This window comes from Ochrobactrum teleogrylli (genome assembly GCF_006376685.1).
Classification (GTDB): Bacteria; Pseudomonadota; Alphaproteobacteria; order Rhizobiales; family Rhizobiaceae; genus Brucella; species Brucella teleogrylli.
This window is the reverse complement of sequence record NZ_VEWL01000002.1, coordinates 453,726-510,677: the sequence shown is the minus strand read 5'-3', so window position 1 is coordinate 510,677 and position 56,952 is coordinate 453,726. Positions and strand designations below refer to the sequence as shown.

Here is a 56,952-nt window from a genome sequence, read left to right as displayed (position 1 = left end):
ATAGCCGAAGGCGTAATCGGCGGTCAGGAAGAACCAGGTATCGCCGCCCTGCTGCACGAGCGAACCGCCGGTGCCGACCGCAAGCGCGTGGGTGTCATAGGCCCAATGGAAGCCATAAGGCGTGCACTGCTTGCCGGTCAGTTCCGACGTGGCGGCACCTGTATTGATGGTGATCTTCTTCTTGTCCTTGGACAAGGCCTGTACGGCGAGGCCGACGGACGAGGTCGTCAGTTCCATGATGGAATCGACCTGTTCGGTGTCGTACCACTGGCGCGCGATGTTCGATGCGACGTCCGGCTTGTTCTGGTGGTCGGCGGTGATGATTTCAATCGGCGCATCCAGCACCTTGCCGCCGAAATCCTCGGCGGCCATCTTCGCCGCTTCATAAGACCATTTGCCACCGAAATCGGCATAGACGCCCGACTGGTCGTTCAAGATGCCGATCTTGACTTTACCATCGGAAATTTCCGCAGCCGACGCGATGGCGGTTGCAGCCAGCAGTGCTGCCGTTGCGAGTGCAAGACGCTTCATAAAATACTCCTCCCAATAATTCCCTTGACCCCTCGATAAAATCGAACGGTATCCTCCAGAGAAGCGGCCTTTTCCAGGCAGGATGACCGACCTCCTCAGATCCATCATCTTTGTGCTTCCGCCCGATATGTTCCTCCATTCGGGTTTTCGATTGGAACGGTAGCATTGACAAATGCGTACAAGAACAACAATTTTTGAACAGCGTCTGTTCATAAATGTACAGATGCCATAGGGAAAATGCGGGCAGACTATAGGGAGCAGTATGTGCGGCAGTTTACATGGGACGATCTGCAATATTTTCTGGCTGTTGCGCGCACGGGGCAGCTCTCCACCGCGGCGCGGCAATTGCGCACCAGCCACGTGACGGTGCTGCGCCGTATCGACCGGCTGGAACAGGCGCTGGCCACCAAATTATTCGAGCGCAACCCGCGTGGTTATCTGCTGACGCCGATGGGCGAACGTCTGGTCGAACCTGCGGAAATCATGGAACGCGAGGCCATGAAGTTCCAGACCGAAGCCACCGGCAATCTCGCGGCGCTGTCGGGCGTTGTGCGTCTTTCGACGCTTGAGGGTTTCGGCAATTTCTTTCTGGCCGACCGCCTGCCGGTGCTGGCGCAATCCTATCCGAGCCTGTTCGTGGAAGTGGTGACGATCCAGCAGATCATGTCGCTTTCGCGCCGCGAGGCGGAACTGTCGATCACGCTGCATATGCCGCGCAACGGGCCTTATCACAGCGAGAAGCTCACATCCTACCGGTTGTTCATCTATGGCCATCGCGACTATCTGGCCCGGCATCCGCCGATCCGCAGCAGGGACGATTTGGCGCGCCATCCCTTCATCGGCTATATCGAGGACATGGTGTTCACGCCCGGCCTTGATTACATGCGCGAGATCCTGCCGGGCCAGCGCTGCACGTATCAAAGCTCCAGCATTCACGCGCAGCTTGTCGCCACGCAGACCGGCTATGGCCTGTGCGTTCTGCCGTTTTTCATAGCCAGCAAGCATCCCGAACTGGTGCCTGTTCTGCCGCACGAAATGCATCTGGAACGCGAATACTGGATGAGCTGCCACGTCGATGTCATGGCAGCGCCGCGTATCCGGGTCATCAGCGATTTCATGGTTCGCGCCGTGCGGGACTTCTCAGGTGATTTTCTCGGCGAAAGTCTTTTGCCTGCGGTCAGAGATTGACGCCCGTAAAGGCGATAAAACACGCCACGGCGAGCGCGATGCAACCAAACAAAATAATGGATAGACTGAGCGTGTTCATGGTCCCCCTCCACTTTACGCAACGTAAAGTGGGTATGCGGGGCTTCGGCGTTCGAGTCCAGCTGGAATATCTGCCAGTCAGACGAAAGTCGTAGGCGCAAAATGAAAGCCCCGGACGAACCGGGGCTTTGGATTATTTCTGCTTGGCGAGGCCTTGTTCCCGCATCTGGCTCAGTGACATTTTTGGCGAAAGCGCTTCGGGATCGATGCGGATTTCGATCAAGGCGGGCTTGCCGGATTGTTCGCAACGCTCGAAAGCGGCTGCAAAATCGGCTGTCGCTTCGACCGTTTCGCCGTGCAGGCCGTATGCCCGGGCGAGGGCTGCGAAATCGGGATTGGCGAGGCCCGTGCCGGAAACGCGACCCGGATAGGTGCGCTCCTGATGCATGCGGATGGTGCCGTACATGCCGTTATTGACCACGACGAAAATCGCCTTCGCATTATATTGCGCGGCGGTCGCCAGTTCCTGACCGTTCATGAGGAAGCAGCCATCACCGGCGAAGGCCACGACGGTGCGCTCCGGCGCCGCCAGCTTGGCGGATACGGCAGCCGGAACGCCATAGCCCATGGAGCCGTTGGTGGGTGCCAACTGGCTGCGATAGGTGCGGTACTGATAAAATCGATGCGGCCAGGCGGAATAGTTGCCAGCCCCATTGGTGATGATGGCATCGGCTGGCAGATGCGCGCGCAGCCATTCCATGATTTCGCCCATCTGCACCGCGCCTGGTATGACCGGCGTTTTCATGTTGTCGCGATAATCGGCATTGGCCGTCTCAGCCCATGCCTTGCTGCGCGGTGCGGCGATGGGGGCAAGCTTTGATGCAGCGCGGGCAAAGGCCGGCATGCTGGCATTGATCGGCAGATCGGCGTGATAGACGCGGCCCAGTTCTTCGGCACCTGGATGGATGTGGATCAGCTTTTGCTGCGGCACCGGAATGCTGACAAGCTCATAGCCCTGCGTGGTCATTTCGCCAAGCCGTGCGCCGACCACCACGAGAAGGTCGCTGTCGCGCACGCGCTGCGCAAGCTTCGGGCTGATCGATGTGCCCATTTCGCCCGCGTAAAGCGGATGGGTGTTGTCGAACATGTCCTGACAGCGGAACGAAGCCGCCACCGGCAGATGCATGTTTTCAGCGAATGTTTGCAGGTCGCGCACAGCTTGCCTGTCCCAACCGCCACCGCCGACGATCATCAGCGGGCGTTCGGCCTTTTCGATCAGTTGCACCATGTTCTGCAACTGGTCCTGACCCGGATGCATTTCGACCTTCTTATAGGCCGGGGCGTTGCTGACGGCGGCATAAGATGTCAGCATATCTTCCGGCAGGGCAATCACCACTGGGCCGGGGCGTCCGTTGACGGCGCGATGAAAGGCCTGACTGACCAGTTCAGGAATGCGGGCGGCATCGTCGATCTGCACCACCCATTTGGCCATCTGGCCGAACATGCGGCGGTAATCGACTTCCTGAAAGGCTTCGCGTTCCACCTGATCGCTGGCGACCTGACCGATGAACAGCAGCATCGGTGTCGAATCCTGAAACGCGGTGTGTACGCCGACAGAGGCATTGGTCGCGCCCGGTCCGCGGGTGACAAAGCAGATGCCGGGCTTACCCGTCAGTTTGCCATGGGCGTCGGCCATATAGGCAGCACCGCCTTCCTGACGGCAGACGATCAGTTCGATTTCATCGCGCACATCGTGAAAAGCGTCGAGCGCGGCGAGATAGCTTTCTCCGGGAACGCAGAAAACACGGTCCACGCCGTGAATGCGCAACGCGTCTACCAATATCTGGCCCCCGCTACGCGTATTGGGTTTGCTGGTCATCTGATGCATTTCCTCACTCTCAAAATGCGGACGATTGTTCGTCTCTTGTTTGGATGGCATGCGATCCGTAGGTTACCGACATAACAGCATAGCCCCCGGCGCGAATACAGACTAAACATGATGACCAAAACGGATGATCTCATGTCGGGAGGACAAGATGGCGCAAGCAAACTCTGGCAAGATTCGTGTCGGCATTGGCGGCTGGGCGTTCGAGCCGTGGGATGAAAGCTTTTATCCCGAAAAATTGGCGAAGAAGCGCCAGCTGGAATATGCGTCCAGCAAGATGACCTCGATCGAGATCAATTCCACTTATTACGGCCCACAAAAGCCGACGACTTTCGCCAAATGGCACGACGAAACACCGGAAGGCTTTGTCTTTTCGCTGAAGGCGCCCCGCTTTTCGACCAATCGCCGCGTGCTGGCGGAAGCGGGCGAAAGCATCGAGCGCTTTCTCACCGGCGGGGTGATGGAGCTGAAGGAGAAGCTTGGCGTCGTCAACTGGCAGTTCATGGGCACGAAGAAATTCGATCCCAAGGATTTCGAGGCCTTCCTGAAACTCCTGCCGAAACGTCTCGATGGGCGCGATCTGCGCCATGCGGTGGAAGTGCGCCACGACAGTTTCAATGTGCCGGAATTTACAGCGCTTCTGCGGGAATATGGCGTTGCGGTGGTTATTGCAGGCGATAGCGCATTTCCGCAATTTGCCGATATGACGGCACCTTTCGCCTATCTGCGCATCATGGGCACCAAGGAAAGCGAGCCGCTTGGCTATAGCGAGGCCGAACTCGACCAGTGGGCGAAGCGGGCAAAAGCGATTGCCGAAGGCCAGAAGCCGGACGGGCTGAAAACCGTCACGCCGCCGGTGGCCGATAATATAGCGCGCGATGTCTATCTCTATGTCATCAGCGGCTATAAGGCGCATAATCCGCACGCGGCCATGGCCTTGATTGATCGGCTGAAATGATGCCTCGTGACGGCTGTTGATTTTCATCTGAGTCGTCCGAGTTCCATCATGCCGCATCTCGATCTTCCCGCCCTTCGCGCCTTCGTCGATACTATTCCGCAGAACTATAAGGGGCCGGGCGGTGTCGTCGCCGTCGTCAAGGATGGCGAAGTTGTCCACAGCCATGCGTGGGGCTTTGCCGATCTGCGCACGCGCCAGCCGATGACGGCGCAAACGCGGATGCCGATCTGTTCGGTCAGCAAGCAATTCACCTGCGGCGTGCTTCTCGACAGCGTGGGCGAGCCGGAAGCGCTGGACGATGCGCTTCGCACTTATCTTGCCGATTTCGTGGGTGAACGCCCGCGCGTGCGGGACCTGTGCAACAACCAGTCGGGCCTGCGTGATTACTGGGCGCTAACAGTGCTGTGCGGCGGCGACCCGGAAGGCGTGTTTCTGGCCGAAGATGCCCAGACACTGCTGCGCGGCCTGAAAACCACGCATTTTGCGCCGGGCAGCCATTATTCCTACTGCAATGGCAATTTCCGCATTCTGGCCGATCTGATCGAAAGCCATACGGGCCGTTCACTGGTCGAGCTTCTGGCAGCGCGGATTTTCCAACCGGCTGGCATGAAGACGGCGGAACTCATTCCCGATACGGCGCTTTTCACCGAATGCACCGGCTATGAGGGCGATACGGTGCGCGGGTTTCTGCCCGCCACCAACCGCATTCACTGGATGGGCGATGCGGGCATTTGCGCCTCGCTGGACGACATGATCGCCTGGGAAAAGTTCATCGACGCGACACGCGATGACGCGAACGGACTTTATCGCCGTTTGAGCGGACCGCAGGCGTTCAACGATGGCGCAGCCGCCCCTTATGGCTTCGGCCTCAAATTCGAAGAGGTGGGCGGCAAGCGTCTCACCGGCCATGGCGGCGCTTTGCGCGGTTGGCGCTGCCAGCGCTGGCATTGCGCCGATGAGCGGATTTCCACCGTCGCCATGTTCAATTTTGAAGGCGGTGCATCCGATCTTGCAGCGAAGCTGATGAAGCTCGCGCTCGGTGTGTCATCGGCGGAATCGCAACGCGTTGAGGCCGATGCGGGCTGGTTCGGCTCATGGTTAGATACCGAAACCGGTCTGGTGCTGAGCCTTGACGATGCCGGGCGCGGGCGCATGAAGGCGCGTTTTGGAACCAGCCCGGAAGTGATGGATGTGGTGAGCAAGGATGAAGCGCGTTCATCCACGACGGCTATCCGTCGCGAAGGCGATGTGGTCCATCTCACTCGTGCGGATGAAAATCTCTCCCTCACCATGCATCGTGTGACGGGCGAGGCCAAACGTGACATTCTTGGACGTTTCCGCAATGAGGAGCTTGGGGCGGACTTGGCTCTCGTGGCCGAAGGTGGCGCGATCTATGGCGCCTTTGAAGGCTTTCTTGGCAAAAGTGATATGTATCCGCTTTATCCGGTTGGTTCCGATGTCTGGCTTTTGCCGGTGCAGCGTTCGATGGATGCGCCGTCGCCGGGCGAATGGAAGCTGGTCTTCCGTCGTGATGACAAGGGCGATATTATCGCAGTTTCGGTCAGCTGCTGGCTGGCGCGGGCTATTGATTATCTGAAGGTTTCCGACTGAACGAGGAAATTCATGAGCGAGCTCAAGGTCAGAACCCGCGAGACGGGAGCGGTTGCCGCAATGCCGGATGGCCGGTTGCCGGTGATCACCACGCCGACGGGCGGCAAGGTCGAGCTTGTGACGAGCGTCAGCCAGCCGGGCTTCAACCCGCTTGATCTGCTCTATGCATCAGTCGCCGCCTGCATGGCGCTGAGCGCGCGGATCGCTGCGGGCAAGCTTGGCCTGCGCGAAAAGCTGGGTGATGTCCGTGTCGAGGTGACAGGCGACAAGACGCATGAAAGCCCGTCGCGCATCGAGCGGTTTCATATCGCGTTTCACTTCGTGGGCGATCTTTCAGCCGAAGAGAAACAACACATCGCCGAACTGGCCGAGGAAATCTGCACCGTCAGCAATACGTTGCGCAGCAATCCCGCCTTTGACCTGAAGGTCGAGTAGCAAAAAGCCCGGTCGGAACCGGGCTTTTCCTTGAGGTGGTTGGCTATCACACCGCTTCGTCGTTGGCGGGCTTTTCCCAGAGGTTCACGCCGCCTTCGACCGCATATTTATCGATCTCTTTCAGTTCGTCTGCCGAGAAGGAGAGATTTTCCAGCGCCTTGACGTTTTCAACGATCTGTTCTGGCGAGCTGGCGCCGATCAGCGCCGAGGTCACGCGTGGATCGCGCAGCACCCAGGCCAGCGCCATCTGAGCAAGGCTCTGTCCGCGCTTCTTGGCGATTTCGTTGAGGCTGCGGGCGCGCTCGATATTGCCATCGCTCAGATGGACCGGACGCAGCGATTTGTTGCCCGGCTGGTTGATGCGCGCATCTGCCGGAATGCCGTTGAGGTAGCGATTGGTCAGCAAGCCCTGCGCCAGCGGCGTGAAGGCGATGACCCCTGCGCCGACATCGTCGGTGGCCGACAGAAGATCTTTTTCGATCCAGCGGTTGAACAGGTTGTAGGACGGCTGGTGGATCAAGAGTGGCACGTTGCGCGCAGCGAGGATTTTGGCGATTTCGCGTGTCTTGCCTGCCGAATAGGACGAGATGCCGACATAAAGCGCCTTGCCCTGTTCGACCGCGCTTGCAAGCGCGCCAGCCGTTTCTTCCAGCGGCGTATTGGCGTCAAAACGGTGTGAATAGAAAATATCCACATAGTCGAGGCCGAGGCGCGACAGGCTCTGGTCGAGGCTCGCAAGGATCGCCTTGCGCGAACCGCCGCCGCGCCCATAGGGGCCGGACCACATTTCCCAGCCCGCCTTGCTGGAAATGATCAATTCGTCGCGATAACGACCAAGATCGCTTTTCAGGATCTGGCCGAAATTGCGTTCAGCCGAGCCCGGAGGCGGGCCGTAATTATTGGCAAGATCGAAATGGGTGATGCCAAGATCGAAAGCCTTGAAAAGCATTGCCTTTTGACGGTCGAGCGGAATTCCGTCGCCGAAATTGTGCCAGAGGCCAAGCGAAATGGCAGGCAGGACGAGACCACTGCGCCCGACGCGGCGAAAGGTGGCGTTGTCGTAGCGATCGGAAGCGGCGAGATAGGACATGAAAAACCCTGTCGTGCATGAGGTGCGTTCGGTGCACCTTGTAGGAATTGTCGGAAGGAATCAGGTTTCTTTCCGGCGGCAAGTTAAGCTCAAACGAATTATAGGTCGAGGCCGTGGCGGATTTCTTTCAAAATCCGCACGACTCTTCTCCTTCGTCAGATAACGTTGCGGATGCGTTCCACCCCGAGCTTGATGACGCTTTCCATCGCGGCGCGGGCTTTTTGCGGATCGCGGGAGGCGATGGCGTGGGCAATGCGCAGATGATTGGCCGCACATTCGGCGATGCCTTCATGCGATGCAGCGGGAGAGGAAAGCTGGAACGACACGGCAAGTGCTGCCTCGATCAGCCCGCTGACCGAGCGCATGAACGGATTTCCCGACATGCGGGCGACCGCGAGGTGAAACTCCAGATCGACCTTGGCGATCGTTTCGGGCGTGTGCTGCGGATTGTCGAACTTGGCGGCGAGCGCATAGAGTTCCACGATTTCGTCGCTGGTGGCGCGCTCGGCTGCGGCTGCGGCTGCAGCGGGTTCGAGCGCCATGCGCATTTCGGCCAGATGATCGACGAAGACCTCGTCGAAGCCGGCCTCGAAACGCCATGTCAGCACATCGGGGTCGAAGAAGTTCCAGCTGGCATGGCCCAGGACACGGGTGCCGACCTTGGCCTTGGGTTCGATCAGGCGTTTGGCGGCGAGCGTCTTCATCGCCTCGCGCAGTACCGTGCGGGAAACGCCGAAGCGCAGCGACAACTCGTTGTCGCCAGGCAGGATCGAACCTTCGGGAATGGTGCCCGCGACGATGCCGCGCCCGAGTTCCCCCACGACGACAGCGTGGCTGTTATGCCGCTTGCGTCCGGTTATGGCCGTTTCCAGCAATCCCAATTCAGGCCTCCTTCATGCGTTGACGCGCCAGTCTTAAGTCGGAGAACCACAGGAGTCCTCGTTGCAGAGCGATGAACAGGAACAGCAATATACCGATTGCGATTTTCGTCCACCAGGAAGACAGCGTGCCGTCGAAAACAATATAGGTCTGTATCAGCCCCTGTATCAGAATGCCGACAAATGTTCCCGCAACCAGTCCCGCGCCGCCGGTCAGAAGCGTTCCGCCGATGACCACCGATGCGATGGCATCCAGTTCCACGCCCACCGTCGCCAGCGAATAGCCGGACGAGGTATAGAGCGTATAGACGATACCGGCGAGGCCGGAAAGCACGCCCGACATGGTGTAGATGCCGATGGTCGTGCGACCGATGGGAACGCCCATCAGTTCCGCAGATTGCTGGTTGCCGCCAAGTGCATAGATGTTTGCGCCAAAGCGTGTGCGATGGGCAAGAATGCCACCGACGATGAACACGGCCAGCATCAGCATGGCGATGAATGTCAGCCTGCCGCCGCCCGGCAGGCGGAAATAAAGCCCCTGCAACGTGTCGATGAAGGGGTGTGAGATCGGCACCGATTCCGTCGAGATCAGGAAGGCCGCGCCGCGCGCGAGGAACATGCCAGCCAGCGTCGCGACGAAAGGCGGAATGCCGAGATAATGGATCATCATGCCCATCCATGCGCCGAAAAGCGCGGCGATGGCGAGAACAAGCGCGAATGCGAGCAGAGGATGCACGCCGAGTTTTCCGACGAGAACCGCGACGAAAACGCTGGTGAAGGCGATGACTGAGCCGACCGAAAGATCAATGCCGCCGGAAATGATCACGAAGGTCATGCCGACCGCGGCAATGCCGAGAAAGGCATTGTCGGTCAGGAGATTGCCGATCACCCGTGTCGAGAGCATGTTCGGGAATTGCACTGCGCAGATCGCATAGGCGATCAGGAAAATCGCCACAGTGGTCAGAAAGGGCAGGTTGCGAAGAATTCTCATTGTCCTGCTCCTTGATGAGTGTGTCGGGTGCCGTTGACGGTGGCGCCCTTGCGCTGCGAGCGCAGGAAGCCGATCAGGTTGACGATGGCCGCCGACTGGAAGGTGAGCACCACGATGATGATGCCAGCCTTGATGATGAGGTTGAATTCCGGCGGGAAGCCCGCCATCAGAATGCCGGTATTGATCGACTGGATGATCAGTGCGCCGAGCAGCGAGGCGGTGATCGAAAAGCGTCCGCCATTGAGCGATGTGCCGCCGATGACGACCGCCAGAATGGCGTCGAGTTCAAGCCACAGACCGGCATTGTTGGCGTCCGCGCCACGAATGTCGGCGGTGGCGATCAGGCCTGCAAGCGCTGCGCCGACGCCCGAAACGGCATAGACGCTGAACAGCAGGAACCGCGCCTTGACGCCCGCCAGCATGGCGGCGCGCCGATTGATACCGGTTGCCTCGATCAGGAAACCGAGCGCGCTGGAGCGCACCGCAATGCCGACGACCAGCCCGGCCAAAAGCCAGATCAGTACCGGAATGGGTATGCCGATAAATGAGCCGGAGCCGAGCGCGGCGAAGGCGTCATTGTTGAAGGTGAGGATTGCGCCTTCGGTGATAAGCTGGGCGATGCCGCGCCCCGCCACCATGAGGATCAGGGTGGCGATGATCGGCTGGATATCGAAGACGGCGACCAGAAAGCCGTTCCACAGCCCACACAACAGGCCGACACCGAGTGCTGCCGGGATGACGACCGCCAGCGGATAGCCCGTAACGATCAGCGATGCGGCGAAAGCGCCGCTGATCGCCATGACGGCGCCGACCGAAAGGTCGATGCCGCGAGTGGCGATCACCAGCGTCATGCCGACGGCCAGAATGGCGACCGGTGCTGCGCGCACCAGAATGTCGATCAGGCTGCCATAAAGGCGACCGTTCTGGAACGAAATGTCGAGAAAGCCGGGCGAGATGACGGTGTTTGCGGCAAGAATCAGAATAAGGGCTGCGAGCTGCGGCGCCAGTCTTTTGAATTTTCTGGATATGCGGGCAATCATGCTGCAGCTTCCTTCTGGCTTGCAGAAGCAGTTTTCGGGCCGGTCTCCGCAATGGCGCGCACGATATTGTCGGCGGTGATTTCCGCGCCCTTCAGTTCTGCCACATGGCGACGGTCCGACAGAACCACCACGCGATTGGCGACGGCGGCCAGTTCCTCGAATTCGGATGAGATGATGACGAGCGCCATACCCTGTCCGCAGAGTTCGCCGATGAGTTTCAGGATTTCGGCATGCGCCCCGATGTCAATGCCCCGTGTCGGTTCATCAAGAATCAGCAGGCGCGGGTCGGTGGCGAGCCAGCGCGCCAGAATGGCCTTTTGCTGGTTGCCGCCGGATAGAAACTTGATCGGCTTGTGCGGATCGGGCGGACGGATATCGAGCGCCTTGATATAGCGGTCGGCCAATGCCGCCTTTTCGCGCGAGGACAGCGGCTTCGACCAGCCGCGTTTGCCCTGCACGGCCAGCGCGATATTTTCCGCCACCGAAAAATCGCCGATGATGCCATCGGTCTTGCGCTCTTCCGGGCAGAAGGCGAAGCGCTCCGATATGGCCGCGACGGGTGAGGGCAGCTTGATCTCCTTGCCATCGACGGTGAGCTGGCCGCTATCGGCTTCATCGACGCCGAACATGAGAAGCGCGGTCTCGGTGCGGCCCGAACCGAGCAGGCCTGCAATGCCCACAGCTTCGCCGGGCTTGATGGCGAGATCGAATGGCGCAACGCTGCCTTTCTTGCCGTAGCCCGCAAAGCGGATCGGCGCGACCGTATCGTCGCTGACCTCCTCGGTCAGCTGACGGCGCACGGTCTCCTGCAACTGGTGGCCGAGCATCATGGAAATGAGATCGGTGCGCGGCAGTTCCGACAGGTTGCGGCTGCCGACCAGACGGCCATTGCGCAGTACGGTGGCGCAATCGGCAATCGCATAGACCTGATCCAGAAAATGCGTGATGACGATGATGCCGAGTCCTTCGGCCTTCAACTGGCGCAGAACCGTGAACAGCATTTCGACTTCGCGCGCATCAAGGCTGGCGGTCGGTTCGTCAAGGACAAGCACCTTGCCCGACAGATCGACGGCGCGCGCAATCGCGATGATCTGGCGTATGGCGACGGAATAGGCCGAGAGCGGCGCGCTGACGTCGATGTCGAGACCATAACGCGCGAGGAGCGCGGTTGTGTCCTTTTCCATGCGCCGACGATCCACGAAGCCGAAGCGGCGCGGCTGGCGACCGAGAAAGACATTTTCGGCGACGGTGAGGTTTTCCAGCAGGTTTACCTCTTGATAGACGGTGCCGATGCCGAGCGTCTGCGCTTCCGCCACGGAGGCAGGCGCAACGGGCTGGCCGTCAAGCAGGATCGACCCGTCAAAGCCATGATAGGCGCCGGTCAATATCTTGATGAGGGTGGATTTGCCCGCACCGTTTTCACCCAGCAAGGCATGGATTTCGCCGCGTTTGAGCGCGAAATCGACATGGTCAAGTGCGGTGACGCCCAGAAAGGATTTGGTGATCGAGCGAGCTTCGAGAAGCGGTATAACCGACGCCGGTTGAGCGCCTGTTTCGGGGCGAGCCATGGCAGTCTTCCGTTTGCGAATTGCAACGATACCCTTCGCCAAAACGGGCCGAAGGGAAACCGGGCCGCCGAAAGCTGGCGGCCCGAATGACACGAAGATTAGTAGCCGAGGCCCTTCTTGGCTTCGTATACGGCCTTCGGATCGTCAGCCTGTGTGTAGAGCTTGGATTCCGTCTGGATCCACTTCGGCGGAACGGTGCCCTTATCCTTGAACGCCTCAATGGCGTCGAAAGCCGGACCGGCCATGTTCGGCGTCAGCTCCACGGTGGCATTGGCTTCGCCATTGGCCATGGCCTGGAAGATATCCGGCACGGAATCGATCGACACGATCTTGATGTCGGTGCCCGGCTTCAGACCGGCTTCCTTGATGGCCTGAATGGCGCCGACGGCCATGTCGTCATTATGGGCATAGACTGCGCAGATATTCTTGCCGCCGCCTTCAGCCTTGATGAAGCTTTCCATGACTTCCTTGCCCTTGGTGCGGGTGAAGTCACCGGTCTGCGAACGGGAAATCTTGATGTTGTCGTGACCCTTGATCGCTTCCTCAAAGCCCTTCTTGCGGTTGATCGCAGGCGACGAACCGGTCGTGCCCTGAAGTTCGACCACATTGCAGGACTTGTCGCCGATATCCTTCACCAGCCAGTCACCGGCAACCTTGCCTTCATGGACCTGATCGGAGGTCACGGCGGTGAGATAGAGATCTTCCGGCGAATCAATCTGGCGGTCGAGCAGGACGACAGGAATTTCAGCTTCCTTGGCTTCCTTGAGGACCGCGTCCCAGCCGGTGGAGACGACCGGGGCGATCAGGATCGCATCGACGCCCTGTGCGATGAAGCCGCGCACGGCCTTGATCTGGTTTTCCTGTTTCTGCTGGGCATCGGCGAATTTCAGCGTATAGCCGCGCTTTTCAGCTTCCTGCTTGGTCAGGGCGGTTTCTGCGGCGCGCCAGCCCGATTCCGAACCGATCTGCGAGAAACCGACAGTCAGCGATGCGGCGGATGCGCTTGAAATCAGTGCGAGCGAAAATGCGGCTGACAGAGCCGCGAGACTGCGTTTCATAATATTTCCTCCCAATAAGGCCCTCCCGGCCTTGAGGGATATGAAGCATATAATATTACTTTATGGCAAGCGCCTTTGAAGAAAATTGCGCGATAATCGCCTGCGACAAACAGGCATTTTGATTATTAGAATATTAAAATCAATGAGTTGAATCTTGTGGAGGGTGTTGAAGACTGCAAGTCTGTGTATGCGGGGTCTTCGCTTGCTTGACAAAGGCGGCCTTGGCAAAATAGTCATATTAATAAGGTGAGCCGTCGCAAGGCATGAAAGTGTTTTCAAACGGCCGGTATGGAGTTTCCGCGATTCGTCGCGGTCTGGGAGGTTTAATGTTACGTCTGGTACAGTTCCGCGATGCGGGCGGTGAAACGCGTGTGGCTGCATGCGGTGATGAGGGTGCGGCCCATATCGTCAAAGGCGCTTCGACGACCTATGAACTGGCCTGGGCGGCAATTGGCGCGGGAATCAGCCTTGCAGAGCAGGTGGAGCGCAATGGCAAGGGCGAAGCCGTCGATATCGACGCCGCTCTGGCTGCGGGCCGCGTGGGCCTGCCGATCACCCATTCCGATCCAGCACATCTGATCGTTGCAGGCACGGGCCTCACGCATCTTGGTTCTGCTGATGGTCGCGACAAGATGCACAAGGCTGCGCAGGCTGCCGAAAAGCCGACCGATTCGATGCGCATGTTCCTGATGGGCGTCGAGGGCGGCAAGCCGAAGTCCGGTCAGACGGGCGTGCAGCCGGAATGGTTCTACAAGGGTGACGGTTCTGCGCTCGTCGCCACCGGTGGCGAACTGGTTTCGCCTTCCTTCGCGGAAGATGGCGGCGAAGAGCCGGAACTGGCGGGCATTTATCTGATCGGCCCGGATGGTCAGCCGCATCGTATCGGCTTCTGCCTTGCCAATGAATTTTCCGACCATGTGACCGAGAAGCAGAATTATCTATGGCTTGCCCATTCCAAGCTGCGTCAGGCATCGCTTGGACCGGAACTCTTTGTGGGCGCACTGCCGGACCATGTCGAAGGCGTGTCGCGCATTCGCCGCGGCAATGACGTGATCTTCGAAAAGCCGTTCCTGTCCGGAGAAGCGAACATGTCGCACACAATAGCCAATCTTGAACATCACCATTTCAAATATGAGCTGTTCCGCCGTCCGGGCGATATTCACGTGCATTTCTTCGGCACGGCGACCCTATCCTTCTCCGAAGGCGTGAAGACGCAAACCGGCGACCAGTTCGAGATTTCGGCCAAGCCGTTCCGTTATCCGCTGGTCAACAAGCTGGCTCAGGCGACGGCCAAAGACGTTGCCGTGAAAGCGCTTTGAACATGGCTACCCAATCCAACATCGCCTTAGCAATCGTCGGTCTCGGCAAGATCGCGCGCGACCAGCATCTGCCGTCCATCGAGGCGGTGGATGGTATCGCGCTTGCCGCTGTCGCCAGCCGCAATGCCGGACTGGATAGCGTGCCGTCGTTCAACGATATCGAGCAGTTGCTGGCATCCGACGTGGCCATCGATGCCGTGTCGTTGTGCACGCCGCCGCAGGGTCGCTTCGCCCAAGCCTATGCCGCTTTGAAAGCGCGCAAGCATGTGATGCTGGAAAAGCCGCCCGGTGCGACCATTTCCGAGGTGCAGGCGCTGGACCGTCTGGCCAAGGCGGAAGGTCTGACGCTTTATACCACCTGGCATTCGCGTGAGGCGGCTGCGGTGGAACCGGCCCGCGAGTTTCTCAAAGATGCCGTGATCCGTTCGGTTGCCGTTGCGTGGAAGGAAGACGTGCGCCATTGGCATCCCGGCCAGCAATGGATCTGGGAGCCGGGCGGGCTCGGTGTATTCGATCCGGGCATCAATGCGCTGTCCATCGTGACGCATATTCTGCCGGAACGCTTTTTCCTCACGCAGTCGGACCTCTATTTCCCGGAAAATCGCGCCGCGCCGATAGCGGCTGACCTTCAGTTCCAGACGGAAAGCGGCATCCCGGTTTCGTTTGAGCTGGATTGGCGCCAGACTGGCCCGCAGACCTGGGATATTCGCGTCGAAACCGACAAGGGTACGCTTCAGCTCAGCCATGGCGGCAGTCGCCTGACTATTGCTGGCGATGAAAAAATGGCTGAGCCGGACCGCGAATATCAGCGCCTTTACAAGCATTTTGTGCAATTGATCGGTGAGGGGCGTTCGGATGTCGATCTCGCTCCCCTGACTCATGTGGCCGATGCGTTCCTGTTCGGAAAGCGCCACGCGGTCGAAGCATTTGTAGATTAGGAAACGGGGTCGTTCGCGGCCTCTTACCCAGCAGGACAAAGACATGAACAAGCCCGTCACTCCGAAAACGCCAAAGTTCCGCTCGCGTGCATGGTTCGACAATCCGGACAATGTCGATATGACGGCGCTCTATCTTGAGCGCTACATGAATTATGGCTTGAGCCAGGAAGAATTGCAGTCGGGCCGCCCGATCATCGGCATCGCGCAGACGGGTTCGGACCTGTCGCCCTGCAACCGTCACCATCTGGAACTGGCCAATCGCGTCCGCGAAGGCGTGCGTGAAGCGGGCGGTATCGTCATCGAATTTCCGGTCCATCCGATCCAGGAAACCGGCAAGCGTCCGACCGCTGGTCTCGACCGCAACCTTGCCTATCTCGGCCTCGTGGAAGTGCTCTACGGCTATCCGCTTGATGGCGTCGTGCTCACCATCGGTTGCGACAAGACCACCCCTGCCTGCCTGATGGCTGCGGCGACGGTCAATATTCCGGCGATTGCGCTTTCGGTCGGCCCGATGCTGAACGGCTGGTTCCGTGGCGAGCGCACCGGTTCGGGCACCATCGTCTGGAAGGCGCGCGAACTTCTGGCGAAGGGCGAGATCGATTATCAGGGCTTTGTGAAGCTGGTTGCGTCCTCGGCACCGTCCACCGGCTATTGCAACACGATGGGCACGGCGACGACCATGAACTCGCTGGCCGAAGCGCTCGGCATGCAGCTTCCCGGTTCCGCCGCCATTCCGGCACCTTACCGTGACCGTCAGGAAGTGGCTTATCTGACCGGTCGCCGTATCGTCGAGATGGTCTATGAAGACCTTAAGCCTTCGGATGTCCTGACCAAGGATGCGTTTGTGAACGCGATCCGCGTCAATTCCGCCATTGGCGGTTCGACCAATGCGCCGATCCATCTGAACGCGCTCGCCCGCCATGTCGGCGTTGAGCTGACCGTGGACGACTGGCAGAAATATGGCGAGGAAATTCCGCTTCTGGTCAATCTCCAGCCAGCCGGTGAATATCTCGGTGAAGATTATTACCATGCCGGTGGTGTGCCAGCAGTCGTCAACCAGCTGATGGGGCAGGGCCTCATCAACGAGGATGCGCTGACCGTCAACGGCAAGACCATCGGTGAAAACTGCAAGAACGCCACCATTGAAGACAGCAATGTCATCAAGACCTATGACCAGCCGCTGAAGAAACATGCCGGTTTCCGCGTGCTGCGCGGCAATCTGTTCTCGTCGGCGATCATGAAGCTCAGCGTCATTTCGGACGAGTTCCGCAATCGCTACCTCTCCGACACGAAAGACCCGAATGCCTTCGAGGGCAAGGCGGTCGTGTTTGACGGACCGGAGGATTACCATCATCGCATCGACGATCCGTCGCTGGAAATCGACGAGCATACCGTGCTGTTCATGCGCGGTGCAGGCCCGATCGGCTATCCGGGCGCTGCCGAAGTCGTCAATATGCGCGCGCCGGATTATCTCTTGAAGAAGGGCATCAGTTCGCTGCCATGCATCGGCGACGGTCGCCAGTCGGGCACGTCGGGTTCGCCGTCGATCCTCAATGCCTCGCCGGAAGCTGCCGCTGGCGGCGGTCTGGCCATCCTGCGCACCGGCGACCGTGTGCGCATCGATCTCGGTCGCGGTACGGCGGATATCCTGATTTCGGATGAGGAACTGGCCGAACGCCGCAAGGCCCTGGAAGCCGCTGGCGGCTACAAATATCCGGAAAGCCAGACGCCTTGGCAGGAAATCCAGCGTGCTGTCGTCGGCCAGATGGAAACGGGCGCGGTTCTGGAAAACGCGATCAAGTATCAGGACATCGCGCATACGCGTGGCCTGCCGCGAGACAACCACTAAGGCCGGTCCCGATGGCTGTTGATAAAAAGCCGTTTGCTGCTGTCGCCGACTGGGGCACCACCCGGTTGCGGCTCTGGACGCTGGATGCGAACGGCGCTGTGCTGGGTGAAAGCCGGGGCGATGACGGTCTGTTGCGGGCAAAGGAAGCCGGTTTCGAGCCAACGCTCGAACGGCATCTGGCCACGCTCGGCGCGCCCACCGATCTGCCCGTGGTGATCTGCGGCATGGCCGGATCGCGCACCGGCTGGATCGAAGCGCCCTATATGAACCTGCCTGCCGGGCTGGACGGCATCGTCAAGGCTGCGGTGCGCGTGCCTGCGCGCCGTCATGTCATCATGCTGCCGGGCGTTGCGCGGCGGGATGAGGCGGCGCCGGACGTGATGCGCGGCGAGGAAACAAAACTGCTCGGCCTCGTGCATCGCGGAACGCATGATGCCGTTGTCGTCATGCCGGGCACCCATGCCAAATGGGTGCGGATCGCCGATGGTGGTCTTGCTGATTACCGGACTTTCATGACGGGCGAATTGTTCGCGCTTTTGAAAGACAAGTCGGTGCTGGCCGGGGCGCTGGAAGGTGCAGGCGCGGTTGACCCGCACGGTGCGGCTTTCGCGGCAGGTGTGAAGGCCTCGCTCGAAACGCCGGAATTGATCGCCAATGCGCTGTTTTCGGTTCGCGCGGGCTGGCTCGTGCATGACCGCAAGCCGACCGACCAGCTGGCGCGGCTTTCCGGCCAGTTGATCGGGCTGGAAGTTGCAGGCGGACGCACGCTTTATGGCAAGCCGCAGCAGGTGCTGCTTTTGTCCGATGGCATGATGGGTGCGCTTTATGCCAGCGCGCTTGACATTGCCGGGCTGGCCGTCAAACGCATCGAGGCGGACGAACTGGTGCGCGACGGTCTGTTCATGGCGGCAAGACACGCTTTTGCGGGAGTTTTACAATGAGCGCGCGTGTTGCATGGCCAAAGCTGCGCTATCCGCTGGTCGCAATCCTGCGCGGCATTCGTACCGAAGAAACCGAAGCAATCGTCGAAGCGCTGATTGAGACGGGTTTTGAAGCCATCGAAATCCCGCTCAATTCGCCCGATCCGTTCGTGTCGATTGGCAAGGCTGCAAAGCTTGCACCGGCCAATGTGCTGATTGGTGCAGGCACTGTGTTGAGCGTCGAGGATGTGGACCGGCTGCACGATGTTGGCGGCAGGCTGATGGTCAGCCCCAATGTCGAGCCGGACGTCATTCGCCGCGCAAGCGGCCATGGCATGGTGACGATGCCGGGCGTGTTCACGCCGACGGAAGCCTTTTCGGCGATCCGCGCAGGCGCATCGGCACTGAAATTTTTCCCGGCCAGCGTGCTGGGCGCAGATGGGATCAAGGCGGTTTCCGCCGTCTTGCCGAAGGATGTTCCGTTTGGCGCTGTGGGCGGCGTTTCGGAAAGCGATTTCGCAACCTATGTCGCGGCTGGCGTGAGCTGCTTCGGCCTTGGATCGAGCCTTTACAAGGCTGGTTTCACCGTGGCCGATGTGCGCGAGCGCGCCCGGCGCGCTGTGGCTGCATGGGAGGCAGTTGCGGGCTGAAGGAGGCGCGCAATTTGTTAGGGTTTAGGCATTTTTGAAGAGGGGTTAAACCCTTGTTCAGAAATGGACTTGGAGGCATTCCGCAATCTGCAGGCCAACAATTTGGGCGGGGCGCGGGAGTTTGGGAGAACGGCAGGTTTCGAGGCGAAGCCTGTCCCAATTTTTGGGAGTGTAACAATGGCAGGTATGAAAACTCTAACCCTGGCAGTCGCGATGGCCGCGCTTGCCTTCACGGGCATGGCCCGCGCCGAAGACAAGGGTCTTGTGGCGGTTGCCATGCCAACGAAGTCGTCGGCGCGCTGGATCGCCGATGGCGACAACATGGTCAAGGTTCTGAAGGAACGCGGTTATCAGACCGACCTTCAATATGCTGAAGATGATGTGCCGAACCAGCTGGCGCAGATCGAAAACATGGTGACCAAGGGCGCCAAGGTTCTCGTCGTTGCATCCATCGACGGCACCACGCTGTCCGACGTGCTGGCCAAGGCGCACGACGCAGGCATCAAGGTTATCGCCTATGACCGTCTGATCCGTGACACGCCGAATGTCGATTACTATGCGACCTTCGACAATTTCCAGGTCGGCGTGTTGCAGGCACAGTCGATTGAAAAGGCACTCGACCTGAAGAACAAGCCGGGCCCGTTCAATATCGAACTCTTCGGCGGCTCGCCTGACGATAACAATGCCTACTTCTTCTACAATGGCGCAATGTCCGTGTTCCAGCCTTACATCGACAGCGGCAAGGTTGTGGTCGCCAGCGGCCAGACCGGCATGGACAAGGTTGCAACGCTGCGCTGGGACGGCGCAACGGCTCAGGCCCGTATGGACTCCATCCTGTCCGCTTACTATTCGGACAAGAAGGTCGATGCGGTTCTGTCGCCTTATGACGGCATCTCCATCGGCATCCTGTCGTCACTGAAGGGCGTCGGCTATGGCAGCGGCGACATGCCGATGCCGATCGTTTCCGGTCAGGACGCCGAAGTGCCTTCGGTCAAGTCGATCCTCGCCGGTGAACAGACCGCGACGATCTTCAAGGACACCCGCGAACTGGCCAAGGTCACGGTCGATATGGTCGATGCGCTGATGAGCGGCAAGGAACCGGAAGTCAACGACACCAAGACCTATAACAATGGCGTCAAGGTTGTCCCGGCCTACCTGCTCAAGCCGGTGATCGTCGACAAGTCGAACTGGAAAGAAGTCCTGGTCGACAGCGGTTACTACAAGGAAGACCAGATCAAGTAATCTGGTCCTGACAGGGCGTGTCGGCGTGCCGTCCAGCACGCCCGACACCGCCTCTTGCATATGCGCGGTTTCGGGCCGAAAATCCGGTAGTTTTCCGGCTTCGTCCGAAACAGCATCGAATTTCTGTAATGCCATTGCCTCAATCCCAGGCTTACCTCAGTTTTGAACTGGGGTAGGCTGCTAGATTGACAGCGTTGTCTTTTTTAGGCTGTGCTTTGAAAGAAGGCTTTCGCCTGTGCTTTGAAAGAAGGCTTTCGCCTGTGCGCAATGGCATTCGGAAGACCTGCGGCATCGCATGAAGCAACCGGACGGTTCTTCGGATGGGCAGGCAACAGGGTTTGGAGCGTCGAGGTCAGCATCCGGAGGGATGCGGGGCGCTCTATCGGGAGTGAGCGATGAATGTAGCCAATCCTGTCCCGCTTGAGGAGCAGGGCGGCCAGCTGAATGCGGCTGGCAAACCTATTCTTGAAATGCGCGGCATCAGCAAATCCTTCGGGGTCGTGAAGGCGTTGAGCGACGTCAATTTCACGGTCATGCCGGGGGAAATTCACGCATTTGTCGGCGAAAACGGCGCTGGAAAATCCACACTCATGAAGGTGCTGTCGGGCGTTTATCCGCATGGCAGCTATGAAGGCTCGATTTTCTTCGACGGGGAAGAACGACAGTTTCGCGACATCAACGATTCCGAAGCGCTCGGCATTGTTATCATCCATCAGGAACTGGCGCTGATCCCACTGATGTCGATTGCGGAAAATATTTTTCTGGTCAATCCACCGGCCAGCCATGGCGTCATCGACCGCAGTGCGGTGCATATGCGCACGCGGGAACTTTTGAAAAAGGTTGGCTTGTCGGAATCGCCCGACACGCTGATCACCGATATCGGCGTCGGCAAGCAGCAGCTGGTGGAAATCGCCAAGGCGCTGTCGAAGCGCGTACGCTTGCTGATCCTCGACGAGCCGACGGCCAGCCTGAACGAGACCGACAGTGCAGCGCTTCTGACGCTCCTGAAAGAGTTTCGCGCGCAAGGCATCACGTCGATCCTGATTTCGCACAAGCTCAATGAAATTCGCGAAGTCGCCGACAAGATCACCGTGCTGCGCGACGGCAAAGCCGTGGCGACGCTCGATTGTCATGCAGGCGAGGTCGAGGAAGACGACATCATCCGCAAGATGGTCGATCGTGATCTGGAAAGTCGCTATCCGAAGCGCGAGCCGAAGATCGGCGATGTGATTTTGGAGGTCGACAACTGGTCGGTCTATCATCCGCTGCATCCGGAGCGCCATTCGGTCAAGAACGTGTCGTTCAAGGTCAAGGCGGGCGAAATCGTCGGTATTGCAGGCCTGATGGGCGCGGGCCGCACCGAATTCGCCATGAGCCTGTTCGGGCGCTCCTGGGGCACGAATATCACCGGCGAGGCCCGCATCAACGGCAAGGCTGCGGATATTTCCACGGTGGCGCGGGCGATCAAGTCCGGGCTTGCCTATGTGACCGAGGATCGCAAGAAGCTCGGCCTCGTGCTCGGCGAAAACATTTCGCGCAACATCTCGCTGGCCAATCTGCGCGGCGTCAGCCCGAAGGGCGTCATCGACGATATTCGCGAAATGAAGGTTGCCGGTGATTATCGCAATCAGATGAGCATCCGCAGCCACAACGTCTTTCAGCAGACCGGCACGCTTTCGGGCGGCAATCAACAGAAGGTCGTGCTGTCGAAATGGCTGTTCACCGGGCCGGATGTGCTGATCCTCGATGAACCGACGCGCGGCATCGATGTCGGCGCGAAATACGACATTTACACCATCATCAATTCACTGGCGGAGAGCGGCAAGGGCGTGGTCGTCATTTCTTCGGAAATGCCGGAACTGATCGGCATTTGCGACCGCATCGTCGTCATGCATGAAGGCGCTTTCGTCGGCGAAGTCGCCGGCGAGGAAGCCACGCAGGAAAACATCATGCGCGCCATCATGCGGAATAAGGGAAAACAGCAATGAGCGAGACTATCATCGGAAGCAACCAGACCAGCAGCGTGGGGCGTTATCTCAAGAACAATCTGCGCGAATCCGGGATGCTGCTCTCGCTCGTCGCGATCATGATCTTCTTCCAGATCGTCACCGGCGGCGTGCTGATGAAGCCGCTGAACCTGACCAATCTGGTGTTGCAGAACAGCTATATCGTCATCATGGCGCTCGGCATGCTGCTCATCATCGTGACCGGCCATATCGACCTGTCGGTCGGCTCGGTATGCGGTTTCATCGGCGCGCTGGCGGCGGTGATGATGGTGAAATGGGGCGTGCCTTTCCCGATTGCCGCCATTCTCTGCCTGCTGGTCGGCGGGCTTATTGGCGCGCTGCAGGGTTTCTGGGTCGCCTATTTCAACATACCGTCCTTCATCGTCACACTGGCGGGCATGCTGGTGTTCAAGGGCCTGATGCTGGCCGTGCTCGGCGGCCAGTCGGTCGGTCCGTTCCCGGTCGTGTTCCAGAAACTTTCCTCGGGCTTCATTCCTGAAATCATCGGCACCACCGCGGGCGGCGTCTATCTCACCTCGCTGATCATCGGCGTGCTTCTGGCCGGTTTCATGATCTGGCAGAATGCCAAATCCCGTGCCCGCCACATCGCCCATGAGGTGGAAACGGAGCCGTTCAGCCTGTTCGTCATCAAGAACATTCTGTTCTTTGCGGCGATTGCCTATCTGTCGCTCTTGATTTCGATGCATCGCGGCTTGCCGAACGTGCTGATCATCATGGCGGTGCTGATTGCAGCCTATGCGTTCCTCACCAACCGCACGGTGATCGGTCGCCAAATCTATGCGGTCGGCGGCAACCGCCATGCGGCCAAGCTCTCCGGTGTGAAGACCGAACGGCTGACCTTCCTGGCTTTCGTCAATATGGGCGTGCTGGCGGCGCTGGCCGGTCTGGTCTTCGCAGCGCGTCTCAATACAGCAACGCCGAAGGCGGGCATCGGTTTCGAGCTGGACGTGATCGCGGCCTGCTTCATCGGCGGCGCATCGGCCTATGGCGGCGTCGGTCGCGTGACGGGTGCGGTGATCGGCGCGCTCATCATGGGCGTGATGAACAACGGCATGTCGATCCTCGGCATCGGCATCGACTATCAGCAGGTCATCAAGGGGATCGTGCTGCTGGGTGCCGTCTGCATCGACGTCTATAACCAGAAGCGTTGATCTGAATACGCTGCTTCGCCTTCGGGGGCGGGTGAAGCATCAGACCGCGCCGGAAGCAATTCCGGCGCGGTTCTGTTTTAAGCGCTACGTTTGCCCCTCATCCTGAGGAGCGAGGAAAAATGGTTACGTCATGCCTCAGATTGCCGTGCGGCGGGCGTGGTCAAGATAGATCTCGCGCAGGCGCTGGGCGACCGGGCCGGGCTTGCCGGTGCCGATAGTCTTCTCGTCGATCACGGTGATCGGCGTGACGAAAGTACCTGCGCTGGTGAGAAAAGCTTCCTTGGCCGCATAGGCTTCATCGATGGTGAAGAGGCGCTCTTCCAGCTTCATGCCGGTCTCGGCGATCAGTTGCAGCAGCGACAGGCGCGTGCAGCCGGGCAGGATGGCATTGCTGTTGGGGCGTGTGACGACGACATCATCCTCGGTCACGATATAGGCGGTGGACGATGCGCCTTCGGTGACATAGCCGTCCTCGATCATCCAGGCTTCATCGCAACCGGCATTCTTGGCAATTTCCTTGGCCAGCGCTTGCGGCAGCAGGCACACCGTCTTGATGTCGCGGCGCTTCCAGCGCAGGTCGCCCAGCGAGAGTACGCGCGCGCCGGTTTTCAGCGCAGGCTTGTCGAGCAGATTGGCTTCCTGCGTGAACAGAACCACGGACGGTTTGATGCCTTTGGCGGCCACGAAATCGCGGTCGCGACCATCGCCACGGGTGATCTGGAGATAGACCATGCCTTCAGTCAGATTGTTGCGGCGCACCAGTTCGCGCTCGATGGCGACGATTTCGTCTTCGCTCAACGGCATCGGAATGCCGATTTCGCCGGTGGAGCGGCGCAGGCGCGTCATATGCGGGCCGCTGTCAATCAGCTTGCCCTCCAGCACGGCGGTCACTTCATAAATGCCGTCGCCGAAGAGAAAACCCCGGTCGAAGATGGAAATGCGGGCATCGCGCGCGGCAACATAGTCACCGTTGACGTAGACAATACGGTTCTCGAGGTCTTCTGCTGAAACGGCCATTTGGGTTTGTCCTGAAAAGAAAGGGCCGCGACGAATGTCGCAGCCCTTTCATAGAGCATTTCCAGCAAAAGTGCGAAGCGGTTTCGCGTAGGATAATGCGCGAAAACAAATGGATAGAGCAGTTCCGACGTTTCCGTTAAATAGAAACGGCTCTATCCACCCGATTTTCTCGAGAAACCGTTATTTTCAGGCAGCCTGTCTGGCTGCTTCAATGGCTTCGCTGCGGATTTCTTCCGTCAGTTTCAGGCGCAGTTCGGAAAATTCCGGGCTTGCCTTGATGTGGTAGGAACGCGGATGCGCGATATCGACCGGCGTGATCGATTTGATCTTGCCCGGCCGCGCCGTCATCGTGACCACGCGCGTGGCCATGAAGATCGCCTCTTCAATATCGTGGGTGACGAAGAGCACTGTCTTCTGCTCGCGTTCCCAGATGCCGAGCAGCAATTCCTGCATCAGACCGCGCGTCTGGTTGTCGAGGGCGCCAAACGGCTCGTCGAGCAACAGGATTTTCGGATCATTGGCCAGCGCGCGGGCAATGGCTGTGCGCTGCTGCATGCCGCCCGAAAGCTGTTTCGGCCAGTGATTTTCAAAGCCGCGCAGCCCCACCTTGTCGATATAGCTATCGACGATTTCGCGGGCCTCTTTCTCAGGCGTACCCTTTTCGCGCAGGCCGAAGCCGACATTCTGGCGGATGGTGAGCCATGGAAACAGCGTATAGGACTGGAACACCATGCCGCGATCAGCACCCGGTCCGGTCACTGGCTTGCCTTCCAGCGTCACCGTGCCCGTCGTCGGCTTGTCGAGACCGGCGATGATGCGCAGAAGCGTGGACTTGCCGCAACCCGAAGGGCCGAGAATGGTGACGAAGTCGTTCTTCGGAATGATGAGATCGGTTGCCTGTAGCGCCAGCGTCGGCTTACCGCCGTGCACGCCGGGGAAGGTGCGGCTGACGCCCTTAACAACCAGTTCCTGATCGGTCTTGGCAGCCATTACGCGAACCTCCATGCAAAGAGCCAGCGGTTGAAATATTTGAAGGCGAGGTCGGAAATCAGGCCGATCACGCCGATGACGATGATGCCGAAAATGATCTGGCCGGTGGCCATCAGCGCCTGACTGTTGATGATCATATAACCGATGCCCGACGATGCGCCGATGAGTTCGGCGACGATCACATAGGTCCACGCCCAGCCCAGCACGAGGCGCAGCGTTTCGGCAATGTCTGGAGCGCTGGCAGGCATAAGCACACGGCGGATGATGCCGCTGTTCGATGCGCCAAGCGTATAGGCGGCCTCGACCAGATCGCGGCGGGTATTGGCGACGGTGACCGCGATCATGAGGATGATCTGGAACACCGCGCCGATGAAGATGACAAGCAGCTTTTGCGTTTCGCCGATGCCGGACCACAGGATCAAGAGCGGCACGAAAGCTGAAGCCGGCAGATAGCGCGCAAAGGAGACGAAAGGCTCCAGCAGCGCTTCGATGGGCTTATAGGCACCCATGGCGACACCGAGCGGGATGGCCACGATGCTTGCAAGCACGAAGCCGCCCAGCACGCGCCAGACCGTCATGCCGATATCGGACAGGAAGCCCTGATTGGCAATGAGGTCATAGCCGTCTTTCATCATGGTGATGGGATCGGCGAGGAAGGTGGAGGAGACGAAGCCGCCAAGCGTGGCGATGCCCCAGAACACAAAAAATAGAATGAAAAACAGGATACCCAGTAAGATCCGGGTCGTGTTGCCTATCGGCTGCAAAGGCTGCATGACATTGTCCGTTCAGTCGCGCGCCCGTCTTCACAGGAAGACGGAAGGGGAGAGGTCGGTCCGGGCGTCGCCGCCCGGAACTGTTGCAGAAACCGATCTTACTTGATGAAGCTCGTATCCACGATGTCATCGAGGTTCGGCTTCGACTTGATCACGCCAGCCTGCAACAGCAGATCAGCCGCTTCGGCGGAGAATGCCTTGAAATCGCCTTCGAAGAACTTGTGATTGGCGGCCTTGTCCTGCCAGCGCAGATATTCGGCAGAAGCACCGAATTCCTTGCCCGACTGCTTCACGTCCTTGCCCATGATTTCATAGGCCTTGTCCTTGTCGGCAGCGATCAGCTCCAGCGCTTCGAAATAGCTGTCGGCAAGCGCCTTGGCAGCTTCCGGGTTCTTTTCGAGGAAGGCAGGCGTGCAGCCAACCGTATCCGTTACAGCCGGATAGTCGAGCGTGGTGGCGAGAATCTTGCCCTTGTCGGGCGCAGCGCGCACGGTCGAGAGATAAGGTTCATAGGTCATGGCCGCGTCGTTCTGGCCAGCCACGAATGCCTGTGCTGCCGGTCCCGGCTCCATGTTGACGACCTTCACATCCTTGGTGGTCATGCCGTTTTTGGCGAGCATGAAGGCCAGCAGGAAGTAAGGCGAGGTGCCCGGTGCGGAAGCGGCAATGGTCTTGCCCTTCAGATCGGCGAAGGAATTGACGTCGGCGCGCACGGCAATGCCGTCGGCACCGTAGGACTTGTCCATCTGAAAAATCTGCTTGGACTTCACGCCAGCCGCGTTCCAGACAATCCAGGTTTCAACGGTGGTGGCGGCGCACTGAATGTCACCCGATGCCAGCGCCAGATGGCGGCTTGCCTGCGGAATCTTGTTCAGCGTGACGTCCAGTCCGTGCTTCTTGAAAATGCCCGCTTCCTTGGCGAGCGTCAGCGGGCCAAAACCCGTCCAGCCCGAAAAGCCGATGGAAACGGCAGTCTCGGCCTGAGCGGCGGAAGCAAAAGCGAATGCTGCCAGTGCAACACCTGCAAACCACGATTTCTTCATGAATAGTACCCCTTTTATGTGTTTATAAGCCTATACATATCGATCCGAGCAAATTAGCAGGACCGTCCTTCCTGTCCAGAGATGCCGACAAAGATTTCTTTGCGGCGTTTCTGTTGGAAATTATTTAAACCCCTGATCCGATTGCAATAATCGTAATCAGGAACAGGTCTCCCTTCCCCTTTATTTCGATAGCGCTCTCCGCAAGACCGTCTAGGACCACCGCATCATGGGAACCCGGATGCGTGAGCCTGGTATCGGTCTGGAGTGCAAATTCTCCTTCTGCACAGAAAATAAGCAGCGTTTCGCCCGTGGCCCCGGTTTCCAATGTCGCCGCGACTTCGTTGCCGGTGATGCGGCGGACGTGATGTGTATAGCGGCCACGCCGGGTCATGACATTGAGGTCGGTGATGACCGAGCCGATCAGCTGCGCCGACGACTGGCTGTCGGCAGCAAAGGCAAAGGGTTCGCTTTCGCGGGTGAGGGTGCTTTTGTGGCCTTCGACATCAAGCACAATGCCGTCGCCCTCGAGCACCGACAAGCTGCGGTCGATGCCGGGAAAGAGGGAAAACGGACCGTCATTTGCGACGCTCGCCATGGAGACGCGCCAGTCGAAATCATCGACGGACGCCCCTTGCGGGTGGATCGCGATCTCGACCGTCACGCCGCCGCCATTTTTCCACGGCATGCGGCGATGATTTTCAGCTTTTAGAAGAGCGACGGCCATTCGACCTCAGTTCCCCAGAATGCCGGGCAGGCGCAGGCCCTGCTTTTTCGCCCAGTCGAGCGCTTCTTCATAGCCCGCATCGGCATGGCGCATGACGCCGGTGGCCGGATCGTTCCACAAGACGCGCTCCAGACGGCGGTCCGCATCTTCCGTGCCGTCGCAGCAAATGACCATGCCCGCATGCTGGCTGAAGCCCATGCCGACGCCGCCGCCGTGATGCAGGGACACCCAGGTCGCGCCCGAAGCAGTGTTGAGGAGGGCGTTGAGCAGCGGCCAGTCGGATACGGCGTCCGAACCGTCCTTCATGGCTTCCGTTTCGCGGTTTGGCGAGGCGACGGAGCCGCTGTCGAGATGGTCGCGACCGATGACGATCGGCGCTTTCAGCTCGCCATTGCGGACCATGTCGTTAAAGGCGAGGCCGAGACGATGGCGGTCACCAAGGCCAACCCAGCAAATGCGCGCGGGCAATCCCTGAAAGGCGATGCGGTCACGCGCCATGTCCAGCCATTTGTGCAGGTGCTTGTTGTCGGGCAGCAGTTCCTTCACCTTGGCGTCGGTCTTGTAGATATCTTCCGGGTCACCGGAAAGGGCAGCCCAACGGAATGGGCCAACGCCACGGCAAAACAGCGGGCGGATATAGGCCGGCACGAAGCCGGGGAAGGCAAAGGCATTTTCAAGGCCTTCTTCCAGTGCCATCTGACGAATATTGTTGCCATAGTCGAGGGTCGGAATGCCCATGTTCCAGAAGTCGACCATCGCCTGCACATGGAGTTTCATCGAAGCGCGCGCGGCCTTTTCGACGGCTTTCGGGTCGCTTTCCTGTTTCGCGCGCCATTCGGCGACGGTCCAGCCGAGCGGCAGATAGCCATGCACCGGGTCATGCGCGGAAGTCTGGTCGGTGACGATATCCGGCTTCACGCCACGCTTGACGAGTTCCGGGAATATTTCCGCCGCATTGCCGATCAGCGCGATGGACTTTGCCTCGCCTGCCTTGGTCCAGGCTTCGATCTTGGCCAGCGCTTCATCGAGGCTGTCGGTCTTTTCATCGACATAACGGGTGCGGAGGCGGAAATCGGCGCGGGTTTCGTCACATTCCACGGCGAGGCAGCAGGCGCCAGCCATGACCGCCGCTAAGGGCTGCGCGCCGCCCATGCCGCCAAGGCCGCCGGTCAGAATCCACTTGCCGGTGAGGTTGCCGCCAAAATGCTGGCGACCGGCTTCGACAAAGGTTTCGTACGTGCCCTGAACGATGCCCTGCGCGCCGATATAGATCCAAGAACCGGCGGTCATCTGGCCATACATGGCGAGACCCTTCTTATCCAGTTCGTTGAAATGATCCCAGGTCGCCCAATGCGGCACGAGGTTGGAATTGGCGATCAGAACACGCGGCGCATCCTTGTGGGTGCGGAAAACACCGACCGGCTTGCCGGACTGCACCAGCAGGGTTTCATCTTCATTGAGCGTCTTGAGGGTCGCGACGATGCGATCGAAATCGTCCCATGTGCGGGCCGCGCGGCCAATGCCGCCATAAACCACCAGCTCATGCGGACGCTCGGCCACATCGGGGTCGAGATTGTTCATCAGCATGCGCAGCGGCGCTTCGGTCAGCCAGCTCTTGGCGTTGAGTTCGTCTCCGCGCGGCGCTCGGACTTCGCGCTCGTTATGGCGTGGGTTCGACATGGTGTTCTCCTCAGGATTTCAGGTCGTGCGCGAGCTTTTCCAGCCGCTGCAAAAGGGTTTTGAGATGGACGCGCAGCCTGTCCGCCTTGGCCTCGTTATAGGCGAAGGGAACGGCTTCGGTCGCAAGATGGGTCGATTGGGCAAGCTCCATCTGGATGGCGTGGACGCCGGTTTCGGGCTTGCCGTAATGGCGTGTCGTCCAGCCGCCCTTGAAGCGGCCATTGAGGATCGACGTGTAACCTTCCGCCTCGCCGGTCACTTCGACAGCCGCCGCCTCGATCTTGGGATCGCAGGTCTTGCCCATATCCGTACCGATGTTGAAATCGGGCAATTTGCCTTCAAACAGGAAGGGAATATGCGACCGGATCGAATGGCAATCATAGAGGATGGCGACGCCGTGGATTGCCTTCACACGGCTGATCTCGGCGGCCAGCGCCGCGTGATAGGGGGCGTGAAAGCGGGCGACGCGGTCGGCAATGTCGGCTTCGGTCGGCGCTTCTCCATCCTTCCAGATCGACAGCCCGTCAAAGTCGGTTTCCGGGATCAGCGTGGTGGTGTTCTGCCCCGGATAGAGGCTCACACCTTCCGGGTCGCGATTGGCGTCGATGCAATAGCGGTGGAAGGTGGCGCGCACCATGGTCGCGCCGTCGATGAGACCGTCATAAAGCCTGTGAATATGCCAGTCGGTGTCGGCAAGAATTTTGCCATTGTCGTTGAGCCGCGCAAAAATATCTTGCGGCACATCGGTTCCGGTGTGTGGAAGGCCAAGAATGACGGGCGAAGTGCCCTGACGAACTTCGAACGGGCTCATGATCACGCCTCCAGCGCTGGCAGGATGCGGTCCGAAACCGCCCCGGCAAGCGCACCGTCAGCCACCAGCTCGGCGGCATTCTTCAGGTCGTCGGCCATATAGCGGTCGTCATCCAGTGTCGGCACGCGCCCGCGCAACACGGCGATGACCTTGGCCAGTTCCGGGCTGGTGGTCAGCGGCTCGCGCAGCTCGACGCCGAGTGCGCCGGTCAGCGCCTCGATGCCGATAATGGCATTGAGATTGGCCGTCATTGGCAACAGGCGGCGCGCACCGTGGCAGGCCATGGACACATGGTCTTCCTGATTGGCCGAGGTCGGTGTGGAATCAACCGAAGCCGGATGCGCCATCTGCTTGTTTTCGCTCATCAGCGCGGCGGAGGTGACTTCCGCGATCATCAGGCCGGAATTGAGGCCCGGCTTGCGGGCGAGGAAGGCCGGAAGGCCAAACGACAAGGCAGGATCGACCAGTAGCGCGATACGGCGCTGGGCGATAGCGCCGATTTCGCAGACGGCAAGCGCAATCTGGTCGGCGGCGAAGGCAACCGGTTCGGCGTGGAAATTGCCGCCCGATACGGCGCGTCCGTCCGAGAGAACGAGCGGATTGTCGGTAACCGCATTGGCTTCGATTTCCAGCGTGCGGGCTGCCTGCCGCAGAATGTCGAGGCAGGCACCATCGACCTGCGGCTGGCAGCGGATGCAATAGGGGTCCTGCACGCGCTGGTCGCCTTCGAGATGGCTCTGGCGAATGACCGAGCCCTCGAGCAGGCTGCGCAATGCCCGGCCCGCATCGATCTGTCCCTTATGACCGCGCAGCGTATGGATTTCCTCATGGAACGGCGCATCCGATCCCATAGCCGCATCGGTGGACAATGCGCCGGTGATCAGTGCCGTCTGCGCGGCACGATGGGCGCGGAAAAGCCCGGCCAGCGCAAGGGCAGTCGAAGTCTGCGTGCCGTTGATCAGCGCCAGACCTTCCTTGGCGGCAAGCACGACAGGCTTCAGACCGGCCTTTTCCAGTGCTTTTGCGCCGGAGAGGCGCTCGCCCTGATAGAAGGCTTCACCTTCGCCAATCATGGCGGCAGTCATATGCGCCAGCGGTGCAAGGTCGCCTGACGCGCCGACGGAACCCTTTTCGGGGATCATCGGGATCACGCCTTTTGCCAGCATGTCTTCGAGAAGCGTGATGACTTCAAGCCGCACGCCGGATGCGCCACGACCGAGCGAAATCAGCTTCAGCGCCATGATGAGGCGCACGATATTTTCCGGCAAAGCGTCGCCAACGCCGCAGCAATGCGACAGGATCAGGTTGCGCTGGAGTGTCGCCACATCGCCCGCCGCAATGCGGATCGAGGCGAGTTTTCCAAAGCCGGTATTGATGCCGTAAACCGGCTCGTCACCGGCTGCGATTTCGGCAATGCGCGCAGCCGCCTTTTCGACGCCCGCATGAAAGGCAGGGTCGATGCGCACGGGAACCGCATCGCGATAGATGGTTTCCAGCGTTTCAAGCGGGACAGAACCGGGCTTGAGGATGATGGTCATGACAGGCTCCGTTGCGGATAGTTAGATATGGCCCTTGAAAACCCGCTTCCACAGCGGGTTGAAGCCGATGCGATAAACGAGTTCGGCGGGCCGCTCGACGCTCCAAATGGCGAGATCGGCGTCCTTGCCGGTTTCGAGCGTTCCGGTCTGGCCGAGAATGCCCAACGCCCGCGCAGCCTCGCGGGTGACGCCCGCGAGGCATTCATCCACCGTCATGCGAAACAGCGTTGCGCCCATATTCATGGTGAGCAGCAGCGAGGTCAGCGGCGATGTGCCGGGATTGTTGTCGGTGGCAAGCGCCATCCTTGTGCCCGCTGCGCGGAAGGCTTCGACTGGCGGCTTCTGGGTTTCGCGGATGAAGTAGTAAGCGCCGGGAAGCAGCACGGCGACTGTTCCGGCCTTGGCCATGGCGGCGGCACCATCCGCATCGGTATATTCGAGATGATCGGCGGAAAGCGCACCATAGGACGCGGCGAGCGCCGCACCATGCAGATTGGAAAGCTGGTCGGCGTGAAGCTTGACCGGAATGCCATGCGCCTTGGCCGCATCAAACACACGGGCGATTTCATCCGGCAGGAAGGCGATGCCTTCGCAGAAACCATCCACCGCATCGGCCAGATGTTCAGCTGCGATGGCGGGCAGCATATCGTTGATGACGCGGTCGATATAAGCGGCCTTGTCGCCGTTCATTTCCGGCGGCAAGGCATGGGCGCCAAGGAACGTGGTGCGGATTGCAACGTCGCGTTCTGCACCCAGCCGACGGGCGGCTTTCAGCGACTTGATTTCGCTTTCGCGGTCGAGACCGTAACCGGACTTGACTTCAACCGTGGTGACGCCTTCGGCAATCAGCGCATCGAGACGGGGCAGGGTTTCACGCACCAGATCGTCTTCGCTGGCTGCGCGCAGGTTCTTGACCGAAGAAACAATGCCGCCCCCGGCACGGGCAACTTCTTCATAGGAAGCGCCCTGCAAGCGCAGTTCGAATTCATGCGCGCGATTTCCGGCATGGACGAGGTGCGTGTGACAATCGACGAGGCCCGGCGTGATCAGCCGGTTTTCGCAATCGATTCTCTCATAAGACGCATAGTCTTCGGGCAGAGCGGACTGCGGGCCGACATAGGCGATCTTGCCGTCCTTTACGGCAAGCGCTGCATTCTCGATGAGGCCAAGGCCGTCCGCGTCTTCCTTCAGCGTCGCAATCCGCGCATTGATAAAAACGATGCCTGAATTCTTGAGCATGAGCGTTTTCTCGCTTCCCCTGTTTTTTGATAATGTATATACATATCAGAGGCGCAGCCAAGAGAAAAAATGCGCGGGAACATTCGAGGAGTTAATTTTCATGTCAGCAGCCAAGTCTGAACAGCGTTTCATCCATGCCGGTCAGGCGCTTCTCGATAATGGCTGGGCTGAGAATGTTCGCATTGGCATTGCCGGTGGAAAGATCACCTCGTTGGAGGCGGATAAAGCGGCGGGAGCTGGGGACGAGCGCCACGCGGCGATCATCGCAGGCGTGCCGAACCTGCACAGCCACGCTTTCCAGTACGGGATGGCGGGGCTTGCCGAAAGGCGCGGGCCGTCTGCCGATTCGTTCTGGAGCTGGCGCGAGATCATGTACAAATTCGCGCTCGCCATGTCGCCCGAACAGGCCGAAGCTGTGGCTCTGCGACTTTACGTCGACATGCTGGAAGCCGGATTTACCCGCGTTGGCGAGTTTCATTATCTGCATCACGACCGCGACGGAACGCCTTACGCCAATCTCTCCGAGATGGCCGACCGCATTGTGGCTGCTGCCAGCGCGGCGGGCATCGGCCTGACGCTGCTTCCGGTTTTCTATGCGCATTCGGGTTTCGGCGGCAGCGCGCCCAATGAAGGCCAGCGCCGTTTCATCAATGATCCGGACCACTTTGCGCGACTGATCGAAGGCTGCAGCCGAGCGCTGGCCAATTTCGACGGCGCAGTTTTGGGCGTTGCGCCGCACAGTCTGCGCGCCGTAACGCCGGATGAACTGGACGTCGTGACGAAGCTTTTGCCCGATGCGCCGGTGCATATCCATGTGGCCGAACAGGTGAAGGAAGTGGAGGATTGCATTGCCTGGGCGGGCAAGCGTCCTGTCGATTGGCTTGTCGATAATCAGGAGTTGTCCTCGCGCTGGTGCCTCATCCATGCGACCCATATGACCGACGATGAAACCCGGCGCATGGCCGCAGCCGGTGCTATTGCCGGTCTTTGCCCGGTGACGGAAGCCAATCTCGGCGACGGAACCTTCAATGCGACGGTTTTTGCGGAAGCAGGCGGCAAGTTTGGCGTCGGTTCGGATTCCAATGTGCTGATCGGTATTGGCGACGAGTTGCGGCAGCTTGAATATTCGCAGCGCCTCCAACATCGCGCCCGCAATGTGCTGGCCGAAAGCGAAGCCTCCACGGGGCGCGCCTTGTTCGAAGGCGCGGTGCGCGGCGGCAACATCGCGATGGGTCGCGCCGATGACGGGTTGAAGCTTGGCGCGTCGGCGGATTTTGTCGCGCTGGATATGGCGCGGCTGCCCCATGCCAAGGGCGATGCCGTGCTGGATGGCTGGATTTTTGCCGGTCGAGCCCAGGTCAGTGACGTGTGGGTACGCGGCGTGAAACAGGTGGAGGGCGGTCGTCACCGCTTGCGGGATCAGGCCGAGCGTGCTTTTCAGAAAACGATTGGCGAATTGCTCGGCTGAAGAAATTCCTGCAAAAGTGGGAAACAAAGGGGGAATAGCATGGCGGATGACGGTTCAGCGGCAAAAGACGGCCCGGTGCTTTCACTGCATCAGCGTATTTTGGACGATATTGAATCGCGCATCCTGTCTGGAGAGTGGGCGCCGGGGCACCGTATTCCGTTCGAACATGAACTGACCGAGCAATATGGCTGCTCGCGCATGACGGTCAACAAGGCGCTGACTCAGCTTGCCAAGGCCGGTCTGATCGAGCGCAAGCGCAAATCGGGCAGCTTCGTTTCGTTTCCGAGTTCGCAGGCCGCCATTCTAGAAATCCATGATATTCGCGATGAGGTTGCAGCACTTGGCGCGCCCTATCGCTTCGAACTGCTCAAGCGCTGGGACCGTCTGAGCGGGCCAGCCGACGCGCAGAAGATCGATATTCCGCGCCACACGCAGATCATCGATCTGGTCTGCCGTCATCATGCCGGGCAGCGGGTGTTTGCGCTGGAAGAACGCATCATCAATCTGGCCGCCGTGCCGGATGCGGCGGGGGCGGATTTTTCCGAACACTCGCCCGGTCCATGGCTCGTGGCCTGCGTGCCGTGGAGTAGCGCCCAGCACTCCATTCGCGCCATTGCCGCTTCTCCGGAAAATGCCGCATTGCTCGATATTGCGCCGGGCTCGCCCTGTCTGGTGATTGAACGCCAGACCTGGAATGCCGATCTGCCGGTGACGCATGTGCGCTTCACCTATCCCGGCGACAGCCACGCGCTGGTGGCCAGATTCACGCCGTCGCAGGGGTAATTCCAAAAAGAAAAAAGCCGCCGCAGTGGGAGCGGCGGCCAAGAGGCGGCGTGATCGGGGTGGCGATCACACCGCGCGTTTCACTATGCCTTAAGCGGCGCGCTTCAGGGCGTCGCGGATGACCGAAACGATCGTGTCGATCTGTTCCTTTTCCACGATCAGCGGCGGCGACAATGCAATCACATCGCCGGTGACGCGGATCAGCAGACCCTTCTTGAAGCAATCCACGAAGACGTCATAGGCGCGCGCGCCCGGTACGTCCTTGCGCGACGACAATTCGATGGCGCCGACCAGACCGAGGTTACGGATGTCGGTGACATTCGGCGCATCCTTCAGCGAGTGCAGCGCTTCCTGCCAATGATCGGCAAGCTGCGCACCACGGGTCAGCAGGCCTTCCTCGGCATAGATTTCCAGCGTTGCGAGACCAGCAGCGGAAGCGACCGGATGGCCGGAATAGGTGTAGCCATGGAATAGTTCGATGGCGTTTTCCGGGCCGGTCATCAGGCCGTCGTGAACCTTGCGGCTTGCGAAGACGGCACCCATCGGGATGGCACCGTTGGTGAGGCCCTTGGCGGTGGTGACGAGATCGGGAATGACGCCGAAATAATCGACCGCGAACGGAGTGCCGAGACGACCGAAACCGGTGATGACTTCATCGAAGATCAGCAGGATGCCGTGCTTGTCGGCGGTGGCGCGGATGCGTTCCAGGTAGCCCTTCGGCGGCAATATGACGCCAGCGGAACCGGACATGGGTTCGACGATAACGGCGGCAATCTTTTCAGCGCCGTGTAGTTGGACCAGACGTTCCAGATCGTCGGCCAGTTCGATGCCATGCGCCGGCAAGCCCTTCGAGAAGGCATTGCGCTCGATATCCAGCGTGTGGCGCATATGGTCGGCGGGAATCTGCGGGAAGACGCGGCGGTTGTTGACCAGCCCACCCACCGAAATGCCGCCGAAACCAACGCCGTGATAGCCTTTTTCGCGACCCAGAACCATGGTGCGGGTGCCCTGACCGATGGCGCGCTGATAGGCGATGGCGATCTTCAGTGCGGTATCGACCGATTCCGAACCGGAATTGGTGAAGAATACGCGATCAAGCTGCGCAGCCGGACCACCCGGCGCAATCGCGGCGAGTTTTTCGGCAAAGTCGAAAGCAACATTGTGGCCCATCTGGAAGGTCGGCGCGAAGTCCATCGTGGAAATCTGGCGCTCAACGGCTTCAGTGATCCGCTTGCGGCCATGACCGGCATTGCAGCACCAAAGACCTGCCGTACCGTCGAGAACCTGATTGCCGTCGGTGTCGGTGTAATACATACCCGAAGCGCTGGCGAGCAGGCGCGGCGCGGCCTTGAACTGCCGATTTGCGGTGAACGGCATCCAGAAGTTTTCAAGGCTGGGCGCGTTGGTTTTGGTGAGCATGGGAACCTCCTATTTTCAGGCAGGAGGACACGCTTTCTTGAAGGCAACAAGCCCTTTTCTTCAAGGATTTAAGCTGTTGATTTTATGAGGATGGTTTCAGAAAATTATGCTATATCGAACATGATAAACACAAAGGGGAATGCCCGATGAGCATCGATATCGGCGGAAGGTTACGCTATGTGCGCATGCGGCAGAATCTGTCGCAACGCGAGCTTGCAAAAAGGGCTGGTGTGACCAACTCGACCATATCGCTGATCGAGGCCAACCAGTCCAATCCGTCGGTCGGCGCTCTCAAGCGTATTCTCGATGGTATTCCCATCGGCATGGCCGAGTTTTTCGCGCTGGAGCCGGATACGCCGCACAAGGTATTCTATCAGGCGGAAGAGCTGGTGGAAATCGGCAAAGGTCCCATTTCCTACCGGCAGGTGGGCGACCATCTGTTTGCGCGCTCGTTGCAGATATTGAAGGAGCGGTATGAACCAGGCTCCGATACGGGCAAGGTGCTGCTGATGCATGAGGGCGAGGAGGGCGGCATCGTCATATCGGGCCGCATCGAAGTGACGGTGGGCAGCGACCGGCGCATATTGGGACCGGGCGACGCCTATTATTTTTCCTCAAAACTGCCGCATCGCTTTCGCTGTATCGGACCGACAGCCTGCGAGGTGGTCAGCGCCTGCACGCCGCCGAGTTTCTGACAGCGCGCAGGCGGGTCTTTTAGTTGTAGCGCGAGATGCCGAGATCGTCGGCGCGGATGTCGGGCTTATTGCCGCTGACCAGATCGGCCAGAAGCTTGCCCGAGCCGCAGGACATGGTCCAGCCCAGCGTACCGTGACCGGCATTGATGAACACATTGTCGTAGCGGGTTCCGCCGATGATTGGCGTGGAATCCGGTGTCATCGGGCGCAGGCCCGACCAGAAGGTCGCGGCCTTGAGGTCGCCCCCGGGGAACAGATCGCTGACCGACAGGTCGAGCGTGGCGCGGCGCGCTGCCGGAAGGTCTTTGGTGAAGCCGGACACTTCGGCCATGCCGCCGACACGGATACGGTCGCCGAGGCGCGTGATGGCGATCTTGTAGCTTTCGTCCAGAACCGTCGAGACCGGTGCGCGGCTTTCGTCGATGATCGGTGCGGTGATCGAATAGCCCTTTACCGGATAGATCGGCGCGTTGAGACCCAGCGACTTGACGAGCGCGGGCGTATAGCTGCCGAGCGCGACCACATAGCGGTCGGCTGTCAGAATACCGTCTGACGTTTCCACGCCGGAAACGCGCCCGCCGGATAGAACCAGCGACTTGATATTCACGCCGAAGCGGAATTTTACGCCCATACCTTCGGCAATCTTGGCCAGCGCATTGGTGAATTTGAAGCAGTCGCCGGTTTCATCATGCGGCAGGCGCAGGCCGCCGACGAACTTGTCCTTCACGCGGGCTAGCGCCGGTTCGATTTTCGCGCAGTCGTCGCGGTCGAGAACTTCGAACGGCACGCCGTCCTGACGCAGCACCTCGATATCCTTGCCGATGCCGTCGAGCTGGTATTGCTCGCGGAAAAGCTGCAACGTGCCCTGCATACGCTGGTCATATTCGATGCCGGTATCCTTGCGCAGCTCCACAAGTACATCGCGGCTATATTCTGCCACGCGCACCATGCGGGTCTTGTTGACCTTGTAACGGCTGTCCGTGCAGTTGGCGAGCATCTGCATCAGCCACACATACTGCTTGGGATCGGAAGTCGGGCGAATGACGAGCGGCGCATGTTTCTGGAACAGCCACTTTGCTGCCTTCATCGGAATGCCGGGCGCGCCCCATGGCGAGGCATAACCGGGCGAAACCTGACCGGCATTGGCGAAGCTGGTTTCCAACGCCGGACCTTCCTCGCGGTCGATGACCGTCACTTCATGGCCGAACTTGGCCAGATAGTAAGCCGTTGTGACGCCAATAACGCCGCTGCCGAGTACGGTAATCTGCATGTTCGCCTCTTATTGTTATGTGTTTTGGCTCGACAGCGCACTATCCACGTAGATACGAGCATAGCGATGACCGAGCGCAGTCAGAATTTCATAAGGGATCGTGTCGCATTGGCTGGCCACGTCTTCCAGCCGCTGGTGCGGGCCGATCAGTTCCACGAGGCTACCGAGCTTGAGCGTGCCTTCCGCCAGCGCGCTGACATCGAGCGTGATGGAATCCATCGAAACGCGCCCGACGATGGGCAGCCGGGTGTCGCCGTAAAAGGCCGAACCCTTGTTGCTGAGCGCGCGGAACCAGCCATCGGCATAGCCCACCGCAATGGTGGCGATCCGCATGGGCGCTTGTGCGATATAGGTGCCGCCATAACCGATGGCCGCGCCCTTATCCACGTCGCGCACCTGAATGACGCGGGCCGACAGTGTCAGCACCGGCACGATAGCGCTTTTGGGGCCGACGCCATAAAGCGCGACACCGGGGCGGGCGAGGTCGAAATAATAGGCTTTGTCGAGAAAGCTGCCGCCCGAATTGGCGAAGGCCACCGGCAGCTTCGGCAGCCGAGCCAGAGCGGCGCGCATGGTCGCAAGCTGGCTTGCATTGGCCGGATTTTCCGGTTCGTCGCCGCTCGCCAGATGGCTGATGATGAAGCGTACGTCAATGCCGTCGAGAAGCGAAAGATTGTCCGCCAGCCGGTCTAGCTCTTTGGCCGAAAGGCCGAGGCGCGACATGCCGGTATCGACCTGCAAAAGTGCTGGCAGTTTCTTGCCTATGCTGGCCGCGAGTCTGGCCCAGTTTTCCACCTGTTCCAGCGAGTTGAGCACCGGCACGATGCCTTCGCGGGCGCAGGCAGCTTCCGTTCCGGGCTGCAAGCCGTTCAGGACATAAAGTGTGGCGTCGGGGTTCAGGGCAGGCCGCAGCGCGATGGCTTCGCCCAAATGCGCCACAAAGAAGTCGCGGCAACCCGCTTCATAAAAGGCAGGCGCAACGCGATGCGCGCCAAGGCCATAGGCATCGGCTTTGACGACCGCCGCCGCACGGGTCGGCGCGATATGGCGGGCGACGGCAGTATAATTGTGCCGCAAGGCCGCAAGGTCGATGGTCAACACGCCGCCAGCGGCGAGATCGCTTTGCTCTTTCGAAAAATGCATCGACATTTCAACCATATCCATTGCGCAACGGTCATTGCCCTTATCCTCCGAACGCGTTGCCGCATCCCGACAGGGTATCGAAATATATTAATCGAAGACTATTCGAATGTTTTTGCTATCTGTCGCAGATTATGCGAATTTTGGCACATCTTGCGCACGTTTTAGCTTTTCATTCGAAGAATCTGCATGGCCACACTCGACAGTATAGACCGGAACATCATTCGCTGCCTGCGCCGCGACGGGCGCATGACCAACAGCCAGCTTGCCGCCGAGGTGGGGCTGTCCCAGTCCGCCTGTCTGCGGCGGGTGCAGATTTTGGAAGAGGGCGGTGTCATCCGTGGCTATACGGCCATTGTGGGTTCATCGGGTGGTGACGAACGGCTGGTCGCAATCGTGCGCATCACGCTCGACCGGCAGACGGAAGAATATCTCAACCGCTTTGAAGAGGCGGTGCGCCGTCACCCGGAAGTGCAGGAATGCTATCTGATGACGGGGGATGCAGATTATATTCTGCGCGTTGAAGCCGAGAATGCGGCGGCTTACGAGATCATTCACAAGGAAATCCTGTCGCGCTTGCCGGGCGTGGCGCGCATCCATTCCAGCTTCGCCATTCGCACGGTGCTGCTTTCGAAAGCGCCGTCATCGCGGGCGTAAAATGCAAAAGCCCGGCATCGCCGGGCGTTTTCAACGCATGTGCTGATCAATGTAGCTGCCACGCATCCCCCCTCATCCTGAGGAGCCTCTCCTGAGCTTGTCGAAGGAGAGCGTCTCGAAGGGTGAGGGAAGAAGAGGCGTGGTCGTTTAAAAATCGACCGAGTGCAGGACCGATGCGTCAATGGTGTTGATATCGCGCTTGCCGCAAAGAGCCATGGTGACGTCGAGTTCCTTACGGATGATTTCGAGCGCCAGCGTGACGCCTTCCTTTCCCATGGCGCCGAGGCCATAGAGGAAAGGGCGACCGATGAAGACGCCCTGAGCGCCAAGCGCGCGGGCCTTCAGCACGTCCTGACCGGAGCGGATGCCTCCATCGACATGCACTTCGATCTGATCGCCAACGGCATCGACAATCGGCTTCAGCATGGAGATGGACGACGGCGCGCCGTCGAGCTGGCGACCGCCATGGTTGGACACGATGATGGCATCGGCGCCGGTCTTGGCGGCCATCTTCGCGTCTTCCACATCAAGGATGCCCTTGAGGATCAGCTTGCCGCCCCATTGTTCCTTGATCCAGGCCACGTCGTTCCAGTTCATCTGCGGGTCGAACTGTTCTGCCGTCCAGGAGGACAGCGAGGACAGATCGGTCACGTTCTTGGCGTGGCCGGCAATGTTACGGAAGGTGCGGCGTTGCGTACCCATCATGCCCATGCACCAGCCCGGACGGGTCGCCATCTGCCAGATATGCTTCGGGGTGAACTTCGGCGGGGCGGACAGGCCGTTGCGGATATCCTTGTGGCGCTGGCCGAGAATTTGCAGATCGAGTGTCAGCACCAGAGCCGAGCAGCCTGCGGCCTTGGCGCGACCGATCAGGTTCTTCACGAAGTCGCGGTCCTTCATCACATAAAGCTGGAACCAGAACGGCTTCTTCGTCACCGAGGCAACATCCTCGATGGAGCAGATGCTCATGGTGGAAAGCGTGAAGGGCACGCCGAAAGCTTCCGCTGCCTGTGCGGCCAGCATTTCGCCATCGGCATGCTGCATGCCGGTAAGGCCTGTCGGCGCAAGCGCGACCGGCATGGCCACATCCTGACCGATCATGGTCGTTGCCAGCGAACGGTTGGTCATGTCGACCAGCACGCGCTGGCGCAGCTTGATCTTCTTGAAGTCGTCCTCGTTGGCACGATAGGTCGACTCAGTCCAGGCGCCCGAATCCGCATAATCGAAAAACATTTTCGGGACGCGGCGCTGGGCGAGCCGCTTCAGATCGGCGATTTCAACGATGTTGGACATGACTCTTGCCCCTTGTGGTAAGTTTACTTGACCAATCGCATGAAGGATCGCGCGACCGAAATCAAGTGCGAAGCTACAAAACACCGACATCAATTGGTCGTCAATTGAAGGGAGCGGCAATTCTGCTTATGCTATTTGCTTCAAGGTATGCGTTCGCAGTGCAACAAGGATTTCGAGATGAGCAAGGATGGCAAGGGTTCCAAAACCGGTTTCATCGGCAAAAGCTCAAGTGCTGCCGGTGGCTGGGGTGCTCTGAAAAGCTGCGGCAAGCAGTTGCTTGCCAGCGGCGCGCCTCTGACGGGCGCCCGTGCCTTGCTCAAGGCCAACCAGCCCGATGGTTTCGACTGCCCCGGTTGTGCATGGGGCGATCCGGAACATGGCTCATCCTTCGAATTCTGCGAAAACGGCGTCAAGGCGGTGGCATGGGAGGCGACCGACCGGCGCACCACGCCCGCCTTTTTCCGCGAGCATACGGTTTCGCAATTGCGCAACTGGACCGATTACGATCTGGAAAACACTGGTCGTCTGACGCATCCGCTGCGCTACAATGCGGCGACTGACAAATACGAGGCCGTCGAATGGGATGCTGCGCTCGCCCGCATCGGCGAGCTTCTGCGCGCCTTCGACAACCCCAATCGGGTAGAGTTCTATACGTCGGGTCGGGCCTCCAACGAGGCCGCCTTTCTCTATCAGCTTTTCGTGCGGTCCTATGGCACCAATAATTTCCCTGACTGCTCCAATATGTGCCACGAAGCGAGCGGCGTGGCGCTGAAGCAGTCGGTCGGCGTCGGCAAGGGCACGGTGCTGCTGGAAGATTTCGAACAAGCCGATGCGATTTTTGTCGTCGGGCAAAACCCCGGCACCAATCATCCGCGTATGCTGGGCGATCTTCGCCGCGCAGCCGAACGCGGCGCGCGCATCGTTGTGTTCAATCCGATCCGCGAGCGCGGGCTGGAGCGTTTTGCCGATCCGCAAAACAAGCTTGAAATGCTGCATGGCGGCAGCGAAGCGATAGCCAGCGATTATTTCCAGCCACGTCTGGGCGGTGATCTGGCAGCGTTTCGCGGCATGGCAAAGGCAGTGTTCGCAGCCGATGACGCGGCGCTCGCCGCAGGTGAGCCGTCCATTCTCGACCGGGAATTTCTGAGCGCCCATACCGCCGAGCTCGAAGCCTATCGCACTGCCGTGGATGCGACGACGTGGGAGGAGATCGAGGATCAGTCCGGTCTGTTGCGGCAATCGCTGGAGCGGGCGGCAGAGATTTATATGCAGGCGGAAAAGGTCATCTGCACCTGGGCCATGGGCGTGACCCAGCATCGCCATTCGGTGATCACCATCCGCGAGATCACCAATTTCATGCTGTTGCGCGGCAATATTGGCAGGCCCGGCGCTGGCCTTTGCCCGGTGCGCGGCCATTCCAATGTGCAGGGCGACCGCACGGTCGGCATTAACGAAAATCCGCCGCAGGCATTTCTCGATGCGCTGGAAAAGGAATTCGGTTTCGATGTGCCGCGTGAGCCGGGCCATAACGTCATCGGCGCCATTGGCGCCATGCTGGACGGAACGGCACAGGCCTTTATCGGGCTTGGCGGCAATTTTGCCCGCGCGACGCCAGACAGCCCGATCATCGCGAAAGCACTGTCGAGCCAGCGTCTGACCGTGCATATCGCAACCAAGCTCAATCATTCGCATCTGGTGCCGGGTCAGGAATCCTTCATTCTGCCGTGTCTCGGACGCACTGAAATCGATCTGAATTCCAAGGGTGTGGCGCAGATCGTCACGGTTGAGGATTCCATGAGCATGGTGCATGGATCGGGCGGCATCAATTCGCCAGCCTCGCCGCATTTGCGTTCGGAAGTGGCGATCATTGCGGGCATGGCCAATTCGACGCTCGGTCCCAAGCCCGTCAACTGGCTGGAAATGGCTGATGATTACGACCTGATCCGCGACCGCATTGCGCGGGTGCTGCCTGATTTCTACGATTTTAACAAGCGTGTGCGCGTGCCGCGCGGTTTCCATCTGCGCAATACGGCGCGTGAACTGGAATGGAATACGACGAACGGCAAGGCCACGTTCTGGACCGGCGCGCTGCCGGAGGCCATCGAGCATCAGCAGGCGCGGGGCAAGCCGGGCCGCTATGTGTTGCAGACCTTCCGCAGCCATGACCAGTACAACACGACCATCTACGGCATGGATGACCGTTATCGCGGTGTCTATGGCGAGCGGCAAGTCGTGTTCATGAACCCGCTCGACATGGCGGATATCGGTGTCGAGGCGGGTGACCGCGCCGATATTGTCGGTGAATTCATCGATGGTCTGGAACGGGTCGCGCGCGATTTCCGTTTCGTGCCCTATGATATTCCGCGCGGCTGCATCGCTGGCTATTATCCGGAAATGAATGTGCTGGTGCCGCTTGGCAGCTCCGGCGACGAGAGTTTCACGCCGACCTCGAAATCGGTGATCGTTTCGTTCCGACCGGTACAGCCCGTCGCCGCTTGATGGATGAAACTGCTGCCGACTATATGGCGCTGGTCGAAAGGCTCGTTGCCACGTCCGAAAATCTTTCACCATTTGGCGCGGGCGTCATCGCCGCACTGGCGCTGGGCGTTGCCGCCGACAGCCGGACTTTTGCCCGGGTGCTGGGGATCGAGCATGCTTTGGTGCTGCGTGAGGTGAATCTGCTGGGCGCAGACGGTGGCTATATCCGGATTACGCAACGAGACCCGCGAACCCAGCGCACACGCTACGAACTCAGCCCTGTTGGTCGGCAGCTGGTTGATAAAATCTAGAACCAATCCGCTTCCAATTTAAACAGTTCCTTTGGTTGCGTCCTACCGTACGCGCTCTTGTTGCATCCAAGCGCTGGCAAAATAGCCAGCGGGAATGGGCGCTTGCGTATTTCATAAAAACATCACTTGCTATTGGTTCTATATAGGTTCTATTATGTCGGATATGAATAGAACCACCTTAATCACATCCATCGAAGAGCGCGGCCTGCACGATCCGCAGCGGACGGGGCCGCTTTATCGCAATCTGGCGCGTATTCTCGGTGAACTGATTGAAGAGGGGAAACTGGCCCCCGCTGTCGGTCTGCCGCCGGAGCGCGACCTAGCCGAGGAGCTTGGGCTGGGGCGCATCACGGTGCGCAATGCCTATAAGGAATTGCTGGCGCAGGGTGCGGTTGAATCAAGGCGCGGCAGCGGTACATTTGTTGCCGAGCGCCCGACGCGCATCAGCCAGCATCTTTGGCGGCTGACATCGTTTTCGGAAGACATGCTGTCGCGTGGCAAGGAGCCGGGCGCGCGCGTGGTGACGAACCGCATCGACAAGCCGTCGCCGGATGAAGCCTTTCGGCTCGGCGTCGGCGTGGATACGTCCATTGTGCGGCTCGACCGTCTGCGCCTTGCCGATGGCGTGCCGATGGCTTTCGAACGCGCCGTGGTGCCGCGCCATTATCTGGATATGGACCGTGTCGATGAAGCGTCGCTTTATGGCGCGCTGGCGCGGCGCGGTTACAAGCCGGTGCGCGCCTTGCAGCGGCTGACCGCCGTGACTCTCGATCCCGGCACTGCGCGCCTTCTCGGCGTGCATCGCGGCGCTCCGGCGCTTTTGATTGAACGCATCTCGCATCTCGATGACGACCGTATCGTCGAATACACCCGCTCGCATTATCGCGCCGACGCCTATGACTTTGTCGCCGAACTGAAAATTGGAGAATGACCATGGTAAGCCAACCATCCCTGATGTTGCAGGAAACCGAGCAATCGCCTGCGGTGGTTGCAACGCTTCTGGAAAAGGAAGCCGGCACGCTGGCCGAGATCGCAAAGATTTTCGCGAAGAATGAACCGGCAGTCATCACCACGGCGGCGCGCGGTTCTTCCGATCATGCGGCGACATTCTTCAAATATCTGATGGAAATCACGCTCGGTATTCCGGTCGCCTCCATCGGGCCTTCGGTTGCTTCGGTCTACGGCTCGAAGCTGAAGCTTGCGCGCGGCGTGCATTTTACCGTTTCACAGTCCGGTGCCAGCCCCGACATCGTGGCAGCACAGGCCGCAGCCAAAAAGGGCGGCGCGACGACGATTGCCGTGGTCAATGTGGTGGACAGCCCCCTCGGCAAAGAGGCGGATCTCGTGCTTGCGCTGAATGCCGGTGAGGAAAAGAGCGTCGCGGCCACAAAGTCCTTCATTGCCGCAGTGGCTGCCCTGTCGGGCGTGGTCGCGGCTGCAAGCGGCGATGCCGATCTGCGCGCCGGTTTAGAGCGTCTGCCGGAAGCGCTTGCCGCAACCCGCCCCGATGGGCGCGAAGCTGTCGAAAACCTCCTGTTCAATGCGCGCTCGCTTTATACCGGCGGTCGCGGCACCGCCTATGCCATCGCGCTAGAAGCCGCCCTGAAGGCCAAGGAAACCGCCAATATTCATGCGGAAGCCTTTTCGCTGGCCGAACTGATGCATGGCCCGATGCGACTGGTGGAAGAAGGTTTCCCGATTATCTCCTTCCTGCCGCGCGACGAGGCTTTCGACACCAATATTGCGGCCTTGAAGCGGTTGCATTCCTTCGGCGCCAGCATCGTGACCTTGTCCGATGCCGAAACGCCGGGCTTCCGTCTGCCATCGGCCAGCACGGGCAGCCCGCATCTTGATCCGCTGGTTTCGCTCATCAATTACTATCGTGTCATTGAAGCGGTGACGCGCCGCAAGGGTTTTGATCCCGACAAGCCGCGCAATCTCAACAAGGTGACGGTGACGGTATGACAAAAAAATCAGCAATAGCCGGTGCGCGGATTTTCGACGGCGAGCGGTTTCACGATCAGTCTGCCCTTGTTTTCAGCGACGGCAAGGTCGAGGCCATTGTACCGGAGGCGGCACTTGGCGAGGCCCATCAGGTCGAGCGCGTGAAGGGTGGCGTCATTGCGCCGGGTTTTATCGATGCGCAGGTCAATGGCGGCGGCGGGCGGATGCTCAACGATCAGCCGACGCCGGAAACCATGTTCGTGATTGCCGAAGGGCATCGCAAATATGGCACCACCAGCCTGCTGCCGACGCTCATTACCGATACGACTGTCGTGCGTGACCGCGCCATTGAGGCGGCCGTTGAAGCGGTGAAAGCCGACAAGGGTGTCGCGGGCCTGCATCTTGAGGGGCCGCATCTGGCGCCTGCACGCAAGGGCGCGCATCTGGCCGAGTTGATGCGTCCGGTCGATGACGCCGATATCGCTCTTTATATCCATACGGTCGAACAGATCGGTACATTATTGGTGACCATGGCCGCCGAACAGGTGACGCCGGAACAGGTGCGCCGTTTGAGCGATGCCGGTGTGGTGGTCAGCATTGGCCACAGTGACACGACGGCGGAAGAAGCTTTCAAGCGTTTCGATGCCGGTGCGCGCAGCGTTACCCATCTCTTCAACGCGATGAGCCAGATCGGCCATCGCGCGCCGGGTCTGGCGGGGGCTGCACTCGACCATCCGGATATATGGTGCGGGATCGTTGCCGATGGCCACCATGTTGATCCGATGGCGCTGCGTCTGGCGCTGCGCGCCAAGCGCGGCGCCGCGCACCTGTTCTTCGTCACCGACGCCATGGCGCTGGTCGGCTCCGATGCGGAGAGCTTTGAGATCAACGGTCGCGCCGTGCGGCGCGTGCCGGGCGGCATCTGCTCCAAGCTGATCCTGTCCGATGGCACCATTGCCGGTTCCGACCTCGACATGGCCTCCGCAGTTCGTTTCGGTGTGGCCGAACTGGAGCTGACGCTGGCCGAAACCCTGCGCATGGCGAGTCTTTATCCGGCACGTTATTTGCGGCTCGCTGATCGCGGATTGCTGCGCCCCGGCACGCGCATGGATGCGGTGCATCTTGATGACGGGTTGTTCGCGAAAACAACCTGGCGCTCCGGCGTGAAACAGGCAGCCGGGTAAGGGGCAGACCGATGACAGCTATTACCGACCGTTATTTCAACGATCTGATTGCCCGTCTGGCGAGCCTGCGTGACCGCTTGGCCGAACCGATGGAAAAGGCCGCCGACCTGATTGCCACCGCCGCGCGCGCCGACCGTCGGGTCTATGTGTTTGGCACCGGCCATTCTCACATGATGGCGGAAGAGCTGCATTATCGCGCCGGTGGTCTGGCGATCACCGTGCCGATCCTTTGCGGTGCGATCATGCTGCAGGATGGGGCGGTAGCCAGCTCGCATTTCGAGCGTATCGAAGGCGCGGTGCTGCCGATCCTCGACCGCTACGGCATTCAGGAAGGCGATGTGCTGATCGTCGTGTCCAATTCCGGCGTCAATGCCGCGCCCATCGAAGCGGCGCGCTATGCCCGCGAGAAGGGCGCTGCGGTGATCGCAGTCACTTCGGTGACTTATTCCAGCGCGATTGCCAAAGGACGCACGCAGTTGCTTTCGCTGGCCGATGTCGTTCTCGACAATGATGCGCCTGCGGGCGATGCCGTGCTGGAAGTGGAGGGCAGCGCCCTGAAAGTCGGGCCGGTTTCAACGGCACTGGGCGTTACGATCCTGAATGCGATCTTTGCCGATGTTGCGTCCCGCCTCGTGGATGACGGCAGTGCGCCGATCTATCTCAGCGCCAATATGCCGGGGGCAAGCGACTTGAACCGGGAACTGGTCGCGCGGTACAGGGACCGCAATCCGCATCTTTGATCAAATAAGAGCAATCTTTCCTCCAAAGTTGCTTGATAGCGCAATCCGGTCAGTGCATTACGCATTCTGGCATGGCGGAGACCGCATCGTGAACTAGTTTCAAGGCGCGCGCTTTGGCCTGCGCCTTCGAAAACTGAGGAAGTCCGATGCATAATTTTGTCCTGACCGTCACCTGCAAGTCCACCCGCGGCATCGTTGCCGCAATTTCGGGTTACCTTGCGGCTAAGGGTTGCAACATCATTGATAGCGCCCAGTTCGACGATCTCGATACGGGTCGTTTCTTCATGCGCGTCAGCTTCATTTCGGAAGAAGGTGTGGCGCTCGAAACCCTTAGCGAAGGCTTCCAGCCGGTTGCGGCACCATTCGAAATGGATTTCGATTTCCACGACAACGCCAAGCGTACCAAGACGCTTCTGATGGTCTCGCGTTTCGGCCATTGCCTCAACGATCTGCTCTATCGCTGGAAGATCGGCGCGCTGCCGATCGACATTGTCGGCGTGGTATCAAACCATTTCGATTATCAGAAGGTGGTCGTGAACCACGATATTCCCTTCCATCATGTGGCCGTCACCAAGACCAACAAGCCGGAAGCCGAACAGCGCCTGATGGATATTGTCAATGATACCGGCACGGAACTGGTCGTGCTGGCGCGTTACATGCAGGTTCTGTCCGACCAGCTTTGCAAGCAGATGTCTGGCAAGATCATCAATATCCACCACTCGTTCCTGCCGTCGTTCAAGGGGGCGAATCCCTACAAGCAGGCCTATGAGCGTGGCGTGAAGCTGATCGGCGCGACGGCGCATTACGTCACCGCCGATCTCGATGAAGGCCCGATCATCGAGCAGGACGTGGCGCGCATCACCCATGCGCAGAGCGCTGCGGATTACGTCTCCATCGGTCGCGATGTCGAGGCGCAGGTACTGGCCCGCGCTGTCCATGCGCATATTCACCACCGTTCGTTCCTCAACGGCAACCGCACGGTGGTCTTCCCGGCGAGCCCCGGGTCGTTCGCTTCCGAGCGCATGGGGTGATATTGCCGCTCTGGCGCCCTGCAAATCGCGTCTTTTTGCGCTTCCGATACTCACGTGCTTCAGTACGTTGCGCGCCGGTTCTCAAAAGCCACGATTTTCGGCTCGCCATAACGACAATCTCGCTAGTCGCCGATACAAAGCCAATAAAGAACCCCGCTTTTGCGGGGTTTCTTTTAATCAATATTTGTGAGTGAGTTCTTGGAGTGGATTTTAAGAAAAAATAATATAAAATCTAAAATGTAAATAAATATTAGAGGGTTTTATGAAAAAGTATTCTTTATTTTTCTTTGCATTGTCGACTTTTATCGCTTCAGGATATGCTTATGCCGGACAACAGGCTTCAGTACAGATGGCATCACCTTCGATAAACAACACATCACAACAGGTGTATCGGGTTTCTCAGGCGGTGCCGAAGAAACGGCGCTTCGTTTCAGATCGCAAGCAAGTGCATCATTCTTCGACGCAATATCCCACTCTTGATGCATGCAAGAACAGCGGGTGCCCTGAATCTCATTGCCTCCAGACATGCCATGGGTGGCAGTGTGCAAGTGAGTAGAGAGCCTTCGGCAGTGGCGAGAGTTGCTTGAAATGAACGTATTATAACGGGCGGTCTCTCTCATGTGAAAAAGCAAGCGATGATGTCAAACCAATCCCCAGCTTGAGCCCGGTCCGAAAATACGTAGGACTACAACACAAAAAACCCCGCCGAAGCGGGGTTTTCTTTTGACCATCGATCAAGTTCAGTCGATGTCGAAGGTAACGCCCTATGCGAGAAGCAGTTTTCGATGTGCCTATGAGTACAGCTCAATCACTTGCGATGTTGGGTAACAGGTGCTAGCGCGCAATGCGCAAGCATACTACCCGTGTTCATTCCTCAAAAATAATTGAAAGATTGTCTACATAATTGCAGTCAACATTGTGCGATAGATGTAATTAGAAAACGATTTATAATTAAACATTACTAGAGAGGATAATGATTATGAAGAAATATATCGTATTTATATCTATTGCGATTTCATCTTTTTTTTCTACGTATTCGTATGCCGGAAACAATGCAGCATTGCAGCTGAACGCCAATGTAGAAACCAACCAGCCTCCTTTCCTGTTTTCGAAGCCTCGAACACCGTCCAAAGAGCTAATTTTCTTTGCAGGGCAAAGTGAATCAAGGAATCGCAAAAGTATGGGAATTATTGTGACATATCCCAGTCAGGAATTGTGTGTGCAGTATGTTTGGGATTTTTGCCGTGGGGATTGGGACGTTCATCGAAATGAGAACGGAACATGGTCTTGCTGGTGTAAGTAAATTTCAGTAAGTCGATTTATCAATATATCGCAGGCCAAGATATCCGGTTTCCTGTTAAAATGAAGCCAATAAAAAACCCCGCCGAAGCGGGGTTTTCTTTTGAGCTTATTTCAAGATCAGTCGATGTCGAAGGAAACGCCCTGTGCCAGCGGCAGGGCCTTCGAATAATTGATGGTGTTGGTTGCGCGGCGCATATAGCCCTTCCACGCATCCGAACCGGACTCACGACCGCCGCCGGTTTCCTTCTCACCGCCGAATGCACCGCCGATTTCGGCGCCCGAAGTGCCGATATTGACGTTGGCGATGCCGCAATCCGAACCTTCAGCCGAAAGGAAACGTTCCGCTTCCTGCAGGTTTAGCGTGAAGATCGAGGACGACAGGCCGGCGCCAACTTCGTTATGGCTCGCCAGAACGTCGTCGAAGTCGGAATATTTCATCACATAAAGGATCGGAGCGAAGGTTTCTTCGAGAACCGGGCCTTCCTGTTTCGGCATTTCGACGATGGCCGGACGCACATAGTAAGCGTTTTCATGGCCGGTATCGACGCGCTCGCCGCCCTGAACCTTACCGCCGTGAGCGGAAGCTTCCTTGAGGGCCTTCTGCATGTTGTCGAAGGCAACCTTGTCGATCAGCGGACCGACCAGAGCGGTGGTTTCAAGCGGCGAACCGACGGAAACGCTGGCATAGGCTTTCTGCAGACGTGGGACGAGAGCGTCATAAACGCTTTCATGAACGAACAGGCGACGCAGCGTGGTGCAGCGCTGGCCAGCGGTGCCCATGGCGCCGAAAGCAATTGCGCGCAGTGCCATGTCGAGATCGGCCGACGGGCAGACGATGCCGGCATTGTTGCCGCCGAGTTCGAGGATCGCGCGAGCGAAACGCTTGGCAAGACGCGGGCCGACTTCGCGGCCCATGCGGGTCGAGCCAGTGGCCGAGAGAACCGGAACCTTCGGGCTGTCCACGAGCACTTCGCCGATTTCGCGGTCGCCGAGCAGGACCTGCGAGAGGCCTTCCGGCGCATCGCCGAAACGCTTCAGGGCGCGCTGGAAGATCGCGTCGCAGGCGAGAGCGGTGAGGAGGGTCTTTTCAGACGGCTTCCAGACAACCGAGTTGCCGCAAACGATGGCGAGAGCCGCGTTCCACGACCAGACGGCCACAGGGAAGTTGAAGGCGGAGATGACGCCGACAACACCGAGCGGATGCCAGGTTTCCATCATGCGATGGCCAGCGCGTTCGGTTGCGATGGTAAGGCCGTAAAGCTGGCGCGACAGACCGACGGCGAAATCGCAGATGTCGATCATTTCCTGCACTTCGCCGAGGCCTTCCGAAGTGATCTTGCCAGCTTCGATCGAAACGAGACGGCCCAGATCTTCCTTGGAAGCGCGCAGTTCTTCGCCGAGCAGGCGGATCAGTTCGCCGCGCTTCGGCGCCGGAACGTTGCGCCAGACGCGAAAGGCTTCATCGCCCTTGTCGATGATCTTGGCGGCGTCGTCCTTGCTGTGGGTCTTGACCGATGCGATCTGCTCGCCCGTGACCGGGCTGAAACCGGCAAGGTTGCCTGCGGTGTAAACGGCAGCGTCAACACCGAGCTTGGCGAGAAGCTCTGCGGCTTCCTTCTTCACGTCGACTTTTCTGACAGCGGTGTTCATAGCTTTCCTCTCTATGTCTTAACTTTATTCTGCCGCTTCAAGGCCGCCGAGGCGGGCCTGTACGGCTTCGATGGATTCGCGTTCGATGCGGGCATAATGCTCGAATTCGTTGAGAACCTTGGCGCCAAGGTCTTCTTCAAAACGCTTCTGGTTCGGGCTTTCCACGAATTCCTGCGTGTCGTCATCGCCCAGATTGGACTGGAATATACCGGCTGCACTGACCGGCAGGAAGTCTTCATAGGTCAGCGGGTCGAACTGCACCGCGCCAGCGGCGACGAGAAGCTCGATATCGGTGTTCGGCTTGAAACTTGCAAGCTTCGCGGCATCTTTGACCGAATAGGCGAAGTAGCCGAGACCCGCTTCGCGAATGCCAGCCCAGGTGTCCGGGAAAGCCGCAAAGGTGTCGCTCAGCGCCTTGACGTAAGCGCTTGCATTGGAGCCATCCGGGGCCGGACGGGCAATGGCGCGTGTGTCGTTGAGAAGCTTGTCGTAAAGGCCGCGACCTTTGGGCGTCAGCGCAATGCCGCGCTGTTCGATTTCACCGAAACGGGCAGTGTGCGAACCGGCGGTCCATTGGCCGTCGCTGCCGATGAAGGAGACTTCTTCTTCCAGCGCCTTGAACGAGGTCTGGCGCAGAAGGATCGGGCACTTGCGGGTTGGCGGGCCTTCAACGACAGCCTTCGGATTGATGCCGCGTTCCGGCATCTGGTCCTGCACGGCGTCGATGTCGAGCGTGCGCGGCGTCAGATGGTTGATGTGCGGACCCTTGAACGACACAACGTCGGCAATCAGGCGATGCGCATCATGCAGGCGATGGTAAAGCTCGGCGGAAACATTGGCGTGGTCGTGCCAGCGGAAGGTTTCCAGCACTTCAGCCACGAAAGCCCTGGCGTCGGCATCGTCGAGGCCGCCATTGGCTTCGGCCTTCTCGACCAGAGCAACGGCGCCTGCGGTGAAGATGTTGCGCTTGGCAAGAACTTCTTCAGACTCTGCGCGCAGCTGCTCGTCGGCAATAAGGTCGAGACGCAGAAGCGAGGTGAAGACGCGGAACGGATTGTGTTTCAGCGCGGCATCGTCGATCGGACGGAAAGCGGTGGAATGCACGGGAACGCCAGCCGCACTCAGATCGTAATAGCCGACAGGGAACATGCCCATCACCGCGAAGACGCGGCGCATCATGGAAAGTTCGGCGGCGGTGCCGAGACGGATGGCGCCATGGCGCTCTTCGGAAATACGCTCCAGCGAGTCAGTTTCCGTCAGGCGTTCGTGCAGATGGCTGTCATCGGCAAGAACCTTGCTGTTCACATCTGCGACGAGTTCCATCAGCGTGCCGTAGGCAGGCACTTCTTCCCTGTACATGCCGGACATCGCAGCCGAAAAAGCGGAACGAATGGCGTCTGGCGATACGAATTTCTGCGCGTTCATGGCGTATGCTTCCGTGGAACCTAAACTGTCTTTGTAGGGGTCATATTCAGCAATGCGAAAACATGACGGGATTATGATGAAAATGTATCATATCAGCCGTTTTCCGGTTATGATCGCGCTGAAAGCAACTATGTTAATGCGAGATTGGAATGAAGCTAAGCAGGAGACTGATTCCGGACATCGCCACTTTGCAAGCCTTTGAATGTGCTGCGCGCCATGGCAGTTTTACCCAGGCAGCCAATGAACTCAATCTCACCCAGAGCGCCGTCAGCCGCCAGATCAAGGATCTGGAAAGCCAGCTCGGCGTGCTTTTGTTCGAGCGTATCCGCCAGCGCATTCTCCTGTCCGATGCCGGGCGCAAGTTTCTGCCGGAAGTGCGGCGTCTTCTCAACCAGACCGAAGATACGATGTTGCGCGCGATGGCTTCAGCACAGTCCACGTCTTCGTTCAGCGTCGCCACGCTGCCGACATTCGGCTCGCGCTGGCTGATGCCGCGTATTCCGGATTTTGTCGAGAAGCACCCGGGCATCGCGATCAATGTCGCGTCGCGTTCCGGCGTGTTCGATTTCGAGGAAGAGCCGCACGATCTTGCCATCCATTACGGGCAGCCGGTCTGGGCGCATGCGACCTGCAGCTTTTTGTGCAGCGAGGTGATTGTGCCGGTTGCAAGCCCGCGCCTGCTGGAAACCCGCCATCCTTCCGCGCCGGAAGAACTTGAAAGCGAACCGCTTCTGCATCTGGCGACACGACCGAAAATGTGGGCGCAATGGTTTGAAAGCTGCGGTGTCGAGGGGCAGTCGGCCTATCGGGGGCATCGTTTCGACCAGTTCTCGATGGTGATTGGCGCGGCTTTAGCCGGTCTCGGCTTTGCGCTTCTGCCGCTTTACCTGATCGAGCAGGAATTGCGCGATGGCGAGCTGGTGCTGCTTTTCGAGAAGCCCATGCGGACCGAGAATGACTATTATCTCGTCGTGCCGGAAGGAAAACTGGAAAATCCGCTGACGCAGATATTCTGCCAGTGGATTGCCGGTCAGGTCGGCAATACGGACTATTCGGCACTGGTTCATTCCAAACCGGAATGAATTGTTGCGCAATTAGCGCTGTCCAACCGGCTTTCGCGGCGTGAAATAGATGCAGTCCGGCACGCGATGTGCCTTCCACGATACGAAATGGTTGTTGCTCTCAATGTTGAACGATCCGCGCTCTCATGGTCTTTGGGAAAAGACCGCTCCGGCTGCTCCGAAGACGACCTCGCTGCAAGGCGATCTGACGGCGGATGTGGTGATTGTGGGCGGCGGTTTCTCCGGTCTTTCCACGGCCTTGCATCTGGCGGAAAAGGGCGTCAAGGCGATCGTCCTTGAAGGCATCGAGATCGGCTATGGCGGTTCGGGTCGCAATGTCGGTCTGGTCAATGCGGGCATGTGGGTGATGCCCGATGATCTGCCGGGCGTTCTCGGCGAAAAATACGGTGCGCGCCTCCTTGATGTTCTGGGCAATGGCCCGAAGCTGGTTTTCGAAATAATCGAGAAAAACAAGATTGCCTGCGAAGTGGAAAAGCAGGGCACCCTGCATTGCGCCGTGGGCGCGAAGGGTCTCAAGGAACTGGAAGACCGCTGTGAACAATGGGCGCGCCGCGGCGCCAATGTGAAGCTGCTGGACGCGAAGGAAACGGAAGCCAAGGTCGGCACCAGGGCCTATGCGGGTTCGCTGCTTGATCTGCGCGCCGGAACAATCCAGCCGCTGGCCTATGTGCGCGGTCTGGCCCATGCGGCCGTTGCCGCAGGCGCACAGATTTTCACCGGCAGCCCGGTGGTCGGCGCAAGCGAGCAGAACGGCAAGTGGACGGTCAAGACCGCCAAGGGTTCGGTCACGGCGGATTGGGTGGTCGTCGCCACCAATGCCTATACCAACGCGCCATGGGCCGAAGTCCGAGCCGAACTGGTGCATCTGCCCTATTTCAATTTCGCGACCACGCCGCTCTCGGACAATCTGAAGAGGACCATTCTGCCGGAACGTCAGGGCGCATGGGATACGAAAGAAGTTCTGTCGTCCTTCCGTTTCGACCAACAGGGTCGTCTGGTTTTTGGCAGCGTCGGCGCGCTGCGCAATACGGGCGCTGCCGTGCACAAGGCCTGGGCGAAGAAGTCGCTCAAGCGCCTGTTCCCGCAGATCGGCAATGTCGAGTTCGAGGCGGAATGGTATGGCAAGATCGGCATGACCAATGACAGCCTGCCAAAGTTCCATCGTCTGGCGCGCAATGTGGTGGGTTTCTCCGGCTATAATGGTCGCGGCATCGTACCGGGCACCGTGTTCGGCAAGATATTGTCGCAGCTCGTTTCGGGCGAAATCACCGAAGACGATCTGCCGCTGCCGGTCAGCGATCCGAAGGCGCAGAATTTCCGGGGTGTTCGCGAAGCCTATTACGAGGCGGGCGCACAGATCGCGCATGTCGCAGAAATGGTCATCTGATTTTTTTGCCCCTCTGCGGCTTGTCATAAAACCGCAGCGCAAATCCTCTATTGCGGTGCGCATCGCCTTCATGTCGAAGGGATGCGGATCGCTGATAGGCAAAAATATTCAATGTCTTATAAGCCTTCCGATGGACGTGATTCCGCCGGAAGGCTTTTTGTTTTCCGCAGACCAGATCGCAGGATGTTTGACAGGTGCACCATGAATGGAAATGATCGTGCCTATCGCCATAACAGTATCTGCGCGCTATCAGTTCGCACGCGGCAGGGCTGCGCTGGCATTGCCGGCCATGCTGGCGAGCATTACACCGAAATCCGAGGAGCAAATCCCATGAACAAGATGCTGAAGCGGGCCGTTGCCGTACCTGCGCTTCTTGCTCTATCCATCGCTGTGGCACAGGCCGACACGCTGACGCTTTATACCTCGCAGCCCGAAGCGGATGCGACCAAGACCGTCGAGGCTTTCCGCAAGGCCAATCCGGAAACGGAAGTGCAGATTTTCCGCTCCGGCACCAGTGAACTCCTCACCAAG

52 protein-coding genes (2 of these 52 running past the window's edge) are annotated in these 56,952 nt (G+C 59.2%); 29 read left to right on the top strand and 23 right to left on the bottom strand.

Translation table 11 applies throughout. The features are described from left to right. Nucleotides 1-531, bottom strand: the beginning of a protein-coding gene (locus tag FIC94_RS06585) for an ABC transporter substrate-binding protein (RefSeq protein ID WP_109369604.1). Its footprint begins 675 nt before the window's first position; only the first 531 of its 1,206 coding nucleotides appear in the window; its start codon is at nt 529-531; its stop codon lies off the left edge, out of view. Nucleotides 532-795: 264 nt separating this feature from the next. Here FIC94_RS06585 and FIC94_RS06580 point away from each other — a divergent pair, with 264 nt between their 5' ends. After that, nucleotides 796-1,719, top strand: a complete 924-nt coding sequence (locus FIC94_RS06580; RefSeq protein ID WP_121536616.1) for a LysR family transcriptional regulator — start codon at nt 796-798, stop codon at nt 1,717-1,719. A gap of 211 nt (nt 1,720-1,930) precedes the next feature. Here the strand turns inward: FIC94_RS06580 and FIC94_RS06575 are convergent, their stop codons facing one another. Further along, nucleotides 1,931-3,616, bottom strand: a complete 1,686-nt coding sequence (locus FIC94_RS06575; RefSeq protein ID WP_140024344.1) for a thiamine pyrophosphate-binding protein — start codon at nt 3,614-3,616, stop codon at nt 1,931-1,933. Between the two features lie 157 nt (nt 3,617-3,773). Here FIC94_RS06575 and FIC94_RS06570 point away from each other — a divergent pair, with 157 nt between their 5' ends. From FIC94_RS06570 to FIC94_RS06560, 3 genes are read left to right on the top strand one after another with little or no spacing between them, the layout of a single operon-like run. After that, complete coding sequence (locus FIC94_RS06570) at nt 3,774-4,580, top strand: DUF72 domain-containing protein (RefSeq protein ID WP_109369602.1); 807 nt, start codon at nt 3,774-3,776, stop codon at nt 4,578-4,580. A gap of 48 nt (nt 4,581-4,628) precedes the next feature. Further along, nucleotides 4,629-6,191, top strand: a complete 1,563-nt coding sequence (locus FIC94_RS06565) for a D-aminopeptidase (protein ID WP_140024365.1) — start codon at nt 4,629-4,631, stop codon at nt 6,189-6,191. A 12-nt stretch (nt 6,192-6,203) separates the two neighbouring features. Beyond that, nucleotides 6,204-6,626, top strand: coding sequence for an OsmC family protein (locus tag FIC94_RS06560; RefSeq protein WP_140024343.1), 423 nt, complete (start codon nt 6,204-6,206; stop codon nt 6,624-6,626). Between the two features lie 46 nt (nt 6,627-6,672). On the opposite strand, the gene mgrA is transcribed toward FIC94_RS06560, so the two are convergent. The 6 genes from mgrA to ytfQ form a co-directional block, all read right to left on the bottom strand. Beyond that, nucleotides 6,673-7,716, bottom strand: a complete 1,044-nt coding sequence (mgrA, locus tag FIC94_RS06555) for an L-glyceraldehyde 3-phosphate reductase (RefSeq protein ID WP_140024342.1) — start codon at nt 7,714-7,716, stop codon at nt 6,673-6,675. Nucleotides 7,717-7,871: 155 nt separating this feature from the next. Continuing rightward, nucleotides 7,872-8,597: a FadR/GntR family transcriptional regulator gene (locus FIC94_RS06550; protein WP_109369598.1), complete on the bottom strand. Its 726-nt coding sequence runs from the start codon at nt 8,595-8,597 to the stop codon at nt 7,872-7,874. A 1-nt stretch (nt 8,598) separates the two neighbouring features. After that, nucleotides 8,599-9,585 (bottom strand): galactofuranose ABC transporter, permease protein YjfF, encoded by a 987-nt coding sequence (gene yjfF / locus FIC94_RS06545; protein ID WP_140024341.1) that lies wholly within the window; start codon nt 9,583-9,585, stop codon nt 8,599-8,601. Next, nucleotides 9,582-10,625, bottom strand: a complete 1,044-nt coding sequence (locus FIC94_RS06540; RefSeq protein WP_140024340.1) for an ABC transporter permease — start codon at nt 10,623-10,625, stop codon at nt 9,582-9,584. Before FIC94_RS06540 ends, yjfF begins: the two co-directional genes overlap by 4 nt. Then, a complete protein-coding gene (locus FIC94_RS06535) occupies nt 10,622-12,193 on the bottom strand; it encodes a sugar ABC transporter ATP-binding protein (RefSeq protein ID WP_140024339.1) in 1,572 nt (523 codons plus the stop codon). Before FIC94_RS06535 ends, FIC94_RS06540 begins: the two co-directional genes overlap by 4 nt. Before the next feature lie 98 nt (nt 12,194-12,291). Beyond that, nucleotides 12,292-13,251 carry a galactofuranose ABC transporter, galactofuranose-binding protein YtfQ gene (gene ytfQ / locus FIC94_RS06530; protein ID WP_109369594.1) on the bottom strand — a complete coding sequence of 320 codons (960 nt, stop codon included), beginning with the start codon at nt 13,249-13,251 and terminating at the stop codon, nt 12,292-12,294. Nucleotides 13,252-13,577: 326 nt separating this feature from the next. Between ytfQ and araD1 the strand changes: the two genes are divergently transcribed. From araD1 to mmsB, 8 genes are all read left to right on the top strand, one after another. Then, nucleotides 13,578-14,570, top strand: coding sequence for an AraD1 family protein (gene araD1, locus FIC94_RS06525; RefSeq protein WP_140024338.1), 993 nt, complete (start codon nt 13,578-13,580; stop codon nt 14,568-14,570). A 2-nt stretch (nt 14,571-14,572) separates the two neighbouring features. Further along, nucleotides 14,573-15,508: a Gfo/Idh/MocA family protein gene (locus FIC94_RS06520; protein ID WP_140024337.1), complete on the top strand. Its 936-nt coding sequence runs from the start codon at nt 14,573-14,575 to the stop codon at nt 15,506-15,508. Nucleotides 15,509-15,551: 43 nt separating this feature from the next. Further along, on the top strand, nt 15,552-17,357 hold the full coding sequence (locus FIC94_RS06515; RefSeq protein WP_140024336.1) for an IlvD/Edd family dehydratase: 1,806 nt from the start codon (nt 15,552-15,554) through the stop codon (nt 17,355-17,357). A gap of 11 nt (nt 17,358-17,368) precedes the next feature. After that, a complete protein-coding gene (locus FIC94_RS06510) occupies nt 17,369-18,298 on the top strand; it encodes a 2-dehydro-3-deoxygalactonokinase (RefSeq protein WP_140024335.1) in 930 nt (309 codons plus the stop codon). Continuing rightward, nucleotides 18,295-18,927, top strand: a complete 633-nt coding sequence (locus tag FIC94_RS06505; RefSeq protein ID WP_140024334.1) for a 2-dehydro-3-deoxy-6-phosphogalactonate aldolase — start codon at nt 18,295-18,297, stop codon at nt 18,925-18,927. The genes FIC94_RS06510 and FIC94_RS06505 overlap by 4 nt, the downstream gene beginning before the upstream one ends. Nucleotides 18,928-19,104: 177 nt before the next feature. Further along, nucleotides 19,105-20,169, top strand: a complete 1,065-nt coding sequence (gene chvE, locus FIC94_RS06500; protein ID WP_140024333.1) for a multiple monosaccharide ABC transporter substrate-binding protein — start codon at nt 19,105-19,107, stop codon at nt 20,167-20,169. A 395-nt stretch (nt 20,170-20,564) separates the two neighbouring features. Further along, nucleotides 20,565-22,157, top strand: a complete 1,593-nt coding sequence (mmsA, locus tag FIC94_RS06495; RefSeq protein WP_140024332.1) for a multiple monosaccharide ABC transporter ATP-binding protein — start codon at nt 20,565-20,567, stop codon at nt 22,155-22,157. Beyond that, nucleotides 22,154-23,347, top strand: a complete 1,194-nt coding sequence (gene mmsB / locus FIC94_RS06490) for a multiple monosaccharide ABC transporter permease (protein WP_109369586.1) — start codon at nt 22,154-22,156, stop codon at nt 23,345-23,347. The genes mmsA and mmsB overlap by 4 nt, the downstream gene beginning before the upstream one ends. 135 nt (nt 23,348-23,482) lie before the next feature. On the opposite strand, the gene FIC94_RS06485 is transcribed toward mmsB, so the two are convergent. The 9 genes from FIC94_RS06485 to hutI form a co-directional block, all read right to left on the bottom strand. After that, nucleotides 23,483-24,364 (bottom strand): D-amino-acid transaminase, encoded by an 882-nt coding sequence (locus FIC94_RS06485; RefSeq protein WP_140024331.1) that lies wholly within the window; start codon nt 24,362-24,364, stop codon nt 23,483-23,485. Nucleotides 24,365-24,550: 186 nt separating this feature from the next. Further along, a complete protein-coding gene (locus tag FIC94_RS06480; protein WP_140024330.1) occupies nt 24,551-25,354 on the bottom strand; it encodes an ABC transporter ATP-binding protein in 804 nt (267 codons plus the stop codon). Then, nucleotides 25,354-26,127 (bottom strand): ABC transporter permease, encoded by a 774-nt coding sequence (locus tag FIC94_RS06475; RefSeq protein ID WP_109369583.1) that lies wholly within the window; start codon nt 26,125-26,127, stop codon nt 25,354-25,356. Before FIC94_RS06475 ends, FIC94_RS06480 begins: the two co-directional genes overlap by 1 nt. Before the next feature lie 98 nt (nt 26,128-26,225). Beyond that, on the bottom strand, nt 26,226-27,170 hold the full coding sequence (locus tag FIC94_RS06470; protein ID WP_109369582.1) for an ABC transporter substrate-binding protein: 945 nt from the start codon (nt 27,168-27,170) through the stop codon (nt 26,226-26,228). 124 nt (nt 27,171-27,294) lie between these two features. Continuing rightward, nucleotides 27,295-27,894 carry a HutD/Ves family protein gene (locus tag FIC94_RS06465; RefSeq protein WP_140024329.1) on the bottom strand — a complete coding sequence of 200 codons (600 nt, stop codon included), beginning with the start codon at nt 27,892-27,894 and terminating at the stop codon, nt 27,295-27,297. 6 nt (nt 27,895-27,900) lie between these two features. Beyond that, on the bottom strand, nt 27,901-29,574 hold the full coding sequence (gene hutU, locus FIC94_RS06460) for a urocanate hydratase (RefSeq protein ID WP_140024328.1): 1,674 nt from the start codon (nt 29,572-29,574) through the stop codon (nt 27,901-27,903). Nucleotides 29,575-29,584: 10 nt separating this feature from the next. Next, nucleotides 29,585-30,385 carry an N-formylglutamate deformylase gene (gene hutG / locus FIC94_RS06455; RefSeq protein ID WP_140024327.1) on the bottom strand — a complete coding sequence of 267 codons (801 nt, stop codon included), beginning with the start codon at nt 30,383-30,385 and terminating at the stop codon, nt 29,585-29,587. A 2-nt stretch (nt 30,386-30,387) separates the two neighbouring features. Continuing rightward, complete coding sequence (gene hutH, locus FIC94_RS06450; RefSeq protein ID WP_140024326.1) at nt 30,388-31,923, bottom strand: histidine ammonia-lyase; 1,536 nt, start codon at nt 31,921-31,923, stop codon at nt 30,388-30,390. A gap of 21 nt (nt 31,924-31,944) precedes the next feature. Next, a complete protein-coding gene (gene hutI / locus FIC94_RS06445; protein WP_140024325.1) occupies nt 31,945-33,162 on the bottom strand; it encodes an imidazolonepropionase in 1,218 nt (405 codons plus the stop codon). A 100-nt stretch (nt 33,163-33,262) separates the two neighbouring features. Here hutI and FIC94_RS06440 point away from each other — a divergent pair, with 100 nt between their 5' ends. Further along, entirely contained in the window at nt 33,263-34,630 is a 1,368-nt protein-coding gene (locus FIC94_RS06440; RefSeq protein ID WP_140024324.1) for a formimidoylglutamate deiminase, read from the top strand. A 39-nt stretch (nt 34,631-34,669) separates the two neighbouring features. Beyond that, on the top strand, nt 34,670-35,413 hold the full coding sequence (gene hutC / locus FIC94_RS06435) for a histidine utilization transcriptional repressor HutC (RefSeq protein ID WP_121536602.1): 744 nt from the start codon (nt 34,670-34,672) through the stop codon (nt 35,411-35,413). Nucleotides 35,414-35,503: 90 nt separating this feature from the next. Here hutC and aptA read toward each other — a convergent pair whose 3' ends face one another. After that, nucleotides 35,504-36,832 carry an omega-aminotransferase AptA gene (gene aptA / locus FIC94_RS06430; protein ID WP_140024323.1) on the bottom strand — a complete coding sequence of 443 codons (1,329 nt, stop codon included), beginning with the start codon at nt 36,830-36,832 and terminating at the stop codon, nt 35,504-35,506. A gap of 146 nt (nt 36,833-36,978) precedes the next feature. Between aptA and FIC94_RS06425 the strand changes: the two genes are divergently transcribed. Beyond that, nucleotides 36,979-37,527: a cupin domain-containing protein gene (locus tag FIC94_RS06425; protein ID WP_078338831.1), complete on the top strand. Its 549-nt coding sequence runs from the start codon at nt 36,979-36,981 to the stop codon at nt 37,525-37,527. Nucleotides 37,528-37,546: 19 nt separating this feature from the next. Here FIC94_RS06425 and FIC94_RS06420 read toward each other — a convergent pair whose 3' ends face one another. Both FIC94_RS06420 and alr read right to left on the bottom strand, forming a co-directional pair. Further along, the gene (locus FIC94_RS06420; RefSeq protein ID WP_140024322.1) at nt 37,547-38,797 is read right to left on the bottom strand and encodes a D-amino acid dehydrogenase; all 1,251 of its coding nucleotides are present in this window, start codon (nt 38,795-38,797) and stop codon (nt 37,547-37,549) included. A 15-nt stretch (nt 38,798-38,812) separates the two neighbouring features. Next, nucleotides 38,813-39,955: an alanine racemase gene (alr, locus tag FIC94_RS06415; protein ID WP_140024364.1), complete on the bottom strand. Its 1,143-nt coding sequence runs from the start codon at nt 39,953-39,955 to the stop codon at nt 38,813-38,815. A 171-nt stretch (nt 39,956-40,126) separates the two neighbouring features. On the opposite strand from alr, the gene FIC94_RS06410 reads away from it, so the two are divergent. Then, complete coding sequence (locus tag FIC94_RS06410; RefSeq protein ID WP_078338830.1) at nt 40,127-40,594, top strand: Lrp/AsnC family transcriptional regulator; 468 nt, start codon at nt 40,127-40,129, stop codon at nt 40,592-40,594. A 147-nt stretch (nt 40,595-40,741) separates the two neighbouring features. Here the strand turns inward: FIC94_RS06410 and FIC94_RS06405 are convergent, their stop codons facing one another. After that, complete coding sequence (locus tag FIC94_RS06405; RefSeq protein ID WP_109369570.1) at nt 40,742-41,887, bottom strand: alpha-hydroxy acid oxidase; 1,146 nt, start codon at nt 41,885-41,887, stop codon at nt 40,742-40,744. Nucleotides 41,888-42,064: 177 nt separating this feature from the next. Here FIC94_RS06405 and FIC94_RS06400 point away from each other — a divergent pair, with 177 nt between their 5' ends. The 8 genes from FIC94_RS06400 to FIC94_RS06360 all read left to right on the top strand — a co-directional run bounded on the left by FIC94_RS06400 (nt 42,065) and on the right by FIC94_RS06360 (nt 50,878). Further along, complete coding sequence (locus tag FIC94_RS06400) at nt 42,065-44,386, top strand: FdhF/YdeP family oxidoreductase (RefSeq protein ID WP_140024321.1); 2,322 nt, start codon at nt 42,065-42,067, stop codon at nt 44,384-44,386. Beyond that, complete coding sequence (locus FIC94_RS06395) at nt 44,386-44,676, top strand: hypothetical protein (RefSeq protein WP_371830892.1); 291 nt, start codon at nt 44,386-44,388, stop codon at nt 44,674-44,676. The genes FIC94_RS06400 and FIC94_RS06395 overlap by 1 nt, the downstream gene beginning before the upstream one ends. Before the next feature lie 163 nt (nt 44,677-44,839). Continuing rightward, the gene (locus FIC94_RS06390) at nt 44,840-45,607 is read left to right on the top strand and encodes a GntR family transcriptional regulator (RefSeq protein WP_140024363.1); all 768 of its coding nucleotides are present in this window, start codon (nt 44,840-44,842) and stop codon (nt 45,605-45,607) included. 2 nt (nt 45,608-45,609) lie between these two features. Continuing rightward, nucleotides 45,610-46,641 (top strand): SIS domain-containing protein, encoded by a 1,032-nt coding sequence (locus tag FIC94_RS06385; RefSeq protein ID WP_140024319.1) that lies wholly within the window; start codon nt 45,610-45,612, stop codon nt 46,639-46,641. Beyond that, nucleotides 46,638-47,804 carry an N-acetylglucosamine-6-phosphate deacetylase gene (gene nagA, locus FIC94_RS06380; protein ID WP_140024318.1) on the top strand — a complete coding sequence of 389 codons (1,167 nt, stop codon included), beginning with the start codon at nt 46,638-46,640 and terminating at the stop codon, nt 47,802-47,804. The genes FIC94_RS06385 and nagA overlap by 4 nt, the downstream gene beginning before the upstream one ends. Nucleotides 47,805-47,815: 11 nt before the next feature. Further along, nucleotides 47,816-48,544: an SIS domain-containing protein gene (locus FIC94_RS06375; protein ID WP_140024317.1), complete on the top strand. Its 729-nt coding sequence runs from the start codon at nt 47,816-47,818 to the stop codon at nt 48,542-48,544. A 146-nt stretch (nt 48,545-48,690) separates the two neighbouring features. Then, on the top strand, nt 48,691-49,575 hold the full coding sequence (purU, locus tag FIC94_RS06370) for a formyltetrahydrofolate deformylase (RefSeq protein WP_109369565.1): 885 nt from the start codon (nt 48,691-48,693) through the stop codon (nt 49,573-49,575). Between the two features lie 979 nt (nt 49,576-50,554). Continuing rightward, entirely contained in the window at nt 50,555-50,878 is a 324-nt protein-coding gene (locus tag FIC94_RS06360; protein ID WP_140024316.1) for a hypothetical protein, read from the top strand. A gap of 116 nt (nt 50,879-50,994) precedes the next feature. Here FIC94_RS06360 and amaB read toward each other — a convergent pair whose 3' ends face one another. Beyond that, nucleotides 50,995-52,527 carry an L-piperidine-6-carboxylate dehydrogenase gene (gene amaB, locus FIC94_RS06355; RefSeq protein ID WP_109369564.1) on the bottom strand — a complete coding sequence of 511 codons (1,533 nt, stop codon included), beginning with the start codon at nt 52,525-52,527 and terminating at the stop codon, nt 50,995-50,997. A 24-nt stretch (nt 52,528-52,551) separates the two neighbouring features. Next, nucleotides 52,552-53,952: a 2-oxoadipate dioxygenase/decarboxylase HglS gene (gene hglS, locus FIC94_RS06350; RefSeq protein ID WP_140024315.1), complete on the bottom strand. Its 1,401-nt coding sequence runs from the start codon at nt 53,950-53,952 to the stop codon at nt 52,552-52,554. 149 nt (nt 53,953-54,101) lie between these two features. Here hglS and FIC94_RS06345 point away from each other — a divergent pair, with 149 nt between their 5' ends. From FIC94_RS06345 to FIC94_RS06330, 5 genes are all read left to right on the top strand, one after another. Further along, nucleotides 54,102-55,034: a LysR family transcriptional regulator gene (locus tag FIC94_RS06345; RefSeq protein ID WP_121536588.1), complete on the top strand. Its 933-nt coding sequence runs from the start codon at nt 54,102-54,104 to the stop codon at nt 55,032-55,034. Nucleotides 55,035-55,137: 103 nt separating this feature from the next. After that, entirely contained in the window at nt 55,138-56,421 is a 1,284-nt protein-coding gene (locus FIC94_RS06340; RefSeq protein ID WP_109369561.1) for an NAD(P)/FAD-dependent oxidoreductase, read from the top strand. Continuing rightward, nucleotides 56,399-56,626 carry a hypothetical protein gene (locus FIC94_RS06335; RefSeq protein WP_140024314.1) on the top strand — a complete coding sequence of 76 codons (228 nt, stop codon included), beginning with the start codon at nt 56,399-56,401 and terminating at the stop codon, nt 56,624-56,626. Before FIC94_RS06340 ends, FIC94_RS06335 begins: the two co-directional genes overlap by 23 nt. After that, on the top strand, nt 56,627-56,755 hold the full coding sequence (locus FIC94_RS22755) for a hypothetical protein (RefSeq protein WP_268967176.1): 129 nt from the start codon (nt 56,627-56,629) through the stop codon (nt 56,753-56,755). Continuing rightward, nucleotides 56,752-56,952, top strand: partial view of an ABC transporter substrate-binding protein gene (locus FIC94_RS06330; RefSeq protein ID WP_140024313.1) — the 5' end (the start) only. 780 nt of this gene lie beyond the right edge of the window; only the first 201 of its 981 coding nucleotides appear in the window; its start codon is at nt 56,752-56,754; its stop codon lies beyond the right edge, outside the window. Before FIC94_RS22755 ends, FIC94_RS06330 begins: the two co-directional genes overlap by 4 nt.

What these genes read in the sequence shown, in the direction of transcription:
- FIC94_RS06575 (WP_140024344.1), bottom strand. Translation starts at nt 3,616, where the DNA reads ATGACCAGCAAACCCAATACGCGTAGCGGGGGCCAGATATTGGTAGAC.
- FIC94_RS06570 (WP_109369602.1), top strand. Translation starts at nt 3,774, where the DNA reads ATGGCGCAAGCAAACTCTGGCAAGATTCGTGTCGGCATTGGCGGCTGG.
- FIC94_RS06565 (WP_140024365.1), top strand. Translation starts at nt 4,629, where the DNA reads ATGCCGCATCTCGATCTTCCCGCCCTTCGCGCCTTCGTCGATACTATT.
- FIC94_RS06560 (WP_140024343.1), top strand. Translation starts at nt 6,204, where the DNA reads ATGAGCGAGCTCAAGGTCAGAACCCGCGAGACGGGAGCGGTTGCCGCA.
- mgrA (WP_140024342.1), bottom strand. Translation starts at nt 7,716, where the DNA reads ATGTCCTATCTCGCCGCTTCCGATCGCTACGACAACGCCACCTTTCGC.
- yjfF (WP_140024341.1), bottom strand. Translation starts at nt 9,585, where the DNA reads ATGAGAATTCTTCGCAACCTGCCCTTTCTGACCACTGTGGCGATTTTC.
- FIC94_RS06540 (WP_140024340.1), bottom strand. Translation starts at nt 10,625, where the DNA reads ATGATTGCCCGCATATCCAGAAAATTCAAAAGACTGGCGCCGCAGCTC.
- FIC94_RS06535 (WP_140024339.1), bottom strand. Translation starts at nt 12,193, where the DNA reads ATGGCTCGCCCCGAAACAGGCGCTCAACCGGCGTCGGTTATACCGCTT.
- ytfQ (WP_109369594.1), bottom strand. Translation starts at nt 13,251, where the DNA reads ATGAAACGCAGTCTCGCGGCTCTGTCAGCCGCATTTTCGCTCGCACTG.
- araD1 (WP_140024338.1), top strand. Translation starts at nt 13,578, where the DNA reads ATGTTACGTCTGGTACAGTTCCGCGATGCGGGCGGTGAAACGCGTGTG.
- FIC94_RS06520 (WP_140024337.1), top strand. Translation starts at nt 14,573, where the DNA reads ATGGCTACCCAATCCAACATCGCCTTAGCAATCGTCGGTCTCGGCAAG.
- FIC94_RS06515 (WP_140024336.1), top strand. Translation starts at nt 15,552, where the DNA reads ATGAACAAGCCCGTCACTCCGAAAACGCCAAAGTTCCGCTCGCGTGCA.
- FIC94_RS06510 (WP_140024335.1), top strand. Translation starts at nt 17,369, where the DNA reads ATGGCTGTTGATAAAAAGCCGTTTGCTGCTGTCGCCGACTGGGGCACC.
- FIC94_RS06505 (WP_140024334.1), top strand. Translation starts at nt 18,295, where the DNA reads ATGAGCGCGCGTGTTGCATGGCCAAAGCTGCGCTATCCGCTGGTCGCA.
- chvE (WP_140024333.1), top strand. Translation starts at nt 19,105, where the DNA reads ATGGCAGGTATGAAAACTCTAACCCTGGCAGTCGCGATGGCCGCGCTT.
- mmsA (WP_140024332.1), top strand. Translation starts at nt 20,565, where the DNA reads ATGAATGTAGCCAATCCTGTCCCGCTTGAGGAGCAGGGCGGCCAGCTG.
- mmsB (WP_109369586.1), top strand. Translation starts at nt 22,154, where the DNA reads ATGAGCGAGACTATCATCGGAAGCAACCAGACCAGCAGCGTGGGGCGT.
- FIC94_RS06485 (WP_140024331.1), bottom strand. Translation starts at nt 24,364, where the DNA reads ATGGCCGTTTCAGCAGAAGACCTCGAGAACCGTATTGTCTACGTCAAC.
- FIC94_RS06480 (WP_140024330.1), bottom strand. Translation starts at nt 25,354, where the DNA reads ATGGCTGCCAAGACCGATCAGGAACTGGTTGTTAAGGGCGTCAGCCGC.
- FIC94_RS06475 (WP_109369583.1), bottom strand. Translation starts at nt 26,127, where the DNA reads ATGCAGCCTTTGCAGCCGATAGGCAACACGACCCGGATCTTACTGGGT.
- FIC94_RS06470 (WP_109369582.1), bottom strand. Translation starts at nt 27,170, where the DNA reads ATGAAGAAATCGTGGTTTGCAGGTGTTGCACTGGCAGCATTCGCTTTT.
- FIC94_RS06465 (WP_140024329.1), bottom strand. Translation starts at nt 27,894, where the DNA reads ATGGCCGTCGCTCTTCTAAAAGCTGAAAATCATCGCCGCATGCCGTGG.
- hutU (WP_140024328.1), bottom strand. Translation starts at nt 29,574, where the DNA reads ATGTCGAACCCACGCCATAACGAGCGCGAAGTCCGAGCGCCGCGCGGA.
- hutG (WP_140024327.1), bottom strand. Translation starts at nt 30,385, where the DNA reads ATGAGCCCGTTCGAAGTTCGTCAGGGCACTTCGCCCGTCATTCTTGGC.
- hutH (WP_140024326.1), bottom strand. Translation starts at nt 31,923, where the DNA reads ATGACCATCATCCTCAAGCCCGGTTCTGTCCCGCTTGAAACGCTGGAA.
- hutI (WP_140024325.1), bottom strand. Translation starts at nt 33,162, where the DNA reads ATGCTCAAGAATTCAGGCATCGTTTTTATCAATGCGCGGATTGCGACG.
- FIC94_RS06440 (WP_140024324.1), top strand. Translation starts at nt 33,263, where the DNA reads ATGTCAGCAGCCAAGTCTGAACAGCGTTTCATCCATGCCGGTCAGGCG.
- hutC (WP_121536602.1), top strand. Translation starts at nt 34,670, where the DNA reads ATGGCGGATGACGGTTCAGCGGCAAAAGACGGCCCGGTGCTTTCACTG.
- aptA (WP_140024323.1), bottom strand. Translation starts at nt 36,832, where the DNA reads ATGCTCACCAAAACCAACGCGCCCAGCCTTGAAAACTTCTGGATGCCG.
- FIC94_RS06425 (WP_078338831.1), top strand. Translation starts at nt 36,979, where the DNA reads ATGAGCATCGATATCGGCGGAAGGTTACGCTATGTGCGCATGCGGCAG.
- FIC94_RS06420 (WP_140024322.1), bottom strand. Translation starts at nt 38,797, where the DNA reads ATGCAGATTACCGTACTCGGCAGCGGCGTTATTGGCGTCACAACGGCT.
- alr (WP_140024364.1), bottom strand. Translation starts at nt 39,955, where the DNA reads ATGGTTGAAATGTCGATGCATTTTTCGAAAGAGCAAAGCGATCTCGCC.
- FIC94_RS06410 (WP_078338830.1), top strand. Translation starts at nt 40,127, where the DNA reads ATGGCCACACTCGACAGTATAGACCGGAACATCATTCGCTGCCTGCGC.
- FIC94_RS06405 (WP_109369570.1), bottom strand. Translation starts at nt 41,887, where the DNA reads ATGTCCAACATCGTTGAAATCGCCGATCTGAAGCGGCTCGCCCAGCGC.
- FIC94_RS06400 (WP_140024321.1), top strand. Translation starts at nt 42,065, where the DNA reads ATGAGCAAGGATGGCAAGGGTTCCAAAACCGGTTTCATCGGCAAAAGC.
- FIC94_RS06395 (WP_371830892.1), top strand. Translation starts at nt 44,386, where the DNA reads ATGGATGAAACTGCTGCCGACTATATGGCGCTGGTCGAAAGGCTCGTT.
- FIC94_RS06390 (WP_140024363.1), top strand. Translation starts at nt 44,840, where the DNA reads ATGAATAGAACCACCTTAATCACATCCATCGAAGAGCGCGGCCTGCAC.
- FIC94_RS06385 (WP_140024319.1), top strand. Translation starts at nt 45,610, where the DNA reads ATGGTAAGCCAACCATCCCTGATGTTGCAGGAAACCGAGCAATCGCCT.
- nagA (WP_140024318.1), top strand. Translation starts at nt 46,638, where the DNA reads ATGACAAAAAAATCAGCAATAGCCGGTGCGCGGATTTTCGACGGCGAG.
- FIC94_RS06375 (WP_140024317.1), top strand. Translation starts at nt 47,816, where the DNA reads ATGACAGCTATTACCGACCGTTATTTCAACGATCTGATTGCCCGTCTG.
- purU (WP_109369565.1), top strand. Translation starts at nt 48,691, where the DNA reads ATGCATAATTTTGTCCTGACCGTCACCTGCAAGTCCACCCGCGGCATC.
- FIC94_RS06360 (WP_140024316.1), top strand. Translation starts at nt 50,555, where the DNA reads ATGAAGAAATATATCGTATTTATATCTATTGCGATTTCATCTTTTTTT.
- amaB (WP_109369564.1), bottom strand. Translation starts at nt 52,527, where the DNA reads ATGAACACCGCTGTCAGAAAAGTCGACGTGAAGAAGGAAGCCGCAGAG.
- hglS (WP_140024315.1), bottom strand. Translation starts at nt 53,952, where the DNA reads ATGAACGCGCAGAAATTCGTATCGCCAGACGCCATTCGTTCCGCTTTT.
- FIC94_RS06345 (WP_121536588.1), top strand. Translation starts at nt 54,102, where the DNA reads ATGAAGCTAAGCAGGAGACTGATTCCGGACATCGCCACTTTGCAAGCC.
- FIC94_RS06340 (WP_109369561.1), top strand. Translation starts at nt 55,138, where the DNA reads ATGTTGAACGATCCGCGCTCTCATGGTCTTTGGGAAAAGACCGCTCCG.
- FIC94_RS06335 (WP_140024314.1), top strand. Translation starts at nt 56,399, where the DNA reads ATGTCGCAGAAATGGTCATCTGATTTTTTTGCCCCTCTGCGGCTTGTC.
- FIC94_RS22755 (WP_268967176.1), top strand. Translation starts at nt 56,627, where the DNA reads ATGGAAATGATCGTGCCTATCGCCATAACAGTATCTGCGCGCTATCAG.